Origin of the sequence: Ureibacillus sp. FSL E2-3493 (assembly GCF_038077515.1) — a bacterium.
Taxonomy (GTDB): domain Bacteria; phylum Bacillota; class Bacilli; order Bacillales_A; family Planococcaceae; genus Ureibacillus; species Ureibacillus halotolerans.
The window spans coordinates 2219559-2277229 of sequence record NZ_JBBOPK010000001.1 but is presented as its reverse complement, the minus strand read 5'-3'; the positions used below and the strand labels follow the sequence as shown (position 1 = coordinate 2277229).

Here is a 57671-nt window from a genome sequence, read left to right as displayed (position 1 = left end):
TAGGTACTCCTTATGAAATTGATACAAGGGGAAAACTTTTATTTTTAGAAGATATTGATGAGTACGAAAGAAGTATCGATCGAATGTTAACCCAGCTAAAGTTGGCAGGAAAATTAGATGACGCGGCAGGAATAATTTTAGGGGCATGGACAAATTGTGGGCCACAAAATCCGAATCATCCAGAACAAAGTCTTCGTTTACAAACGATTTTTGAAGAAATACTCGTACCTAGTAATAAACCAATTTTAATGGATGTCGCGTGTGGTCACTGTTTACCAACGATGTCTTTACCATTAGGTAGAACAGTTCGATTAATTAGCGAGAAAAAAGTAATGGAAGTCATTGGCTAATGGAATATTTACAAGATAGGATTTCCCGATTAATCGATGAAGAATCCTTCGATGTAAAAGTCGTTGTGAAAGATATGGATACGGATAACATTTTATTTGAAAAAGGAATTTATGATGTTTTTTCAAGTGCTAGTCTGATTAAAGTCCCTATTTTAATAGCTGTTCTTGATTACATTGAACAAAGGGATGGATTGTTATATCAAGAACTAACGATCACGAAGGGAAATTGTGTGGATTTTAGTGTGATTACAGAACAAGGTCAAACAAAAAGCACCTTATATGAACTACTCGTTTGGATGATTATAACGAGTGATAATACGGCAACAAACGTCCTCATCGATTTCGTTGGAATGGATAATTTGAATCGTTATTTTAAGAAAATCGGTTTAACAGAAACGTCGGTGAACCGAAAAATGATGGACTTTATCCGAATGGAAAAAGGAATTGATAATGTAACGACGGCAAAGGACATGGCAACCCTTTTTACTCATATTTATCGAAAAACACTTTTATCCGAAACTTATAGCGATTTGGCTATCAACATTTTAAGTCGACAACGAATTCAAGATTCTCTTAAACGATATTTCCTAAATGACGTGAAGATGGCCCATAAAACGGGTAGTTTGGATACAGTAGAACATGATGTTGGCATCGTCTTCCATCCATCAAAAAATTATCTAATCGGAGTGTTTGTGACCAATCATTCGAGTAATGAAAGGGCAAAGCAACTTATTGGTCGGATTTCCAAAACGGTTTATCAGCATTTAATTGGAAATAAGGAGGGGGTTTTATGAAAGGAATCGTAAAGAAAATGATTGCTAGTTTACACGCTGAACCAAATGAGTCCTCTGCGTTGATTGATGAAGTATTATACGGAATGACCGTAGCTATTCTTGAAGAAAAGGAACAAGGATGGGTATTTATACAGACAGAATATCGTTATGAAGGCTTTTGTAAAAAGGAAGATTTATTACTTGTAGATGAAACAAATGAATGGTTATTGGAAGCAAAGCATATCATTCGTCAAAATTTTGCTGACATTTTAAAGGAACCTCGAATTCAAAGTGGGAAATTGATAACTGTTGTTAGGGGTTCGGTTATACGAGTAGTAACAAGTGATGACGATACTGAGTGGGAAAAAGTAGAATTAGCGACCGGGGAAGTTGGTTACACGCGGAAACATTGGCTGCAACCGAAAGTAATACAAAATCTTCTATCAGAGCAACAGTTCCGAGATCAAGTTGTACAATCGGCTTTAAGCTATTTAACAACACCTTATCGATGGGGAGGGAAATCGCCACTAGGAATTGATTGTTCAGGCCTTTGTTCCATGGCATATATGTTAAATGGCGTTCAAATTTATCGAGATGCAAAAATAGTAGACGGTTTTCCAATTAAAGAAATCAACATGGAAAACATTCAAAAAGGGGATTTATTGTATTTCCCAGGGCATATTGGGATGTATATGGGCGATGATTTATATGTTCATTCTTCCCTTGGAGGAAATGAAGTTTCGATTAACAGTTTAAATGAAAATCACCCTCACTTTCGAAAAGATTTAGCAACAACGATTATAGCAGTAGGAAGTTTTTTTGCATGAAAACGAAATGGGAATTTTGGGAAGCATAATGGTCTTTAAAGAGACGGTTATGCTTTTTTATTTTAGAAAAATTTGATAAGACGAAAGATTAACAGATGGCTACATTGTATAAATAAACGGATATTTTATAATCCAGAATATTAATAATTGAATGACAAAATGAATTAGATCTTTTAATTTGAATGCTATTTCCATTCGAACCTACTCAATGCAATAGTTATGGTTATTATTAGATTTTTGGAATAATTTAACGCCTTTTAAAATATAATTTTCATAAAATTAGTTATTGCATATTTATACATATGGGTGTAAAGTATATAAATATTAAATATAGTAATCTCATTCAAAAAATGACTAGTTCAATAGCAAGGAAAGAGGAATACAACATGAGTAATTGGTTGAATTTATATGACTCAATGGGGGATTTTCTAGCTCCGAGTATGGCAAAAGACCATCCAAATATTCCAATAGTAAAAGAAGAAGGTTGTTATTACTACGGAGTGGATGGGAAGAAATATTTAGACTTTACATCAGGGATTGCTGTAACAAATACGGGACATCGCCATCCGAAAATTGTTCAGAGCATTAAAGATGCAGCGGATAATTTAGTACATGGACCATCGGGTGTCATCATGTATGAATCAATCTTAAGACTTTCAGAAGAACTTGGTAAAGTGTTGCCAGGGGATTTAGATTGCTTCTTCTTTGCTAATAGCGGAACGGAAGCGATAGAAGGAGCATTAAAGCTTGCGAAATTTGTAACGGAACGCCCTTATGTTGTATCCTTTACCGGTTGTTTCCATGGCCGATCGATGGGTGCATTAAGTGTAACAACATCGAAATCGAAATATCGTAAGTTTTTACAACCATCCCATCTTTCTTATCAAATCCCATATGCGGATGTGAAAGGTTGTCCGGAAGGGGAAGATCCTGAAACATATTGTGTGAATCAGCTGGAAAAAGACTTTAATCGACTATTTAAACATCAAGTTACGCCTGAAGAAGTAGCTTGTGTCATTATGGAGCCGATTCTAGGTGAAGGGGGATACATTATTCCTCCAAAAGCATGGGTGAAAAAGGTACGAGAAATTTGTGATGAATATGGGATATTACTTATTTTCGATGAAGTACAAACAGGCTTTGGACGGACAGGTGAATGGTTTGCAGCCCAATATTTTGACGTAACACCGGATATTATGGCTATTGCAAAAGGAATTGCATCAGGACTTCCTTTAAGTGCTACTGTCGCTTCGAAGGAATTGATGAAAAAGTGGCCTTTAGGAATGCATGGAACAACCTTTGGCGGAAACCCCATTGCTTGTTCGGTTGCACTGACTACGTTAGAAATTTTACATGACGAAAGATTAATAGAAAATTCGAAAGTAATTGGCGCTTATGCAAAAGAACAATTACTTCAGTTGAAAGAAAAATATTCCGTCATTAGTGATGTTCGTTCTGCTGGGTTGATGATTGGGATTGAAATTTCAAATCCTCAAACAGGAGAACTTGATGGACAAGCGGTCATGAAAATTCTTGATTATGCATTAGAAGAAGGAGTCCTGTTCTATCTTTGCGGAAATGTTGGGGAAGTGATTCGGATGATTCCACCCCTTACTGTCACAAAAGAACAAATTGATACGGGATTATCAATGTTAGAAAAAGCTATTCAACGATATATGGAAGAACAATAATTTAACCAACAAAGGAGAGAACAACAATGAAAAATAAAGTATTTTTATTCATGCTTGTATTAGTAATGGGTATTTTAGCAGCTTGTGGTACATCTGATGAAGGGGCGTCATCAAGTTCAACAACAGAAGAAAAAACAGAAGAAGCAAAAGTTTTACGAGTAGGTACATCAGCGGACTATGCGCCATTTGAATATGTTGATACAGCAAAAAGTGATGAAATTATCGGTTTTGATATTGATTTAGCAAACTTAATCGCAGAACGTTTAGGGTATACATTACAATTTACGAATACGGATTTTAATAGTTTAATCCCTGGACTTCAAGCGGATAAATTTGATTTTGTCATTGCTGGAATGACACCGACAGAAGATCGTGATGAAGTGGTAGACTTTTCTGTCCCTTACTATGAAACAGAACAATATTTAGTTACTCCGAAAGATAGTAACATTTCATCTTTAGAAGATTTAAAAGGAAAAGTAGTAGGTGCGCAAGTTTCTTCTATTCAAGAAGATTTGGCTAAAATTTTTGCCGAGGAAAATGGATTTACAGTTGAAAGTCGTAATTTAATTCCTGAAATTATTCAAGAGTTGAAAAATGGTCGTTTCCAAGGTGCGGTGATTGAAAATATCGTTGCTGAAAATTATTTAGCGCAAAACGATGATTTAACTTCATTTCCACTTGAAGTAGAAGATCCGGATTTTAAAGCCGTTGTTTTCCAAGAAGGTAGCGATTTAAAAGCTGAATTCGATGAAGTGATTCAAGTATTAATCGACGAAGGGAAAATTGATGAGCTGAAGAAAAAATGGTTCGTAGTTGAAGAATAATTAGCTTATCCACATCTTTAGTGAAATAAAAAGTCTGATATTACAATCTGCGAGTCTCCTAAGGGAATCGTGAGCCACCAAAAGTATTGCCTCTATATTGTGCCTTTTAAATAATCATTGAAGGTCATTTTAGTGGTAAGGTGGCAACGATTATTCCTTTGGAAAGCGAGCAGATTTTTCGCTTCTAACTATCATAACAATCTAACATGAAGAAAGGGGGACATACGATGTTTGATTTTTCGAAAGTCGTACCCTCTATTCCTTACATATTAGAAGGAATAGGTATTACTTTACAAATAGTTATTTTTGCAACGGTTATCGGTTTGATTCTTGGGATATTACTAGCTCTTTGTAAAATTGGCAGCATTAAGCCGTTAAAATGGTTCGCTGAATTTTATACATCGATCTTCCGTGGTACACCCCTTGTACTACAATTAATGCTCATTTATTATGCGATGCCACAAATTCTTGGGTTTAATATAGAACCAATGCCCGCAGCGATCATCGCCTTTGGATTAAACTCGGGTGCATATATTTCTGAAATTATACGTGCGGGAATAAATGCGGTTGATAAAGGTCAACAAGAGGCAGCAAAGGCACTTGGTGTTCCTTATAGTAAAATGATGAAGGATATTATTTTGCCACAAGCAATGAAAAATATTTTACCTTCATTGATGAATGAATTTATTACGTTAAATAAAGAGTCCGCCATCGTAACGGTTATTGGTGCTTTAGATATTATGCGTCGTGCTTACGTTGTTGGAGGAGACACATTCCGTTATTTAGAACCATTATTAATCGCTGGTATCATCTATTACATTATGACACTAGTATTAACATTCCTTGGAAAAATGATAGAAAAGAGGATGAGACGTAGTGATTAAAATCGAAAACTTAAAAAAGTCATTTGGTAAAAATGACGTATTAAAAGGAATTTCAACTGAAATTAAAGAAAAAGAAGTCATTGCGGTCATCGGTCCTTCTGGATCAGGAAAATCGACGTTTTTACGATGTATTAATCGTTTAGAAGAGCCGACAAGTGGGGAAATTACCGTTGGTGGTACATTAATTACGGAAAAAAATATATTGAAAGTCCGTGAAAATTTAGGGATGGTATTTCAAAATTTCAATTTATTCCCTCATAAAACGGTACTCGAAAACTTAATTTACGCACCGATGAACGTGAAGGGAATGTCAAAAAATAAAGCGGTTGAAACGGCAGAGGATCTTCTTCGTCAAGTAGGCTTGTTTGAAAAACGAAATGAATACCCAAATCGTCTTTCTGGCGGGCAAAAACAACGTGTTGCCATTGCCCGTGCCCTTGCTATGAATCCAACGGTTATGCTTTTTGATGAACCGACTTCTGCATTGGATCCTGAAATGGTAAAAGAAGTGTTAAACGTGATGAAATCACTAGCGGAATCAGGAATGACGATGATTATTGTAACCCACGAAATGGGATTCGCCCGTGAAGTGGCAGATCGTGTTCTATTCCTTGAGGGTGGTTATCTTGTTGAAGATGCCGCACCAGAAGTGTTTTTCAATTCTCCTAAGTCTAATCGAGCTAAAGCCTTTTTAGATAAAGTGCTTTAATAGAATGAGAGTTAAATGAACGAATCGTCAGTTCATCATGGATAACTGACGGTTTTTGATTGGGAAAATACTATAACAAAAAGTAGAGGAGCATATATCAGTTTTTTAAGATGAATTTTATAGCGTTTTTTGCACATCCTAACATTATTCGGTTATGTTTTGAACTAGTCTTTAATGAAGCTTTTTTAAGTATGGAGGACTTCGTATGAGTGGGCAATATCAAAAAATCGCAGTTGCAATAGACTTTTCTGAACTGTCGTTAAAAGCGTTTGAACGAGCAATTAATGTAGCGAATCATTATGGAGCAACATTATTATTAGTTCATGTCGTTGACACGAAATCCTTTGGTTCTATAACAGCATATGATTTAGACTTTGCTGGAAAATTGGTGAAGGAAAGTAATATGAAATTGGAAGAGCTCAAAAGTAAAGCGGAGCAAGCTGGTGTAAGTAAGGTAGACGTAGTGGTTAAAGAAGGCTCTTCAAAAGAAGTTTTAATTGAGCTACCTGATGTTGATTTAATTGTTTGCGGGGCGATGGGAACGAATCAAATTGAAAAAATGCTCATCGGATCTGTCGCAGAACGTATTGCTCGGTTTGCTCCGTGTGAAGTACTAATTGTTCGGTAATATTTACATGATTCCTCTTTTTAGGCAGAAGGAATTTCTGCTTAGAAGGAGGTTTTTCTGATTGAACGACAAAAATATTAATAAAAAAATATTCTCGCTAATTTTCATCCATCATTTATTTTTATGGGAATTCAATCGGAAAAATGTTATATAAATATAATAAAGTTAATTCGATAACCAGTGTTTTTATTTTGTTTTTTGTTATGTTGTAGGGAAAAAGGTTATCAAAATTATGTTGATTGATTGAAAACAATTTCTCTTATTTGATAGTTAATTTCTAATTTTTGAATATAAATTCTAAAAGGTGTAATATCTTTGTGAAGGGTAAGAGTGCTTGTGTTATAGGGTTTTGTGATGAGGAAACTTTATACATATCGATAGAAACATTATTATAGAAAAATGAAGGCGTGGATGGTTTTTATCATTTATTCTATGTGGATTTTGCGCTTATTTTATTATTTTCTACTTTTTGCAGAAAAAAACTGTTTTATTCAAATAATTTTTTTACAAAAACTATTGATTTTCATATTTTGTAAATGTTATCTTGATAAAGTAGTTGTCACAACTTGTTCAAAGTTAGAAAGAAAGGGGTTCAAAGAGAAATATGAAGAAAAATCGATGGTTAATTGCGCTTTCTGCGATTGCAATACATCTTTCGATAGGTGGCGCATACGCCTACAGCGTTTATAAAATTCCGATTACAACGGAAATGGGTTGGAGTGCAACAAATGTCACTGTTGCCTTTACAATTATGATGGGGTTAGCTGGATTTGCAGCTGCACTATTTGGTAAATTAGTAGAAAAAATGGGACCAAGAAAATCAGCTATGATTGCTGCGCTACTATTTGGTGCTGGACAAGCAGGTTCTGGTTTAGCAATCGTAATGGATTCAGTTGTTCTTTATTGGTTAACTTACGGATTGTTAAGTGGTTTAGGTATGGGGATTGGATATATTGCACCTGTATCAACATTAGTAAAATGGTTCCCTGATCGTCGTGGGTTAGCAACAGGGATGGCTGTATTAGGCTTTGGTTCTGGGGCATTAATTACTGCACCGGTTGCAGCAAACTTAATGGAAGGTGTAGGGATTTCTAATACATACTTCATCTTAGGGATTAGCTATTTTGTATTAATGATTTTAGGAGCTTTATATATTGCCCCTCCTGCACAAGGTTATATGCCAGAAGGAATGAAGAAAGCTACTGAAGAAGGAACAAAAGTAGTAAAACAAGATTTATCCCAAATGTCAGCAAAAGAAGCTGTAAAAACAAGACAGTTTTGGATGCTTTGGGCAATGCATTTAGTAAACGTTACTGCCGGAATTATGATGATTTCTGTTGCCTCTCCGATGGCGCAAGAAATTGTCGGACTATCGGTCGCAGGTGCTGCGGCAATGGTTGGTGTAATGGGATTATTTAACGGTGGTGGTCGATTAATTTGGGCAGCAATTTCCGATTATATTGGTCGTCCAAATATATTCGTTATCTTCTTCACAATTCAAGTCATTACATTCGCTGTATTACCATTTACAACAAATGTCTTTTTATTCCAAGCATTTATCTTCCTAGTAGTTAGTTGTTACGGTGGTGGATTCTCTAATTTACCGGCATATGCTAGTGATTTATTTGGAACAAAACAACTAGGTGTTATCCACGGGTACTTATTAACAACTTGGTCACTAGGTGGAATTTTTGGTCCGATTATCGTTAATTCTATAAAGAGTGCATCTGGAAGTTACATTACTGTGTTCTACCTCTTTACTGGATTAATTGCGATATCTTTATTAATTTCTTTATTGCTACGTGCAGACGTAAACAAAAAGAAAAAACTAATGGAACAAAAGAAAAAAGAAACAGTTGGAGATCTCTCAACTACAACATTATAAGAGTGAAAATAAACTACCGAATATTCGTCATATCGCCTTATGACGTTATTCGGTTTTTTTATCGAAAAGGTTGTTATATAACAATGATTCATTTCTTATTTACTGTAATACAGTTTCTCAAAATGTTCAACTTCATTGTCAAAAATGTTTAGAATTCCTGAATGAAAGAGAGATTTTACGTTTGAAATCTAACAAGTGTCATGAACATCTTTTATTAATAAGTTCATAGATTATGACAAATATCATGGAATGAATATTACATCTTATTCTATACAAACTATGTGTATATGGAATAATCAATATAAGAGGTGAAGAAAAGTGGCACAAGCGGTTGCTGTTCAAAGTAGTTATAGTAAGAAAGAAGAGTTGTGGAATGCGATAACCCACGGATTAGGTGCGATATTAGCTATCCCTGCCACGACTTTATTAGTGATGAAAGCACAAAATTCTAGCTCGACTATTGAGCTAATGAGTTACATTATTTTTGGTATTTCGATGTTTTGTTTATATGCAGCATCAACTTTGTATCATTCGTGGCCAACTCATAAAAGTTTGTTGAAAAAATTAGATCATAGTTCCATTTTTCTTTTAATAGCGGGTTCTTATACACCCTTTGCCCTCGTAGCGATTGGTGGTAAATTAGGATGGACGTTGTTTTTCCTTGAATGGATTTTAGCTATTTTAGGCATCATTTTTAAAATGTATTTCGTACATCGTTTCGAACGACTATCCCTTATCATTTATTTAGGGATGGGCTGGCTCGCCATTTTTGTATATGAACCATTATTAAATCATATAACAGGGAATGGTTTTTTAACGTTACTAGCAGGCGGTTTAAGTTATACAGTAGGTACGTATTTTTATAAAAACAAAAGAATTCCATATAATCATGCGATATGGCATGTTTTTGTAATAGGCGGAAGCTTATGTATGTTTTTAACGATTTATTTATTTGTTTAATTTAAAAAAGAGGAGAAGGCTTGCTGCCTAATCCTCTTTTTATTTTAGAAATTTTACTCCTCGTAAATCATTTTTTTCGTCATACCACCGTCTACAGTTAAATTGATTCCTGTTACAAAATCGTTTTGATCATCTGTTAAATAAAAACATGCTCGAGCAATATCTGAGGGTTTTCCTAACCTTCCTGAAAAATGTTGGCGATGATCAATCTCCCTCAACTGTGCATAATCACCGGTTTCAATCCAGCCTGGAGAAATACAATTTACCCGGATGTGATCTGGTGCAAAGGAGCTAGCTAATGCATGGGTTAATGCAACGATACCACCCTTTGTTGCAGCGTAGGATTCAGTATGTGGTTCAGACATAAACGCCCTTGTAGATGCCATCGAAACGATAGCACCGCCATTTTTATTTAAACGCATAAATTTCGCTGCTTCTCTTGAACAGATAAAGACGCTTCGTAAATTTGTGTTAATCACATCGTCCCAAACGTCCATCGAAATATCGTAGGGCGAAATAGGTCTAAAAATACCTGCATTATTAATTAAAATATCAATAGTTCCAAACCTTTCAACTGAAGTGGTCATTAACTGAATGACATCTTGTTCTTTCCGTACATCCGTTGGAATGAAATGGACGGAATAGCCTTTATTCTTTAGATTAGTACTAACTTCTACACCTAATTGTTCATTTATATCCGCTAAAATTACATGAGCGCCAGCTTCAGCGTATCGGGATGCTACTTCTCGTCCAATTCCTTGTGCAGCACCTGTTACGATAACTACCTTATTAAGAAACATATATATTCTCCTTTCTTTTTTACGGTTATTTATTCCATATTCATTGAAAAATGGCAAGTGTTATTACTTGAAAAAAACATACAAAAAAGGATAGAAGACTAGAGAGTAGTTTCTATCCTTACCGTTTTTTCGTTATTCCTATCTTTCATCTTGAGGAGCGATATGAAGGGGAGGAGGTACTAACCACCCTTTACTTTTGTTTAAACGTAATAATTTTGTGGCTAATTGTGCTTTAGCCATGTGAAATTGACCGTACATCGCTGCAATATCTTCCCTAGTGCTTTTTCCCATAGCTGTACTGCAAGCGACTAACCCCGCAGCGACGTTGCCAGATATAATCGCACTAATTTCCGGATCATTATATTTTGCTCCTACAGGGATGTCTTCAAGGCGAGCGTTAGGGCGTTCTGGGGGAACGGGTGGTAATCCAACACCGTTTACTTTTAAAATTTCTGTTAATTGCTTATTTTCTTCTTCCATACCAACAACCGCTTCTTCTACTAACTTCGCTAAATCGCGATCTCCAGTATGGTTATATAAGGTTTGATACATAGCAATCATTCCGTTATTTGTTAAAACATTCGACCAAATTGTAAAAACTTCTCCGTAATGTAGCGGCTCTTCTTTTGGATTTCGACTCATGATTCCCATGGATAACACTCCTTGTTAATACATATTATTTCCTAACTAAAACTAGAGTGGTCAAGAATGAAATTATTATTCATTTTCATAATATTTCCATGGACTATTTTCAGTATAATGAACGGGCTCTTTATATGATTTTCAAATTCGTAAAAAATAAAGGAACTTCTAGAAGAATAGGAGAAATGAATAGAGGGGAAATGAACAATATTAAAGGAGGATTGAGAATGACAGAAGAGGTTTTTTTAAAAAAATTGGAAGCTGAATTAGGTTTGTTAAAGGAGGAAGAACGGAAAAATATTATACGGGATTTTAAGGAATACTTTGCCAACGGAAAGGCAGAAGGGAAAAAAGAAGAAGATATTATTGAATCTTTAGGACCGATTCATGAGTTAGTTGATGAACTGTTATCGGCTTATTCGGAAGAGGAATTTGAAACAAATGTGGAATTTTCACCAACTGCTATTACGGAATATGAAAATGTTCATATTAAAGCAGATAGAGCCAATATTACAATTATTCCATCTAGTGATGATAAACCATCTATTCATGTAAAAGATCAAGATGGAAAAACAAAAGTAACGACGCATATTGTAAATAATACGTTGGAAATCCATGTAAACCGTGAGGATGGGTTTAGATTTTTCTTCATTTATATTAACTTCAACGTTCGCACTGTTGTTCATGTAACGATTCAGCTACCACAAAAATTGTATAATCAGCTCCTTGTCCAAAATGATATAGGAAAAATTGAAATGAACGTTCAACAAGCTAAATCGATAAAAGTTAAAACGGATGTTGGAACCATTCATTTGAAATCATTGTTAGCGAATTCATTAAATATAAAGTCGGACAATGGGCGAATTTTGATGGAACATTCTAATTGCACGGACGTTAGTGCTTCAACGAACAATGGTCGTATTGTTGTAAATCACTCGAGTGCGGAAAAAATTGATCTATCAACAGATAATGGTCGAATTGAATTACATAATGTAAAAGGAGAGATAAAGGCTTCAACGGATAATGGAAGGATAGATGGTTATATTCCAGCTGTTACTAAACCAATTCGTTGGAAAACAGATAATGGTAGCATTACCCTTAAAACAGATGAGCCATTAGATGATGCAACTTTAACGTTAAAATCGGGTTTTGGCCGTGTTGAAGTCTATGGAGAAAAGGGGGAAAAATTTCAATTTGGCGATGGTTCTGTACCAATTAAGTTGAAATCAGATACTGGACGTATTATGGTAACAACAGCAAGTTTACAAGAAACGTGAAAGTGGAAGAGGGATAAAGGAATGGGCAAAATATTAGTTTTAGGTGGAACCCGATTTTTTGGAAAAAAACTTGTGGAATTATTAGTAGAAGAGGGGCATGAAGTTTCGATTGCAACCCGCGGTAATTCTCCACATCCCTTCGGTAGCCGTGTAAAGCGAATTGTAGTCGATCGAACGGATAAAGAGGCTCTTCAAAAGGCGATGCAAAATACACAATGGGACATCGTGTATGATAATATTTGTTTTTCTCCAAATGAAGCGATGGCAGCATGCGACATTTTTGAAGGGAAAACAAAAAAATATATTTTTACTTCCACGATGTCAACTTATATAGACTTAGGTGCAGAGTTGAAGGAAGAGGAATTTGATCCATACCATTATTCAATTGTAGCTGGTGAAAGTAATGACTTTTCATATGGAGAAGGGAAGCGTCAAGCGGAAGCTGTGTTTTGCCAAAAGGCTCAATTTCCAGTAGTAGCTGTTCGTTTTCCGATAGTATTAGGGGAAGATGACTATACAAAACGCTTGCATTTTCATGTTGAACGGGTGGCGCAAGGGAAGGTAATTAGCTTTTTAAATATGGATGCTAAAATGTCTTATATTTTATCTGATGATGCGGCTACCTTTTTACGCTTTGCGGGTTTTTCAAACATTGATGGTCCATACAATGCTACTTCGCCTGGAACCTATTCAATGAAAGAACTAATCAACTTGATTGAACAATCGGTCGAAAAAGGTGCGAAAATTGCCCTTGTTGGCGATGAAAAAAGCCGATCCCCCTTTGCAGTTCCAAATGATTGGTATATGTCGTCTGAAAAAGCTGAAAAAGCGGGTTTCCAATGTCAACCTTTACAAGGGTGGTTGCCTATGTTAATTCAAAAACTAGCAAATAAGTTACAATAAAGTAATACAGCTACTTATGAATGGGATGTATTTCATATTCTTAAGTAGCTTTTTTATTCTCTATTGAACAATTAAGTCGTTATTCTCTTCGATTAAAATGATAAAAAGTCGGTTAATACTTGAATAACTTCGGAACATTTTTTGAAGGATATTGTTCCCTTGAAAAATAAAAGGTACAATAACTACAATTGTTTGGCAATATTTTCATAGCAGACATCAGGGAGTGAGACGTTTGAAGAAAAAGCAAAAAAAATATACAACATTTGATAATGTCGTTATATTTCCTGGTACAGTCGAAAAATTAATAGCACAAGCCCACGAATTTGTAGAAAACTATCAATATGATTTAGCAAATAAAAATTTTGAAGAAGCATTAAAATATACTGAAGGTGATGAATTAACCCTTAGTGTTTATGCCTATTCATTATATGAAACGAAATCATTTGAAAAAGCAAAAGATGTTTGTGAACGGTTATTAAGCATTGGTCCTACGATGTACCTGGAAGTAATGGAATTATACTTAACCATTTGTATGCAACTCAAACAATTTAAACAGGTTGAAAGAATAATTACTTCCTTATTAGAAGAAGGTGCGATTCCCGAGGAACAAATTGAAAAATTTGAACGGCTTAAGGATATAAACGCTAACATAGCGGGGAATGTCGTAAAACAAGAAGAACCTGTAAGAAATAACAATGATGTAGATCCTGAAATGTTTAATTTACAACAATTTATGTCTCTCCCACCTAGTAAGCAACTAAACACTGTTCATGAATTGACGATGTTAAATATACGACCGATTGTCCACCACCTTAAAGCAATTATTGAAAACGAAGAAACACATCCCTTTATTAAAAGTATTGTTTTAATATTACTTGTAGAGCAACAGGTGGATACAAATTTGACAATTAGAAAATTCGATAAAGTGATGAATGTTAATCCGGCTAAACTGGAATTACCTACGAAAATGCCACAATTTACACAAGTTTCTAAACTTGTTGTGGAGAAATTAGAAAAGGAACCTTCCACTTTAGAAATGGTCGAATACTTAATTGCTAAACATTCGATTGTCACATATCCTTTTGAATGGTTGTCTTATGATTCGGAAGATGTTGCGATTAGTTATATTGATTTTGTCAAAACGATGTTTGGTAGTGTTCATGAAATGGATTACGAACTAGTAGAATTTTTGCAAAATCTTGAAAAGCTAACAGAACTACAAGAAGTATGAAAAAAGTTGAAACTCCGTTTATCTATGTTATACTAAAATGGTTGTCAAAATCGTATAAACGAGTGGTTTGTCTAACAATTGTAAACTAATTTTGGAGGTATTATAAATGTCAGCAAAATGGGAAAAACAAGAAGGTAATATTGGTACATTAACAATCGAAGTACCAGCTGAAGAAGTTAATAAAGCTTTAGATAAAGCTTTCGCGAAAGTAGTGAAAGAAATTAACGTACCTGGTTTCCGTAAAGGAAAAATGCCACGTCCGATTTTCGAAAAACGCTTTGGTGTAGAAGCTCTTTATCAAGATGCTTTAGAAATTTTAGTTCCAGATGCATATTCAAATGCAATCGATGAAACAGGTATTGTTCCTGTAGATTATCCAGAAATCGATGGAACTGAAAACTTCGCTAAAGGACAAGATTTCACTTTTACAGCAAAAGTTACAGTTAAACCAGAACCAAAACTTGGTGAATACAAAGGTTTAGAAGTGAAAAAATTAGCAACAGAAGTAACGGATGAAGAAGTTGAAGCTCAAATCCAAGAACAATTAAACCGTAAAGCAGAATTAGAAATTAAAGAAGACGAAGCAATCGTAGAAGGTGATACTGCTGTTATCGATTTCGAAGGTTTCGTTGGTGAAGAAGCGTTCGAAGGTGGAAAAGGTGAAGACTATCCATTAGAAATCGGTTCTGGTTCATTCATTCCAGGATTCGAAGAACAATTAGTAGGTTTAAAAGCTGGAGAATCAAAAGATGTTGTTGTTACATTCCCAGAAGAATATCACGCTGAAGAATTAGCTGGTAAAGAAGCTACATTCAAAGTAACTGTGAAAGAAGTAAAAACAAAAGTTCTTCCAGAATTAAACGACGAATTCGCTAAAGAAATCGATCCTGAAGTTGAATCTTTAGAAGCATTACGTGCGAAATTAAAAGAACAAACTTTAGAGCAAAAGAAAGCTGAAGCAGAAAGTGCTTTACGTGATGAATTAGTAGAAAAAGCAGCTGAAAATGCTGAAATCGATATTCCAGAATCTATGACTCACAATGAAATTCACCGCATGATCGACGAATTCGGTCAACGTTTACAAATGCAAGGTATGACTCTAGACCTTTACTACCAATTCTCAGGTCAAGATGAGCATGCTTTACATGAACAAATGCGTCCAGAAGCTGAAAATCGCGTACGTGTTTCATTAACTTTAGAAGCAATTGCTAAAGCAGAAAACATCGAAGTAACAGAAGAAGATGTTAATGCTGAACTAGAAAAAATGGCAGCACAATTTGGTATGACAAATGACCAAATTATTTCAGCTTTAGGTGGAAATACTGAAATTCTAGAAAACGATATTCGTACACAAAAAACAGTTGAGTTCTTAGTTGAGAACGCAAAAATTACTGAATAATTTCTGGTTTTCTAGTACAATGTAGTTGAATGAATATTGTGACAAGGTACGGCAACTCACCGTACCTTGTTTTAAAACTAGAAATATTCTGAATTGTCGGTAAAATTAGGGAATTTTCTCAATGTTTAACAACTTTCATTGGATTTAGTCAAATTTTGTTTGACATATTGAATCAATACATAGACAAAATAAGCTTATAATAAATGCTATTATGGGTGAATCGAAACAACTTATTTGATAAACATAACAGAATCTTGTAAGATTGTTGCTTGAATAGGGGTGAAGCAAATTGTTCAAATTTAATGATGAAAAAGGCAATTTAAAGTGTTCATTCTGTGGAAAACCACAGGAACAAGTACGTAAATTAGTAGCTGGACCTGGCGTTTACATTTGTGATGAATGTATCGAGCTTTGTTCTGAAATCGTTGTAGAAGAGTTAGGGGTAGAAGAGGAAATTGAATTTCAAGAGATCCCTAAACCAAAAGAGATATTATCGATTTTAGACGAATATGTAATTGGACAAGAGCGCGCCAAGAAAGCATTATCAGTTGCTGTGTACAATCATTACAAACGAATTAATTCGAACAGCAAAATTGATGATGTCGAATTGTCAAAATCGAATATCGTTTTAATTGGACCTACTGGTAGTGGGAAAACACTCCTTGCTCAAACATTAGCACGTATTTTAAACGTACCATTTGCAATCGCAGATGCGACTTCTCTTACTGAAGCGGGGTATGTTGGTGAGGATGTTGAAAATATCCTTTTAAAATTAATACAAGCTGCTGATTATGATATCGAACGTGCAGAAAAAGGGATTATTTATATAGATGAAATCGATAAAGTAGCTCGTAAATCTGAAAACCCTTCAATTACACGTGATGTATCAGGCGAAGGTGTTCAACAAGCATTACTTAAAATTCTTGAAGGTACGGTTGCAAGTGTTCCTCCACAAGGTGGAAGAAAACATCCGCATCAAGAGTTTTTACAAATAGATACAACGAACATTCTATTTATTGTTGGTGGAGCGTTCGACGGTATTGAACAAATTATTAAACGTCGTCAAGGACGTAAAGTAATTGGTTTTGGTGCTGATCCGAAGAAAGTGGAAGAGGATAGTGCGTCATTACTTTCTCAATTAATTCCTGAAGATTTATTAAAATTTGGTTTAATTCCTGAATTCATTGGACGTTTACCAGTTTTAGCATCTTTAGAACAGTTAGACGAGAGCGCATTAGTGCGTATTTTAACTGAACCGAAAAATGCTTTGGTGAAACAGTACCAAAAAATGTTTGAACTAGATAAAGTGGAATTAGATTTCGAAGAAGAAGCATTGTTAGCGATTGCAAAAGAAGCCATTGAACGAAAAACTGGGGCTCGCGGATTGCGTTCGATTATTGAATCAACAATGTTAGATATGATGTTTGAACTTCCTTCCCGTGAAGATATTGTGAAATGTATTATTACGAAGGAAACAATAACGGAAAAAGCTACACCGAAATTGATTCTTGCTGATGGAACAGAACTAAATATTTCAGACAAAAAAACTTCAGCTTAATTTAGCTAAAGTTCAGCAATTAGTTTTGAGAGCTGACTTCGAACTTGCGTTTAATTAGCGCTATTTCGTAAGTCAGCTCTTTGTTCCAAAAATAAACTACATATAAGTGTCTAATTTAAGTTTTTATTTACATAATAAGTAGTAGGTATAAGACTAACATTTTCGCTCAATACAGAATTTACTATGAATATGTAAGTGAAATGTCGTTTTTTTATCACATACTAAACAAGCGGGTTGTAACGGAAAATGTGGATGGAGGTGAATACCCGCATGACTAAAACAAAAGAAAATATTCCACTATTACCATTACGTGGCTTATTAGTTTACCCTTCAATGGTTTTACATATTGATGTAGGGAGAGCTCGATCGGTAGCGGCTTTAGAACACGCAATGTTAAACGAAAATCAAATCTTTTTAGCAACACAAAAGGATTTACGTGTGGAACAGCCGACAAAAGATGAGCTTTATTCCATTGGTACACTAGTAAATGTAAAACAAATGCTAAAACTTCCAAATGGAACTTTGCGCATATTAGTTGAAGGCATAAGCCGTGCGAAAATGACTCATTATGAAGAACAAAAGAATTTCACGATAGTGAATCTTGAAATTCATGAAGATGATACGGAAAAGGACGCAGAAATCGAGGCGTTAATGCGTACTTTAATTTCTTATTTTGAAAAATACGCCAAATCATCAAACAAAATAACTTCAGAGACGATTGATTCCGTTATAGACATTGAAGAACCTGGTCGACTTTGTGACATCGTAGCATCCCATTTGCCTTTTAAAGTGTTGGAAAAGCAAGAAGTCTTAAGCCTTTTCGATGTAAAGAAACGGTTAAATCACTTAATCGTTCGTCTTCATGATGAACAGGAAGTATTAAACCTTGAAAAGAAAATCAATTCTAAAGTAAAACAAGCGATGGAACGGACGCAAAAGGAATATTATTTGCGCGAACAGATGAAGGCGATACAAGCCGAACTTGGCGACCGTGAAGGAAAAACGGGAGAAGTAGCCGATTTGCGGAAACGGGTAGAAGAAGCTGGTATGCCTGAATCCACTAAAAGGGTAGCAATTAAAGAATTAGATCGATATGAAAAGCTTCCAGCTGCAAGTGCTGAGAGTGGGGTTATTCGAAATTATATAGAATGGCTTATTACCGTTCCTTGGAAGGAAAGCACGGAAGATCGTTTAGATATAAAACATGCAGAAGAAATTTTAAATCGTGATCATGATGGATTAGAAAAAGTAAAAGAACGTATTTTAGAATATTTATCTGTCCGTCAATTGAAAAATTCTGTCCGTGGTCCAATACTCTGTTTAGCAGGGCCTCCGGGGGTTGGTAAAACTTCATTGGCAAAATCTGTTGCTGAAAGTTTAAATCGTCATTTTGTCCGCGTATCCTTAGGTGGAGTAAGGGATGAATCGGAAATTCGTGGTCACCGACGTACGTACGTTGGGGCAATGCCTGGCCGTATTATTCAAGGGATGAAAAAAGCTGGTACAGTAAATCCGGTATTTCTACTAGATGAAATCGATAAAATGTCCAACGATTTCCGTGGCGATCCATCTGCTGCTATGTTGGAAGTATTAGATCCAGAGCAAAATAATTCCTTTAGTGACCATTACTTGGAAGAACCTTATGATCTTTCACAAGTGTTATTTATTGCTACGGCTAATGATTTAAGCACAATCCCAGGACCTTTACTAGATCGTATGGAAATCATTTCGATTGCTGGTTATACAGAAATTGAAAAAACGCTCATTACAAAAAATCATTTAATACCAAAACAAATTAGTGAAAACGGTTTGAAAAAATCTCAGCTTATTATTAAAGACGAAGCAATCATTGATTTAATTCGTTATTACACTAGAGAAGCCGGTGTTCGTAATTTGCAAAGACAAATTGCTTCCCTTTGTCGTAAGGCTGCTAAAATAATTGTCTCCGGTGAGAAAAAACGGGTGACGGTGAACTCAAAAGTATTAGAGGATATGCTTGGTAAACACCGATTCCACTATGGTCAAGCAGAAACAGAAAACCAAGTAGGGGTTGCTACTGGTTTAGCTTATACGACTGTTGGTGGCGATACACTCCAAATCGAAGTATCATTAACACCTGGGAAGGGTAAATTAATCTTAACAGGTAAGCTTGGAGATGTAATGAAGGAATCTGCCCAAACGGCGTTATCCTATGTTCGTTCTTTAACGGATAAATTAGCAATTGATGAAGATTACTTCGATCAACATGATATTCATATTCACGTTCCAGAAGGGGCAGTACCAAAGGATGGTCCATCAGCAGGGATTACGATGGCGACAGCCCTTGTTTCAGCCATTTCCAATAAACCGATTAATCGTGAAGTAGGGATGACTGGAGAAATTACATTGCGCGGACGTGTATTACCGATTGGTGGTTTAAAAGAGAAATCATTAGGAGCCCATCGTGCAGGTTTAACTACAATTATTATTCCAAAGGATAATGAAAAAGATATAGATGATATTCCAGACACAATTCGTGAACAATTGACGTTTAAGCCGGTATCATCTGCAGAAGAAGTGCTTAATATTGCACTTGTTGGAGGTTTTAAATGAAATGAAAGTCCATAACGTAGAAATGGTTATAAGTGCCGTTAAACCAGAGCAATATCCAGAAGATGGACTTCCTGAATTTGCTTTAGCGGGCCGTTCGAATGTAGGGAAATCTTCCTTCATCAATAAGATGATTGGCAGAAAAGCATTAGCTCGTATTTCATCTAAGCCAGGGAAAACGCAAACGTTAAACTTTTATAAAATCGAGGAACAATTATTTTTCGTTGACGTACCTGGTTATGGCTATGCCAAAGTTTCCAAAAAGGAACGGGAAGCGTGGGGGAAAATGATTGAACGATATATAACAGCGCGTAGAGTATTACGTGCTGTTGTATTAATCGTTGATTTAAGACATGCCCCTACACAAGATGATGTCATGATGTACGATTTTTTAAAGTATTACAACATTCCTGCCATCGTTATTGCAACAAAAGCCGATAAGATAAAAAAAGGTAATTGGGAAAAGCATAAAAAAGTAGTAAGAGAAACGTTAGAGATGGATAAAAATGATCCACTAATCGTTTTTTCATCAGAAACAGGTTTAGGCTTCGAACAAGCTTGGACTGAAATTGAAAAACGAATGTAATCCTACATAAATCTACATGCGCTAGTAAAATTTTTGCTAGCGTATTTTTCTTAAACGATATTTCGACATTACATAACGAAATAATAGAATTATTCTAACTATTTCTTTTTAAGCATTCTAATTTGAAACATCACGTAATATTTGTTACACTTACTTTAGAATAATTCTAATTTAAAAATACTTTCATAGCATGTTCACATTTTATCGTGTGGATAACGCTTTCTTTATGTTAAAATAAAATTTATGAAATAGATCGTGTGAGGTGTAAAGTTCATGCATACACTAGTCGTAGGCTTGAATTATAGAACTGCGCCAGTCGAAATTCGTGAAAAATTGTCGTTTATTGAGAGTGAATTACCGAAGGCGATGGCAGCATTAAAAAAAGAAAAAAGCATATTAGAAGACGTAATTGTTTCAACATGTAACCGAACTGAAATATATGCGGTAGTTGATCAATTGCATACAGGCCGATATTATATTAAACAATTTTTAGCGAAATGGTTCGACATTCCTGTTGAACAATTTGAAACTCATTTATATATTCGAGAAGATGACGATTCGTTACATCATTTATTCCGAGTTACATCAGGAATTGACTCAATGGTGTTAGGTGAAACTCAAATTCTTGGACAAGTGAAGAAAAGCTTTTTAGAAGCCCAAGAAATTGGTTCTACTGGTACGATTTACAACCAATTGTTCAAACAAGCTGTCACTTTCGCTAAGCGTGCTCATAATGAAACGACAATTAATGAAAATGCAGTATCTGTTTCATATGCAGCAGTAGAACTTGCTAAAAAGATTTTCGGTTCATTAAAAAATAAACACGTTGCAATATTAGGTGCTGGTAAAATGGGTGAATTGGCGATTCAAAACTTATACGGTAACGGTGTAGGGAAAGTAACTGTTGTTAACCGTACTTTTGAAAAGGCCGAAAAACTAGCATCGAAATTTAACGGTGATGCGAAATCAATGCAAGAACTACAATGTATTTTATTAGAAGCAGATATATTAATTAGTTCTACAGGTTCGACAGATTATGTGATTGACTTGGAACTAATGGAGTACGTAGAACGTTTACGTAAAGGGAAACCTTTATTTATGGTCGATATAGCAGTACCCCGTGACTTAGATCCACGTATTGGCGATTTATCAAATGTTTTCTTATATGATATAGATGATTTGCAAGGTATTGTGGAAGCAAATTTAGCGGAACGTGAACAAGCGGCTCAAGAAATTACAGAAATGATTGGACAAGAAGTCGTTCAATTTAAAGATTGGTTTGCAACTTTAGGCGTTGTTCCTGTTATTTCTGCCCTTCGCAAAAAGGCGGATCGCATTCAAAAAGAAACGATGTCTAGTATTGAAAATAAAATGCCTAACTTAACGGAACGTGAACGCAAAATATTAAATAAACATACAAAATCCATCATTAATCAATTATTGAAGGATCCTATTTTACAAGCGAAGGAATTGGCGAATTCACCTAAGGCAAATCAACAATTGATGCTTTTCCAACAAATATTTGGTATTGAAGAAGCAGTCAATGAAGAAGTGAATACTCAACAGCGAAGTGAACAAGCTTTTATGGAAAGTTCACAAAATAAGGCAGTTTTAGATGGGAAATTGTCATATTAATTTTATTTAGTTAGAAGGATATTGGCTAAATAAAGCCTCTTAATATGGAAGCAACTATTTGATTTTCGTTATATATTGTATTTGTTGCCTTGTATTAAAAGTAGGCATTTTTATTTGTAATTGAGGCGTTTTCGTATCTGTATGGTAAACTGAGATACGAGAACGCTTATTTTTTGAAGTTTTACATATTTTTACTGAAAACCTTGAATAAGGTATTAGATTGATAAAAGTTGTAAAAGATGAAGAAGGGTAGCGAAATGACACAATTAGCAATGGCTAGGCTTTATGAGATCATGGTTGTTCTTTATGCCGTCGGAATCGTATTTTATTTCATCGATTTTTTCTACAAACGTGTTAAAATTCGACGAATTGGCTTTTGGCTCATTTCCGTCGTATGGGTCTTACAAACTGCATTCTTTTTACTTTATATAATCGAAATTAGGCGTTTCCCTATTCTCTCATTGACAGAGGGGATTTACTTTTACGCATGGTTACTTGTGACGATTTCGATTATTTTACATTGTATTGCACGAGTTGATTTACCTGTATTTTTTATTAATGTTTTAGGATTTATCTTTGTGACGATTCATTTATTTGCACCAAATCAGGTCGAACATCCACTAGTTGAATCGCTAGAATCTGAGATGGTATTTATCCATATATCCTTTGCTATTATTTCCTATGCTGCTTTTTCCCTTTCTTTTGTTTTTTCTGTTTTATATTTAATTTTATACAGATTGCTAAAGGAGAAAAAGTATACGAAATTATGGTCCCGCTTACCTAGTTTGCATCAAATGAGTAGGTGGATGTTTTATTCCGTTTTAATTGGTGTTCCGATTATTTTTATTAGTTTATTATTAGGCTTGGAATGGGCGTTTTTAAAATTGGAGGTCCTCTCCATTTTCGATATAAAAATTGTCGGTTCCTTTGTCATTACGGTTATTTATTTAACGGTTTTAGTATTACATCATAGTGGGAAACTTACAGGTTTAAATTTTGCTTGGGCACAAATTTACACTTTCTTACTTGTTGTAATTAATTTCTTCTTAGGTAGTAAATTATCCAATTTTCATTTTTGGTATTAGTAGAAAGGTAGGCTTATCATGAGAAAAATCATCGTAGGTTCACGGAAAAGTAAATTAGCACTAACTCAAACGAACTGGTTTATAAATGAATTAAAAAACGCGGGAGTTCCTTTTGAGTTTGAAGTAAAGGAAATTGTAACAAAGGGAGACCGTATTTTAGATGTTCAATTGTCTAAAGTTGGAGGGAAAGGGTTATTTGTAAAAGAAATCGAACAAGCCTTGTATGATAAAGAAATCGATTTTGCTGTTCATTCCATGAAAGACATGCCAGCAGTATTACCAGAAGGGTTAGTTATTGGATGTATTCCTCCCCGTGAAGATGCAAGAGATGCCTTTATCTCAAAAGGTCATGTGAAATTTGCGGACTTACCTAAAGGAGCAGTTGTTGGGACAAGCTCTTTACGTCGTAGTGCTCAACTTTTACAGGCAAGACCTGATCTTGAAATTAAATGGATTCGAGGAAATGTAGATACTCGTTTAGCAAAACTTGAAAATGAAGATTACGATGCAATCATTTTAGCTGCAGCTGGTCTGAAACGTCTTGGTTGGAATGATGACGTCGTTACAGAATATTTAGATATCGATTTATGTTTACCTGCAGTAGCCCAAGGAACATTAGGAATTGAATGTCGCGGAGATGACAAAGAGCTATTAGATGCATTAGCAAAATTAACAGATCAAACTACTTGGAACGAAGCCCATGCTGAGCGTGCCTTTTTAGCTGCTATGGATGGTGGCTGCCAAGTGCCAATCGCAGGCTATGCAAAAACTGAAGGGGATACATTAACTTTAACTGGACTAGTTGCAGCCCCAGATTCATCTGTTATTTATAAAGAAACTTTAACTGGAACTAACCCTGAGCAATTAGGGAAAGAAGTAGCGAACATTTTAACAGAGCAAGGAGCCTTTGATTTAATTCAGAAAGTAAAGGCTGAACAAAATGCTTAAACCTTTAGAAGGAAATACGGTCGTTTTAACGGGTACGACAAAATCGACTACAATCCTTACTAAAATTCAGTCATTAGGTGGAGAAGCTATTTCCTGTCCTCTTATTGAAACGAAAGAAACGATTCATCGAAATGATGATGAGCTACTTCAAAAAGCTCGAATAGTTGACTGGCTTATTTTCACAAGTCAAAATGGAGTCAGAGCCTTTTGTGATAAGATGAAACGCCATCATTTAACCCCTGCCCACTTTAATGGGCGGGTGGCGGCGGTTGGTACAAAAACAGCGAAATCTTTGGAACAAAATGGCTTCCAAGTAAGCTTCATGCCGACGGTTTTTAGTGCCGATGTATTTGTGAAGGAGTTCCCAGCGATAACGGGGGACGAACTAAACTGTTTGTTTATTAAAGGAAATAAAGCGAAAGATACGCTGAAAAGGGGATTACCTTTTGACGTGAAAGAATGGACTGTGTATGATACACATGAAAATCTGACCAATATTCAGTCTTTAATAGAACTTGTACAAACAAAGGCAAAACCAATCCTTATTTTCGCAAGCCCTTCAGCTGTAGATGTTTTTGCAAATCATGTTGCCCCTATTACCGGGTGGGATAAAGCTAAATTAGCTGCCATTGGCCATATAACAGCAGCAAGAATAGCGTTTTATGGTGCTGAAGTTACATACAAACCGAAAGTTTATACAATGGAAGCAGTTATTGAAGAAATTCAAAGAAAGAAGGAAATCAATCATGAAAGATCTTAATTTCAAAAGACATCGTCGTCTTCGTTCATCCGCAACAATGCGTTCAATGGTGAAAGAAACTTATTTGCATAAAGAGGATTTTATTTATCCGATTTTTGTCATTGAAGGGGAAAATATAAAAAATGAAGTAAGCTCCATGCCTGGTGTTTTCCAATATTCTTTGGACAGATTAGCTGAAGAAGTAGATGAAGTTGTCGCTTTAGGAATTCCATCGGTTATTTTATTCGGTATACCAGCAGAAAAGGATGCTGTAGGTACTGGTGCATTCCATGACCATGGTATTGTTCAAGAAGCAACTCGTTTAATTAAAGAACGTCATCCGGAATTAATCGTTATTGCGGATACATGTTTATGTGAATTTACTGATCATGGTCATTGTGGAGTAGTAGAAGGAGAAAAAATCTTAAATGACCCTTCACTAGATGTTTTAGCCCGTACAGCTGTATCTCAAGCAAAAGCAGGAGCGGACATTATTGCCCCATCCAATATGATGGATGGTTTCGTAGCGGCTATTCGTGTTGCCTTAGATGAAGCTGGTTTCGAAGATGTACCGATTATGTCTTACGCTGTAAAATATGCATCTGCTTACTATGGTCCATTCCGTGAAGCAGCAGATGGGGCTCCCCAATTTGGAGACCGTAAAACGTATCAAATGGATCCAGCGAATCGTTTAGAAGCATTCCGGGAAGCAGAATCCGATATCGAAGAAGGAGCAGATTTCTTAATCGTAAAACCTGCACTATCTTATTTAGATATTATTCGTGATGTTCGTAACAATTACAATTTACCAATCGTGGCTTATAACGTATCTGGTGAATATGCGATGGTAAAAGCAGCAGCATTAAACGGCTGGATTGATGAAAAAGCGGTAGTGCTAGAAACTTTACTTGGTATGAAACGTGCTGGTGCTGATATGATTCTTACTTATCATGCAAAAGATGCTGTCCGTTGGTTGGAGGGGAAATAATCATGACATATGAAAAATCGATTCAAGCATTTTCTGAAAGTGTTCATTTAATGCCTGGTGGGGTAAATAGCCCTGTACGTGCATTTAAATCAGTTAACACAGATCCAATTTTTATGGAATCTGGAAAAGGTGCCATTATTAAAGATATCGATGGCAATGAATACATTGACTATGTATTAAGTTGGGGCCCCCTTATTTTAGGTCATTCCCATCCAGAAGTTGTGAAAGCTATTCAAGAGCAAGCTGCAAAAGGCTCTTCTTTTGGTGCTCCAACTTTATTGGAAAATGAATTAGCTCAAATTGTTATTGATCGAGTTCCATCTGTTGAAATGGTACGTTTTGTTTCATCTGGTACGGAAGCGACAATGGCAGCATTACGTTTAGCCCGTGGATATACGGGTAGAGATATTATTTTAAAATTCGAAGGATCTTACCACGGTCACGGTGATTCTTTATTAATTAAAGCTGGATCAGGCGTCGCTACTCTAGGTTTACCTGATAGCCCTGGTGTTCCTGCGGATATCGCTAAAAATACATTAACAGTTGCTTATAATGATTTAGAAGCAGTACAAGCAGTATTTGAAAAATTTGGTGAACAAATTGCGGCTGTAATTGTGGAGCCAGTTGCAGGAAATATGGGAGTTGTTCCTCCGAAACCAGGTTTCTTAGAAGGGTTACGAAAAGTAACAGAAGAAAATGGATCCCTTCTTATTTTTGATGAAGTAATGACTGGTTTCCGTGTCGATTATCATTGTGCTCAAGGTTATTTTGGTGTGAACCCGGATTTAACATGCCTTGGTAAAGTTGTTGGCGGTGGTCTTCCAGTTGGTGCCTTTGCAGGGAAACGGGAAATTATGGAGCAAATTGCACCAGCAGGTCCAGTTTATCAAGCCGGAACATTATCCGGTAACCCATTAGCTATGACAGCTGGTATTGAGACGTTATCTCGTTTAACACCAGAATCCTATGAATATTTCAAAAAATTAGGTGACCAATTAGAGGCGGGTATTCGTGAAGCAGCAACGAAATACAATATTCCACATACTGTTAATCGCGCTGGTTCAATGATTGGTTTATTCTTAACAAATGAAGAGGTAGTGGACTTTGCTTCAGCTAAAACTTCAGACTTAAAATTATTTGCTGAGTATTATAAATTAATGGCGGAGGAAGGGATTTATTTACCACCTTCCCAATTTGAAGGATTGTTTATTTCAACTGCTCATACAGAAGAGCATATTGAAAAAACCGTAGAAGCATTCCATAAAGTGTTTGCCAAATTAGCCCGATAATGGAAAAGAGTGTCTATCTCAAAGGAGATAGGCACTCTTTTTTTATTAAAATAAAAAATAAGAATAAGTATGAAATGCCTTTTACTTACGGAAGTTTTATAGACATTTCTTAGCATACTTATTTTCTTGAAGCATATGGTAGATACGGGAGGGATACCATATGCAAAATATTAATTGGGATATGATGACGCAATTTGTATTTCCAGAACAGTTAGGTGTTGTGGAAGAAGTACTATCTGTTGATATAAAACCAATTTGGCAACAAATTGAGACGGATGACTCCATTCGTTTAGTCGGTATTTATCATATAGCAGCTACGGCACGTTTTAATCCAAATGAATTGCCGGAGTATAGCGATGGTACTTATATCGAAGAATTGGAATTTGAAGGGAATAACGGTTATTTTGAATATGCACTACCTTTAGAAATTGATTTGCCTCGTGATAAAGTTGCGAGTGAAAGTCAGCCTCAAATTTGTATAAATGATGTATCGTACTTTGTATATAATGGTTCAAATTGTACATTTAAATGGGATGTTGATTGTCAATTTGAAGAATCTGTCGAAGGTGCTTTATTCCATTACGAAGTGGAAAATTCGTCATCGGAACAACCTCCAGTAACTGAAGAAATTCAATTTAATTATGAAGCCGTTTTCCCTGAACAACCTACGATACCAGAAAAAACAGCGAATCTTGAACCATTGAACGAAGCAATCACATTTACTGAACAGTTAAACGAAGATGAAACACAACAAGAAGAATCACAGGTGACAGAAGAAATTCGTTTTGGACATGATGCTATTTTTCCAGAGGAGCCAACTGTTCAAGAACCATCAACTGCTCAAATGCAACCAGAGGTGGAGAATACAACTAATACCTCTGGACAAACTCCGACTGAAGAGCTGGAACTAGTTGTAGAAAATGAGAACGTATTATTCGATTCTTATGAAAGTAGTAGAAAATCATTGGATCATATTACGTTTTCTAGTGGTAACCTTGTAGATAATAGTGAAGAAACATCTGAGTCTGTAAATAAAGATAAAGTAGTGGAATCGACTCAATATTTCCCTACGGATACGGATGATTTTTATCAAGAATTAACGGAGTCGTATACGATTCTAAATTTCTCAAATAAAATCATTCGCAAATAACCAACATAATAAAACTAATATGAGTAATAAAATAAAATCGCCAGTTGTTGGTACTATTAATGTTCGGATAGCTTGGAAAACCGCAATGGGAATGGCAATTTGTTTACAAAAAAATCGAGTTTTCCTAAGCCATGGTGGCAACAAATAGGGATTGTAGTTACTTCGTTTTTTCATATTTTCACTTCCTTTCATCAAATTTATTGTCACTTGAAAACTGTTAATGGTATATTATACAATAAGAACAGTTATACTTTGTTTAACCGTTGTCTTATACTATATAGTTATGATGAATTGTTAAATTGGTTTCATCAAATTGCATCGGTTGACAAAAGTGAAGTGAATAATGATGGATGCGATGAACAGGAAGAGTAAAATGTGCTTGCTTGCTTAAGAGAGGAAACGGTAGCTGAAAAGTTTCTGCTTGCAACCATTTGAACGTAGCCTTGGAGCAGCTTTTGTGAAATGATAGTAGCAAAATGCCGGGTAAACCCCGTTACCACAATGAGTGTCGAGATATTAGTGTTATTTCGTTTGAATTGATAACCTTATCTCGGAATTAAAGGTGGTACCGCGAAAAATAGAATCAAAACTCCTTCGTCCTTTTGATAGGGCGATAGGAGTTTTTTTATTTTATTCGCTTTTAAAAAATATCATAAGGAGGAGTCAATATGACAGAACAACCAAACTTAACAATGCCAACGAAGTATGATCCCCAAAGTATAGAAGCGGGTCGTTATGAGTGGTGGTTAAAAGGGAAATTTTTTGAAGCACAGCCTGAAAGCGGAAAGCAGCCCTATTCCATTGTAATTCCACCTCCGAATGTAACAGGTAAATTACATTTAGGGCATGCATGGGATACGACATTACAAGATATTTTAATCCGTATGAAACGTATGCAAGGATACGACGCATTATGGTTACCTGGTATGGACCATGCTGGTATTGCAACACAAGCAAAAGTTGAAGAGAAACTTCGCGAACAAGGGATTTCCCGTTACGATTTAGGCCGTCAAAAGTTCCTTGAGAAAACGTGGGAATGGAAAGAAGAATATGCTGGCCATATTCGTGAGCAATGGGCAAAAATCGGCCTTGCTCTTGACTATACAAAAGAACGTTTTACATTGGATGAAGGTTTATCGGATGCCGTTAAAGAAGTATTCGTTTCATTGTATGAAAAAGGCTTAATTTATCGTGGTGAACGGATTATTAACTGGGATCCAGCAGCAAAAACAGCTTTATCTGACATTGAAGTAATTTATAAAGATGTTGAAGGTGCGTTTTACCATATGAATTATCCATTGGCAGATGGTTCAGGTGTGTTGGAAGTAGCAACAACTCGTCCGGAAACGATGCTTGGTGATTCTGGGGTAGCCGTTCATCCAAATGACGAACGCTATAAACATTTAGTTGGTAAAACCGTTATCCTGCCAATCGTTGGTCGTGAGATTCCAATCGTAGCAGATGATTACGTAGATATGGAATTCGGTACAGGGGTTGTAAAAATGACACCTGCCCATGATCCAAATGACTTTGAAGTTGGTAACCGCCATAACTTAGAACGTATTCTCGTGATGAACGAAGATGGTACGATGAATGAAAATGCTGGAAAGTATCAAGGGATGGATCGTTTCGAATGCCGTAAACAAATTGTAGAAGATTTAAAGGCAGCAGGAGTACTTATTAAAGTCGAGCCTCATACCCACTCTGTAGGTCACTCAGAACGTTCAGGTGCTGTTGTGGAACCATATTTATCAAAACAATGGTTTGTAAAAATGCAACCGTTAGCAGAGGCTGCTCTTAACTTACAAGGGAATGAAGAAAGTAAAGTAAACTTTGTTCCTTCCCGATTTGAAAATACGTATTCCCGTTGGATGGAAAATATCCGTGACTGGTGTATTTCACGTCAACTGTGGTGGGGTCACCAAATCCCAGCTTGGTATCATAACGAAACAGGAGAAGTTTATGTAGGGAAAGAGGCTCCGAAAGATGCAGAAAATTGGACGCAAGATGAAGACGTATTAGATACTTGGTTCTCTTCTGCTCTATGGCCATTCTCTACTATGGGCTGGCCTGATGAAAATAATGAACTTTATAAACGTTACTACCCAACAAGTACATTAGTAACGGGATATGATATTATTTTCTTCTGGGTTTCTCGAATGATTTTCCAAGGGAAAGAATTTACAGGGGAACGTCCATTTAAAGATGTATTAATTCATGGGTTAGTTCGTGATGGTGAAGGACGTAAAATGAGTAAATCCCTCGGCAATGGTGTAGATCCAATGGAAGTAATCGACCAATATGGTGCCGACTCCTTACGTTATTTCTTAGCAACTGGATCATCTCCAGGTCAAGATTTACGTTATACAACAGAAAAAGTAGAATCGATTTGGAACTTTGCCAATAAAATTTGGAACGCTTCCCGTTTCGCTTTAATGAACATGGATGGGATGAAATATGAGGAAATCGATTTAACAGGTCATTTAAATGTTGCGGATAAATGGATTTTAACTCGTTTAAATGAAACGATTGAGCGGGTAACAAATTTAGCAGATCGTTATGAATTCGGTGAAGTAGGCCGTGAATTGTATAACTTCATTTGGGACGATTTCTGTTCATGGTATATTGAAATGGCGAAACTACCTCTTTATGGAGAAGATGAAGCAGCGAAGAAAACAACACGTTCTGTTCTTGCTTACGTACTTGATCAAACAATGCGATTATTACATCCGTTTATGCCTTTCATTACAGAAGAAATTTGGCAACACCTTCCACATGAAGGCGAGTCAATTACAGTTGCTGCATGGCCAACAGTTAAAGAACAGTTTAACTTTACTCAAGATGCGGAAAGTATGAAGCTATTAACAGATATTATTCGCTCTGTTCGTAACATTCGAGCTGAAGTAAATACGCCAATGAGTAAAAAAGTTCCATTATTTATTTCTGCTAAGGATGGGGAAACAGCGAAAGTGTTAGAAGACAATACTGCTTATATCGAAAAGTTCTGTAATCCAGAAACTTTATCTATTGGAGTAGCATTAGAAGCACCTGCCCAATCCATGACGGCAGTAGTATCAGGCGCTGAAATTTATTTACCACTTGCAGGATTAATTAACTTAGATGAAGAAATTGCTCGTTTAGAAAAAGAATTAGAAAAATGGGCGAAAGAAGTGAAATTAGTTTCTGGTAAACTTTCAAACGAGAAATTTGTTTCAAAAGCTCCAGAAGCTTTAGTTGCAAAAGAACGAGAAAAACTGGCTGATTATCAAGAAAAATATGAAGCGGTTGAAAAACGTTTAGCAGAATTAAAAAATATGTAATATGATAAAAGATGTCCTAGTTTAACTAGGGCATTTTTTCTTTTACAATAACCTTAAGTTGGAGAATTGTTGTTTTTTTAATGAATGAATCGAGGAGAAGAAAATATGTTTCACTCTATAGAAGAATGTACGAATTTCATCTTTACATTAAAGGCAAGTACATATAAAGGACAACCGCTAGAAGCTGTTCGGAAAATTTTACAGCTGTTAGGAAATCCCGAGGAAAAGGTAAAGTTTATTCATTTTGCTGGATCGAACGGGAAAGGGTCCACTTTAAATGCAACCCGAGCTATTTTAACGGAACATGGATTGCGAGTTGGCGCTTTTATTTCACCCCATTTAGAAAGGGTGAATGAACGGATTACGATTAATCATACTCAAATTTCGGATGAAGCATTTTTACAATATGCCAATAAAGTCGCAAAAATTATCGAAACAAATTTGGATGGACAGTTTCCAAGTTTTTTTGAAATTATGACAGTCATTGCTTTAATGCATTTTGCGAATGAAAAGGTCGATGTCGCCTTAATGGAAACAGGAATTGGCGGACGAATCGATTCTACGAATGTCATCACACCAGAAGTTTCGGTCATTACAACGATTTCTTTAGAGCATACCGACATATTAGGGGATACGATTGAAAAAATCGCCTTTGAAAAGGCTGGAATTATTAAATTTGAAAAGCCTGTCGTTGTTGGTGTGAAACAAATGAACGCGCAAAAAGTGATTAGACAGCGGGGCGCGGAATGCAATGCACCAATGTATTTTTTAAATGAGTCAATTGTTACATCAAATGAAAAAATAGGGCTACTACAACAATTCGACTATCATTTTCAACAACACGTTTTTCCTTCCATTCCTTTAGCGATGCAAGGAAATCATCAAATTGATAATGCAGCATTAGCGATTACAGCTTCTTTACTCTTTGATCGTAATATTAAAGAATCTACTATTCGGCAAGCATTGCAAAATGCACGCTGGGAAGGAAGATTCGAACAGATAGGTGAGGGTGTCATTATTGACGGAGCCCACAATTCCGAAGGTACTACAGCTTTAATTGAAACATTAAAAAAAGTGTATCCAAACAAACAATACAAATTCATCTATGCCGCATTACAAGATAAAGATCATGAGATGAGTATTCAAATGATGGATCAAGTGGCATCAGCGATGAATTTTACTGAAATTGATTTACCCCGTGCAGCGAAAGCTCGGGTCTTAGCAAGCAAGTCAAGCCATTCGAAGGTGAATGTCAATGAAAATTGGATGCAGTTAATCGAAGTTGAATTGGCTAATAGAAAAGAAAATGAACTTTTAATTATTACAGGATCATTATACTTCATAGCAGAAGTTCGAAAATTTTTAGTAGAGAAGGAAGAGAACTGTCATGATTCCAAAGTTAGATGACTATAAACGGAAATGGAACGTAGAAAGTGACCTATCCATAAAACCGGGATTAGAAGCAATCAAAGCCGCTTTAACAGCACTTCATCATCCACAAGATCAGTTGCAAGTCGTTCATATAGCTGGGACTAATGGAAAAGGTTCCACTTTGACTTTTATTGAGCAAATTGCAAAAAATCATGGACTAACCGTCGGAAAGTTTATGTCCCCTTGTATTGTTGATGTTCATGATCAAATACAAATCAATGGGGAACCAATCACCAATAAGGAAATGGATAAAATTTTTCAACAGTTGAGTCTATCGGGTTTAAGTGGTAAGTTAACTGATTTTGAACTGTTAACTTGCATCGCCTTTCTTTATTTTGCGAAGAAAAAGGTAGATCTTGTTTTGCTTGAAGCTGGAATGGGGGGAAGAGAGGATAGTACAAATGTGGTAACGCCACTACTTTCCATCATACCAAGTATTGCATTAGACCATACGAAGTTTCTTGGACCAACCATTCAAAGCATTGCAAAGCATAAAGCGGGCATTATTAAACAAAGTAGACCAGTGGTTATAGGGCGATTATCGGAAGAAGCATTAATTGTTGTGAAAAATGAAGCCGAAAATAAATCAGCACCCGTTTTAGCTTTAGGGGAACATTTTGATGTGGCAACGGTTGGTGAAGAAGATGTTTATCGCAATAAGGAACAAGGATTGGAAATACCTCACCTTACACGTTTATTACCAGGAAAACATCAAGCAGATAATATGGCTTTAGCCATTACCGCTTTCATCAAAATTGCACAACATTTTCGAATCCCGTTGGAAATCGGAAAAATTCAACAAGGTGTAAAAAGTGCCCAATTGCCTGGAAGGTTTGAGGAAGTAATGCCGAATGTGTATTTTGATGGAGCCCATAATCCTGCCAGCGCAAATGCTTTAGTTCAAACGATTAGATCCCAATTTCCGAATGACCCTGTCCGTTTTGTGATTGGGATGCTAGCAGATAAAGATGTTGATTCTGTCCTTCAATTGTTAGAACAAGTAAGTGATGAATTTTATTTTGTTGACTTTCCAAATGAGCGGGCGATGAAAGCAGAAGATATATGTAAATTAAGTAATGCTTCTAAAAAAGTTATTTTAACGGATCCGGTTTCCTTCATACAAAATGCGACAAATGAGCCGATTAAAACCTTTGTGACGGGATCTCTATATTTATTAGGTATCATCAGAGAACTGTTAACCAGATGAAAGTGATAGGTATGAAACAGGCAAAAAATGAGAATGTTGGTTGTAAGTAATGTTGAATTATATCGAATTTCATTAGTTTTTGCGAAATATTTTTTAAGTGAGGCGTCAAAAGTCTCGCTTTTTTTCATTGTTGATTTGTTACGGTTACAATGAGGTGATGCGAATGAAATTTCCGAAGGTTATAGGAAAAAGAGAACTTATGCATGCAGCAATTATAGGATCAGTCGCTGGGCTAGCGGGAGTGATATTTTTTATCATCTTACTCAATTCGATGAATTCTTCGACTGACCAAGCCAATGGGGGAGATGGGGAAACCGTTCCAGTACAAGCTACGGAAGAATCGAAGGAAGAAACAGCAACAAAAGATGATAAATTATCTGTGGAATTCTTCGCAAACCAATACGGGGTGTTTAAGAGTAATGAGGCGGCTACGGAATTTATATCTCAACATGCCTCTTTAAATACAAGTGCTATTGTAGAAGTGGATGGTAATTATTATGTATGGTCTTCGATTACGCCTGTAAAAGAAGAACTGATTTTGTCAGAAAATCCAACCTCTTTTGCAAAGACATTTCGATTTTCAGGTGCTGCATGTAGTGAACCAACTTTGCAAAATTTACCAACATATTTAAAAAGTAACGACCCTTCAAAATTTTATTTTGAAGAGGGGAATGTTCCTGATAATGTTCCGCAGGATTGGCAATCAATCACTTCAGCGTTATCAAGCTTTTCGCAAGATTTAGGCAATGCTCGCCTGCATTTAATTGCCCATTATTTTAGTCAAAATGACTGTATGAAAATCGAATTTTAATGAATTTTTTTAGGGGAAAAATATGATTGATAAATGAAAGTTATTTTTCAAATTTCCAATCCTCAGCTATCATAAAGGTAGGAGGAATGGACATGAATTATAAAACAGATCACCAAATCGTTTTAGCATCAGCATCACCAAGGAGAAAAGAACTTTTTTCAACGTTAGGTATTCCCTTTGATGTTGTGACAAGCAATGTAGAAGAAACAACTGTGCAAGCTGATAATTTAAAAGATTACGTACGAGAAGTAGCATTATTAAAAGCGAGAGACGTGGCAAAAAGAGAAGTAGGGAAAACAATCATTGGTGCAGATACAATCGTTGTATTCGAAGATACATTGTTGCATAAACCAAAAACAGAGGAAGAAGCCATCTCCCACTTAACGAAATTATCAAATAATCATCACCAGGTAATGACAGCTGTAGTCATTATTTGTCCGGATGGTAACGAAGAGACACTTGTAGAAGTGACGAACGTGCACTTTAAAAATGTCCCTCTAGAATTAATAAAAGCTTACGTTCAAACGGGAGATCCTTTTGACAAAGCAGGGGGGTACGGTATTCAAACCGATGGTGTTTTATTTGTTGATCGTATTGAAGGAGATTATAACACCGTTGTAGGACTACCATTAGCAAGCCTATTTGAAAAATTAGTTGCTTTAAATATTATAAAGTTTTAAGGGAAGTGATAATTGAATGACGGTTGCCGTATTTCCAGAGCTAAAAATACGTGATGTGCATGTTGAGGATCGGCCGAGGGAAAGGTTAATTCGACAAGGAGCCCAAAGTTTATCTAACCAAGAATTAATCGCCATTCTTTTACGGACTGGTACGAAACAAGAATCGGTTTTAACGTTAGCTAATCGAGTATTAACTTATTTTGAAAAGCTTCATGAACTGAAGTACGCTACATTAGAGGAAATTGTAGCGATTAAAGGAATAGGTGAAGCTAAGGCTGTTCAACTGTTAGCAGCTATTGAACTTGGTAGAAGACTAGCCCAAAAACAAGTTGATTCTCGTTTTACGATTCGTTCCCCACAAGATGTAGCCACCTATTTAATGCCTGAAATGTCATCCCTTCAACAAGAACATTTCGTTACCTTATTTTTAAATGTAAAAAATCAAGTTTTGCATAAGCAAACGATTTTTATTGGTAGTTTAAATTCAAGCATCGTTCACCCTCGAGAAATTTTTCGAGAGGCAGTAAAACGGTCTGCTGCTTCTATTATTTGTGCCCATAATCACCCATCAGGCAATGCAACGCCGAGCCCAGAGGATATTGAAGTAACAAAACGGCTTCAAGAAGCGGGATATATTATTGGCATCGAATTAATAGACCATGTTATTATTGGAGACCATCAATTTATTAGTTTAAAGGAAAAAGGATATATGTAATCTTCCTATAATTTGAATTATAAGGGTCGAATGTCCGTTTGAACGGATTTCGACTTTTATTTTGGGCAAAATAAGTTGAAATGAAATGATGTAACATTTCATTTACAATAAGTTAACAAAAGCATGTTAAAAAGAATGGTTTATATTAAAAATAATTCTTTCATATTTCATTTTTAAATTAACGAACCTATTTTGATTTTTTTCGTCATTTGTATGGAGCGCTTGTTACAAGAATGTAAAAACTTACATAATTATTTTATTTGTTTCATTGAGAGAATCGAAATAAAATGAAAAATGTCGATAATAATTGAATGAAGTTTGACAAATATGATAGAACAGTACAAGTAGCACTATAATTTTTCGAGCTTTTCCGCTATAATAATTCTTAGTTTATAAGCAACGATTATAGAATTGCTTACAGAGAAAGGGAGTACAAAATTGTTTGGATTAGGAAATAAAGATGTCGGGATCGATCTTGGCACAGCGAATACATTAGTTTTTATTAAAGGAAAAGGAATCGTTTTACGCGAACCTTCAGTAGTAGCAAAAAATACAAAAACAGGTGACATTGTAGCAGTAGGTAATGATGCGAAAAATATGATTGGTCGTACACCTGGTTCAATAGTAGCAATTCGCCCTATGAAAGACGGTGTTATTGCAGATTTTGATATTACAACAGCAATGATTGAATATTATTTAAAACAGGCATTGAAAAATTCTGGTTCAAACTGGAAAAAACCAAATGTCATGATCTGTGTTCCTTATGGAATTACATCTGTTGAACAACGTGCGGTCATTGATGCATCTAGACAAGCTGGTGCTAAAGAAGCCTTTACAATTGAAGAACCATTTGCAGCTGCTATCGGTGCAGATTTACCAGTTTGGGATCCTACAGGTTCGATGGTTGTTGATATTGGTGGAGGTACTACAGAAGTAGCGGTTATTTCTTTAGGTGGTATCGTAACTAGTGAATCTGTTCGTATCGGTGGCGATGCAATGGATCAATCAATCATTAGTTACATTCGTAAAACATATAACTTAACGATCGGTGAACGCACTGCGGAAAAAATTAAAATTGAAATTGGCACAGCTCGTGTCGATGATAGTAATGAAAAAATGGAAATCCGTGGACGTGATTTATTAACAGGATTACCGAAAACAATCGAGATTACATCTGAAGAAATTTCAGATTCATTAAAAGAAGCTATCTCTACTATTATTGATGGCGTCAAAAAAACTTTAGAACAAACACCTCCTGAGCTTTCTGCAGACGTAATGGAAAGAGGAATTGTGTTAACTGGTGGTGGAGCACTTCTTCGTAATTTAGATAAAGTGATTAGTGATGAAACGAATATGCCTGTATTCATTGCAGAAAACCCGTTGGATTGTGTAGCGATTGGAACAGGAAAAGCTTTAGAACATATCGATTTAGTTCGTTCTCAACAGATGAAAGGGTAAGGAGGAATACCAATGCCACATTTTTTTTCAAACAAGAAATTAATATTGCTACTAGTTGGCATGATATTCCTTGTGGCATTGATTAGCTTCTCATTACGGGATCGACAAAACGCAAGCGTACCCGAACAATTTATTAAAGACACTGTTGGCTTTGCGCAATCTCTTGTTGCAAAGCCAACAAATTACATAACAGGGATTTTTAATGATATTAATTCTTTATTAAATACGTACGAAGAAAATAAGCGCTTAAAAATGCGTTTGGAAGATTTTGCTGTACTTCAGGCGGAAGTTAATACATTGCAATCTGAAAATGAATCGTTAAAAGAACTAGTAGGCAAAGAAGAGAGTTTAGCAGATTTTAATCCGCTAAATGCAACGGTTATTGCTCGAAATCCGGATCAATGGGAAGAGAAAATTATACTCAACAAAGGGTCGTCCCATGGTGTAGAATTAAATATGGCTGTAATGACAGCAAACGGATTGATTGGTAAAATTAGTTTAGTTACGCCGTTTACTTCAGAGGTAGAGTTACTTCATACGAATAATCCTAATTATCGTGTTTCTGCTATTGTTCAAGGAGAAAAATCAGATATTTTTGGTTTGATTGAAGGATATGACGTAGAGCGTAATGAATTAATATTAAAAAGAATTGATTCTAGCTTCAAAGTAAATGTTGGAGAACAAGTTGTCACTTCTGGATTAGGAGGAGTCTTCCCGAAAGGTATTCCAATTGGGGAAATTACGGAAGTAACAACGGATGATTATGGACTAACAAAACTTGCATATGTAAAACCGGCTGCAGACTTTTCTTTATTAGAGGATGTTGTCATTGCCCAAAGAACAGTTATTTCAGTAGACGGTTCTGATGGAGGAAATACAAATGCAGATTTAACGAACGGCACGACAAATGAAACTACTGACGAAGGTGAAGAGTAATGGTAAGATTTTTAATTCCCTTCGTTGCAGTCGTTTTATTTTTGCTTGAACCAGAATTTGCGTTATTCTCTCCTATTGATTGGGGAGGCGAAACAGTTTACTTTGTACCACGTTTTGTCATCCTTTACTTAATTTTCATTTCTATTTACTACAGTCGTAAAAGAGCTTGTATATATGGTTTAATTTTTGGGCTCTTGTATGATGTGTTTTACATTGATATTATTGGATTATATTCCTTTTTATACCCTGCAGTTTGCTTTATAGCTGGATCATCCGTGAAATTCATTCATCAACATTTAAGCGTTACGACGATTTTATCGTTAATTTTAGTTGCTCTTATGGAAGTTGTTTTATATTATTTCTTTTACTTCATTCAATTTACTACGATTCCAGTAGGTGAATTTTTAAGTAACCGCCTACTACCAACAATGATAGCTAATTTATTATTTTTAATAATGCTTGGTTGGGCATTTAAATATTTAATCAACGCGCGTGTGTTGCAGCGTGCCCAAGATAATTCTTAAATTGATTTGGCGTGAGGTGTCGCTTAATTATGAAAAAACAGCTTGTCCATATTAAAGGGACAAAAGAAGGGTTAGTACTTCGGCTAGACGATCAGTGCGCCTACGCAGAACTAGTAGAGGAACTGAAACGCAAAGTTTCAGAAGGCGGAATTGATGGAAAGGTAGATGTTCAACTTCATTTAGGAAAACGTTATCTTTCGACTGAACAACAAGAGGAACTTATTGCAATTGTACAAAGCCCTGGGAAAATGCACGTGTCGAAAGTGCATAGTGATGTCATAACTATCCAAGAAAAAATGGAGATAGAGCAAGCTAGTCAATGTGAAACATATATAGGAATCGTCCGTTCGGGACAAATCTTAAATGCGATTGGAGATATCGTTGTTATTGGTGATGTCAATCCAAACGGGAAAATAGAAGCTGGTGGCAGTATATATGTGTTGGGTAATTTAAGAGGAATTGCCCACGCTGGATTAAAGGGAAATAAAGAAGCGATTATCGTTGCTTCACATTTTGAACCTACGCACGTATTAATTGACGATCAAATTGAAATTATGTCAAATGAAAAGCCATTTGTTAAAGAAAATGCGGAACAAATTTTTGCATATATTAATCAAGAAGGCCACATTTCTTATGAACGAGTACAAGAAGTGAGAAATATACGACCATTATTAAGTACGGTTAAAGGAGGAAGCTAATGTGGGGGAAGCAATCGTTATAACTTCAGGTAAAGGCGGGGTAGGTAAAACAACAACAACTGCCAATCTGGGAACTGCATTGGCTCTTCAAGGGAAAAAAGTATGTTTAATTGATACAGATATCGGTTTACGTAACTTAGACTTAGTATTAGGTTTAGACAATCGAATTATTTATGACTTAGTCGATGTCGTAGAAGGTCGCTGTAAAATTCATCAAGCGTTAGTAAAGGACAAGCGTGTTGATGAAAAACTATTTTTATTACCTGCTGCTCAAACGACGGATAAAAATGCCGTTACACCGGAGCAAATGAAGAGTTTAGTCGATGAACTAAAACGTGAATATGATTATGTTTTAATTGATTGTCCTGCAGGTATTGAACAAGGTTACAAAAACGCTGTAGCAGGTGCTGATCGAGCGATTGTCGTAACAACACCAGAAATTTCGGCTGTTCGCGATGCGGATCGAATTATCGGTTTATTGGAACAGGAAAATATTGAACCACCTAAATTAATCATTAATCGTATTCGAAAAGATTTAATGAAAAATGGGGATACCCTTGATATTAATGAAATTACAACCCACCTATCTATTGATTTATTAGGTATTGTCATTGATAGTGAGGATGTTATTAGTTCTTCGAATCGTGGGGAACCAATTGTTATGGATCCAAACAATAAAGCTTCTCTAGGATATCGTAATATTGCGAGAAGAATATTAGGTGAATCGGTTCCATTAATGGCGCTGGAAGATCATTCAAAAGGCATGTTTAAAAAGTTGATTTCTATTTTTTCAAAATAGTCTAATAGAGAAAAAGGTTATTGATGTCCGAATCAATAACCTTTTATTAATTCTTTTAAAACCACGTGCTCTGCACGTGTGAAAATATACTTTTAGAGTGGTAATGGAGATGGAATTAAAAACTCCTCTCGATATAATGAAAATGGCCGTCAAACCAAATTCAAATCGAGAGGAGTTTTGCTCAATGTCGAGCGACAATAGTTTATCACACACAAGATGGAATTGTAAGTATCACATAGTTTTTATACCAAAATACAGAAGGAAAGTAATCTACGGTGAATTAAGAAAAGACATCGGAGCGATTTTAAGACGTCTATGTGAAATGAAAGACGTAGAACTCATAGAAGGACATGCAATGCCAGATCATATACATATGCTGGTTAAAATTCCTCCAAAATTATCCGTATCACAATTCGTAGGCTATTTAAAAGGAAAGAGTTCTTTAATGATTCACGATAGACATGCAAATTTAAAATATAAACACGGAAATCGAACGTTTTGGGCAAAAGGATATTATGTCACTACAGTAGGTCTTAACGAAAAAGCGGTAGCAAAATACATTAGGGAACAAGAAGCTGAAGATCGATTACGTGATCAAATGACGAGTAGAGAATATATAGACCCATTTAAACGAGATTAAAGAACAAATACGGTTGACGGTCAATTAAAAAAGCCCCTTTAGGGGCAGTTAGTAAGGAGCCCTTATAGGGCGTTACTAAAACCGCCTGTTTTACAGGCGGATATTTATTTTTTATAAATAGACGTTTTTTAGAAGAGACGGTTCATTTCATTTCCTTTGTTAAATTATAGGTAATTCGTATCCTTTTGTGTACGTAAATTTTCTTTTTTGTTTGTTGACCTTTTTTTAGGTCTCTATTTTTTATAATTCGACTAAATTGGACAGTTTCTTTTTTCGTTCAAATTGAATCCTATTTTCATATTTTTCATATACTATGAAAAATGAGAATGGATGAGGTAGTGAACAAATTATGGAAATGGATTGCTGCTGTTCTTCTCTGCGTAGTTGTATTAGTTGGAAGTCAATTACATGAAAGAGGGCAAATTGCAGTAGACGTAAATAAAATTGTATATAGTTCCGAAGATTTAACCATTATGAGAAATTTTTTAAGAGAAGTATTTGGAAAAGAACCGGATACGACGATTACTGTTTCCTCGGATAAAGTAAATCAAGAATTATTATCCTTTGTTGCTGTCAAACCTTATGATAGCGGATACTTGTTAACCTTCGAGCAGCCTATTCCGATTCTCGCGATTGAAAATGGATTGGTCGTTTATACAGGGCATTCAAAAAATACAGGCAAAACAATCTCAATTTATTACGAAGACGATACAACGGTCACATATGGCAATGTGGATTCCTTTTCTTTACTGCCTTATACTTCTATTGAGAGAGGAAGTACGATTGCGAATAAAGAACCGGGAGATCTTTATATTAAAATTGAGGAGAATGGGAAAGTTTTAAATCTTGAGGAAACGTTAGAATGGATGAAAGAGCATACGCAATCATGATGCGTATGACAATTCATCCATTATTTTTACCGGTTCTTTTTAGTATGGTGTTATATGGTAACGTTTCGTATTATGCACTTATTTTATCTTCTTTAATAATTCATGAAATTGGCCATATAATTGCTGCTTATCTTTGTAAAGTAAAAGTGGAACGCTGTGTTATTATGCCCTATGGCGGTGAAATAGTATTGAGAGGTGGTATGTCTATTTCGCCACGAAAACAATTCATCATCGCCATAGGTGGACCGCTTGCTACAATCGGATGTATCGCTGTGACACCATTGTTGGATCCTTTAGTAGCGGATCCATTTTTAAAAATTCAACTTATTTTACTAGCGATTAATATCATTCCAATTTGGCCATTAGATGGTGGTCGAATGATGTTATCATTAATTTTAATTTTTCATCCGCGTATTCGAATGATTGAACTTTATTTAACATTATCATTACTACTCATTACGATTTCGGTATTTATCACCTTTATTTTATTGCCAAAAACTTTATTTTTATTAGGATTGAGTTTATTTCTACTCCTTCAAATCGTCAATGAATGGAGATATCGAAAATATCGGTTTGCCTTTGAGAAACATGTTATGAAAAGATTGACGTGAGAGTATTGTTGTGGTAGTATTTTTAATGTTATTGTTTGTAGCACCCGTGCTACAACCGCTCTGGAAAGGTTTTTTAAGAATCGAAAGATCACCTTTCGTTACAGGCGAGTCTGAGTCTAAGAGGAGGTGCATTTTAATGTACGCAATTATCGAAACTGGTGGAAAACAAATCAAAGTAGAAGCTGGACAAGAAATCTATGTTGAAAAACTAGGTGTTCAAGCTGATGAAGTAGTAACATTTGATAAAGTTTTATTCGTAGGTGGAGAAACAGTGAAAGTTGGAGCTCCAACTGTTGCAGGTGCTACTGTTACAGCGAAAGTTGTAAAAGAAGGACGCGCTAAAAAAATTACTGTATTCAAATACAAAGCGAAGAAAAACTACCGTCGTAAACAAGGTCATCGTCAACCTTACACAAAATTAGTTGTTGAATCAATCAACGCTTAATAAATCGAGGTGAATAAAATGATTACTGTTACGATTCATCACGATGAAAATAGACATGTTTCTGCATATGAATTCTCAGGTCATGCTGAGTACGATCAAACGGGGAAAGATTTAGTATGTGCAGCTGCATCTACAATTGCCATTGGTACTGTAAATGCAATTTATGCTCTACTTCAAATTGAACCGAAAATTGATCAAGCAACAGAAGGCGGTGGCTACCTTCGTGTAGATCTTCCTACTGATATAGACGGAGAAGTCGATGCAAAATTACAACTTATTGTCCAAGTAATGACTGCTCAAGTTTACTCGATGGTTCAAAACTATGGACAATATATTCAAATTAACTACAACCAAGTAGCCTAGTAGGAGGTGGAACGAAATGAAATTGTTACTATCTTTAGACCTTCAATTTTTCGCTTCGAAAAAAGGGGTAGGTTCTACAAAGAACGGACGTGACTCTGAAGCAAAACGCCTTGGTGCGAAACGTGCTGATGGTCAATTCGTAACTGGTGGTTCAATTCTTTACCGTCAACGCGGTACAAAAATTTACCCAGGTACAAACGTAGGCCGTGGTGGAGATGACACACTTTTCGCTAAAGTTGACGGCGTTGTTAAATTCGAACGTTTAGGCCGCGACAAGAAAAAAGTAAGTGTTTACCCTGTAGCTCAAGAAGCTTAATTCCATATTTAAATGAAAGGACTGCTAGACAGCAGTCCTTTTTCATGTGTTAAGGGTATATTTTTAATTTGATAAAAATGACGAATGATACTATATCTCTAATGGATAACTGAAATTTTCTTATAGTATTCTTACAGAATTAGGGGAAAAAAGGGAAAAGTATAGAAAAACTTGTTATACTAAAAAAGAATTTAGTAGCATTTTTCTATCATGTGGAGGTTCAAAATGAAAACTCTATCCCTATCAGTAAATGAAGTATTAAGATTTGCAAATCATGATTATATGAATCAACTACAGCTGATCAAAATGAACTTGGATTTGGGCAGAGTAGAAGAATCAAAAAAAATTATTGAGCAAATTTCTGAACAATGTAAAACCCTTTCAAATATCAATAAACTAAAATTACCAAATACAGTAGAATGGTTACAAACGCTTCAATGGCGCTACCCAGCTTTCCAAGTGACATTAAAAAGTAATGTAACAAGTCCGGTTGATATGAAAAAAGATGAACAAATTGTAGAATACTTAGAAAAGACAGTTATTCATGTTTATGATAGCTTAGATCCATTTACTGAACATGAGCTAACGATTCAAATTGAATCAAATGAATTAGCATTCCATTTAACTTTTGAATTAATCGGAAAATGGGATTGCCATTTATTTGAACATGAAGTAACAAATTTAACCGTTCAAACATATGAACAAACTACGAATCAGTGGAAATATGCTTTGAGTATAGAACAGGAGTGAAAGTAATGTTTGTCGATCACGTAAAGATTTATGTGAAAGGTGGAGACGGCGGAGATGGTATGGTCGCCTTTCGCCGTGAAAAATTTGTCCCAAATGGTGGACCTGCAGGAGGAGATGGCGGCAATGGCGGAAATGTTGTCTTTGAAGTAGAAGAAGGATTGCGTACTTTAATGGATTTCCGATATAAACGTCATTTCAAAGCAAATCGTGGTGAACACGGGATGAGTAAGGGGATGCACGGGAAAAACTCCGAAGATCTAGTAATTAAAGTTCCCCCAGGTACAGTGGTGATGAATGAAGAAACGGGCGCTGTTATTGCAGATTTAGTTGAGCATGGTCAAAGGGCTGTCATTGCTCGTGGTGGCCGTGGTGGCCGTGGCAATAGTCGCTTTGCTACACCAGCTAACCCTGCGCCAGAACTTGCAGAAAAAGGGGAGCCAGGGCAAGAATTAAATGTTATATTAGAGTTAAAAGTATTAGCCGATGTAGGATTAGTTGGATTTCCAAGTGTAGGGAAATCGACGTTACTATCTGTCGTTTCAGCTGCAAAGCCTAAAATTGGTGCTTACCATTTTACGACGATCGTACCAAATTTAGGTATGGTTGAAACAGAAGATGGTAGAAGTTTTGCCATGGCTGATTTACCTGGGTTAATTGAAGGTGCACACCAAGGTGTAGGATTAGGTATGCAATTCCTACGTCATATTGAAAGAACTCGAGTAATTGTCCATGTTATTGATATGTCAGGTATGGAGGGTCGTGACCCATATGAAGATTATTTGACAATCAATGAAGAATTAAAACAATACAATTTACGTCTTACTGAAAGACCTCAAATTGTTGTCGCTAACAAAATGGATATGCCAGATGCAGAAGAGAATTTAAAAGAATTTAAAGAAAAAGTGGGAGATTCCGTTAAAGTCTTCCCTGTATCGGCCATTTCTCGCCAAGGTTTAAAACCGGTATTGTTTGAAATCGCTGACCTTCTTGAAGTAACACCTCATTTCGAATTGCACGATGTGGTGGAAGAAGACAGTGATGCATCCGTTCTTTATAAACACGAGAAAAAAGGTGAAGACTTCGATATTACTCGTGATGATGACGGTGCATATGTATTATCTGGCTACTCCATTGAACGTTTATTTAAAATGACTGATTTCAGTAGAGAAGACGGTGTACGTCGCTTTGCACGACAATTACGTGGAATGGGCGTAGATGACGCTTTACGTGAACGTGGAGCAAAAGACGGGGATATCGTTCGATTATTAGAATTTGAATTTGAGTTTGTAGAGTAAAGTTTGCTTAATGTATATTGGGAAGATGTTGGAGGGAAAGTATGAAAAACGTTGCGAATCAACGGTATTATTTAGTACGTGAAGACGTATTGACGGATGCGATGCAAAAAACATTGGAAGCAAAGCATCTTCTACAAAGTGGTGCAGTTTCTTCAATCTGGGATGCAGTAAAAGAAGTGGATATATCTCGGAGCGCATTTTATAAATATCGAGATGCCGTTTTTCCTTTTCACTCCATTGTTCGAGAACGTATTTTAACAATTTTTATTCAATTGCAAGACGAGAAGGGAACACTTGCCAAACTATTAGAAATTATATCGATCGCCCATTGTAATATTTTAACAATTCACCAAACAATTCCTATTCAAGGGCGTGCTAATGTGACATTATCTTTGGATGTAACAAGCATGGAAATTGAACTGGATGATTTATTACAACAATTGAAAAAGTTAGAGTTTGTTGAATCTGCAGAAGTCATTAGTTCTGGAGCGCTTTAACAACGATTGACAAGAGAGTAAGAGAGTCTTCAATTGCTCTCTCTTTTTTACATAAAATTGAAAGAAAAATCGCGCTAGTTAGAAAATGGTGGAGGGATCAAAGTGAAAGAGAAAGAGTTAAACAAAATAGCATATTTAGGACCAGAGGCATCCTTTACATATTTAGCTACAAAAAGTTTATTCCCCAATGAAACGTTAATCCCTTATACAACGATTCCTGAATGTATTGAGGCGGTATCAAGTGAAAAAGTCGATTTGGCAGTCGTGCCTTTGGAAAATGCTATAGAAGGGACAGTACCGCTGACGATTGACTATTTATATCATGAGGCAGAATTATTTATTGTGGCAGAAGTTTTGTCAAAAATACAACAACATTTAATGGTTCATAAAGCGCAAAAAGATAATTGGCACAACATAGAAGAAATTTATTCCCATCCCCATGCTTTAGCCCAATGTCATAAATATTTGTTTTATCGATTTAGTAAAGTACCTTTACATCAGTTTTCATCTACATCATCAGCAGCAAAGCTAGTTTCTGAAAATCCGGATCGTTGCATCGCAGCAGTCGGAAATACATCCTCTGCTGAAAAATATAATTTAGAGATTGTAGAGAAAAATATACATGATTTTCATTTTAACCATACCCGATTTGTCGTATTATCAAAAAAAAATATACGGCTACAGGGAAAAGAATCGGAAGGGAAAACGAAAACAACGGTGATGCTCACTTTACCGGAAAATGTATCGGGTGCGCTCCACCAAGTTCTTTCCGTTTATGCTTGGCGCAAACTGGACCTAAGTAAAATCGAGTCGAGGCCATTAAAAACGGGTTTAGGGGACTATTTCTTCATCATGGATATATTGGCCGATGAAAATGAGCCAATGATGAAGGGAGCTTTTGAAGAATTAAAGGCACTTGGCTGTACAGTGAAATCCCTCGGTACATATGATACTTATTTAACACCAGAGTGAAGTAGGTGAGGATATGAACATTATTTTATTTGATGGGGAATGTCATTTTTGCGATGCAACAGTCCAATTTATTATGAAAAGGGATCATAAAAAGCATTTTAAATTTGCATCAATTCAAAGTGATATAGGGCAAACTTTAATGGAAAAGTTTCACGTTCCAAAATCAATAGATAGTGTCATTTACATTGAAGGCGACAACTGTTATTTTAAGTCAACAGCAGTATTGCGAATTAGTCGTAAATTAGATAGAGGATGGAAAGGGTTTTATTTATTCACCATCATTCCGACACCTATTCGAGATCTGATTTATGACAAAATTGCAAAAAATCGTCATAAATTAATTAAAAACAATCAATGTAGCATTCCGAAGAAGGATGATTTAGATCGATTTTTACAGTGAAATTTGAAATAAAAAATGGGCTACTCTTTTCGAGTGCCCATTTTTATTATCCTTCTATTAAATATCCTTTTTCCCTTAACTTCTGTTCTGCAAGATTTAATTGTTCTTCAGATGAGGCAGAAAGGACATGTAAATGGGTACCGTTCGTCAGTACAGATAAATAATTTGCTTTCGTTTCATTGACTCGCTTAATGAAGCTATCCACATCATGACGATTGGACAACATCATGGAAGCGGTAATTTCACCGTAAAGAGGATGTTCAACGATCACGCTTTTTAATGTTACACCACAATCGACTATCGTTAACATTTCGTCTTCCGCCTGTTCTGCAGTATGTAAACAAACAATTTTTCTTTCATATATTTCATTATGATCGTCCCGCAGCATATAAAGGTAACCTTGACTTGTCGCAATAATCGGTTCATTTCGTGCCTTTAATAAATTCATATCATTGACGATTACTTGTCTTGATACATTCGCATGTTTAGCCAAATCTGATCCTGTTATTGGGGATTTTGAACTCTTTAATAAACGGAGCAATGTATTGCGCCGTTCTTCTCCTAATATTTTTTTCATCTTGGCACCTCTTTCATTGGAAATTTCATGTATATACATTACTCCTTCATTCATAGTTTATCACGAGGAACAACACAAATCGTTTAATTTTTTTGTGTCCTTTTCGTTTGAGTAACATATTATAAAACGAGAAAAGGAGGATGTTTGTGCGAATTCATATTGTTCAAAAAGGTGAGACATTATGGCGAATTGCCAAACAGTATGGGATTGGACTTGATGAGTTAAAACGTTTAAATGCGCATTTGGCTAACCCAGATTATATTGTTCCAGGAATGGAAATTATTTTACCGGATAATGGTTCAAATGCCAATACAAATGCAAACCCAAATAGTAATGAATCGTCAAGAATGACGAAAGAACAGCTAACTGCACCAATGACAAGAGAACAGCAAACGGCACCGATGACAAAGGAACAACAGACAGCGCCGATGCCGAAGCAACAACAAACAGCACCAATTACAAAGGAACAACAAACAGCACCAATCACAAAGCCAAAACAAACTGCACCGAAGGAAAAATTAACACAAGAAAAACCGGTGGAAAAGGCGCCTATACCAGCACCTGTTCCAATTCCGATGCCGATGCCACAGTTCGATTTAACACCACAATTCCATTTCGATTTTGCACCACAATTACAATTCCAACAACAACACCCACAAGCACAACCAATGCCGCAAGCACAACCGATTTTTATTGAAGTACCACAACAGCCAATGATGCAAGTACAGCCAATTTTTGTTGAAGTACCACAACAACCAATGCCGCAGCCAAAAGTAGAAACAAAAGTAGAAAAAGAAGTGGAATATGTACCTGTTCCGCAACCTCAAATTATTTATGTACCATGTATGCCGCAATACTATCACCATCCGTGTGAATGTTTCGAGCAACCACATTATTTTGATTTGTGTGGATGTCAGGAACAACCATATTATCATCATCAACCATACCCATGTGGATGTCAGGAGCAACCTGTACAACATCATGACTGCGGATGCGGTGGCGGCTATCGGAATGAAGTAATGCCTTATGGACTTCCGCATTTTGAACCGAATTATGATGTTTCCCCTTCAATGGATGTGGCACCAGCAATGGATAATTCGTTCGATGATGAAGACGGTTTACCTGATTGGTTAAAGGATTCTTCTGAATTAAAAACAAAAGGTATTGAAAAAGTAGAAGATAATCATCAGGTGCTAGGTGAATTCGAAGAGAATGTTGAAAATTATCACGATGTAGATGATTTTGATGATGTCTATGATCCTGAATCTATGGGGACTTCCCATTATCCACAAAATAATTATTATGGACATCATATGTCCCAAGTGATGCCTGAACATATGCATCAAATGATGCCTTATATGATGCAGCAACCGATGATGTCACATCCGATGCACCCTAATTGCCAAAGTAATCCTTATATGAACCCTTATTCATCCCATTACACACCTTGGAAATATTAATATGCAAATTAAGAACAATATATGGAAGCAAGAGACATCAAACGGAACATTATTTATAAAAAAATATGAAAACGTTTCGGTTGCTGAAAAAGTAAAATCGATTCATAAACAATTGGATTCGATTAAGTTTCCATATGTTATTCCGTTAGTGAAAAGTAAGGAAAAGGATTTAGTTATTCAACTTTGGCAAAATAATAGTTATAGTGCCGATTTTTCCAATACCGATCAAAGAAAGCAAAGTTATAAAATATTAAAAGCATTACATGATACGGGAAATGTCATTGATTGGAAAAGTCAAGTCATTTTCCCAAGACAGCATCTTTATCAAAAATGGAATGCACGATATGAACGATTTCTTATTAATGAAAAAGAATTAATTCCCTATTTACAACACACTTATTATGATATTACTCTTTTTGCAAGCAGAGTTTTGAAACAAATGCGAAGAAAAAGGCATAAAGTGAATGGGAAACTCACTTTGTTACATGGGGATGTCGTTCATCATAATTTTTTAATCTGTGAAGATAAGAAAATGAAATTAATCGATTTTGATCTAGCCGTAGTAGGTGATTCAGCGGAAGAAATGATATTATGGATGCACCGTGTTTTACCTACTATGGATTACGATTTGAAAAAGTTGTTTAAGGAAATTCCGTATCTTCATCAATTGTGTTTACCAAAAATAAATTATTTACAGTATCCGAATGAGCTGTTACGAGAATGGCTCTATGTACTGCAATTAGGTAAGTATGAGCGAGATGCTTTCTTAGACTATTTAATGCCATTTACAGAAAAAGCGTTAAGGCATTGGCCTGATTTAATTATAGAAACAGAAAAATTACATTCAAACTATCAATAATTGGGGAAAGTTTGATAAAATAATAGAAAGCAAAAGAAAAACAATTGGCCGTCTATAAAGACGGTCTTTCTTTGTTCATTTACGCAATGGTGGAAAAGGATTCTCTAACCTTCCATTCAGAATTTAGGTTTCCTACTTTCAAACGAGCACTATACAATGAGCAAAAAGATATCGTAGTATTTGTTCGGGTGAATACCGAACAGTATGCTATAATTTAAAGCAGTGAATGTGGGGGAATGACAATGTATGACTATATAATTGGCCAAATTAAACGGATAACGCCAGAATATGTTGTGGTAGAGCAACAAGGAATTGGTTGGCAAATCTTTACACCTAATCCCTTTGCCTTTCGCATAAAAGAAGATATGCAACAAATCTTTTTACATATGCATGTTAGAGAAGATGCCCATATGCTATTCGGATTTCGCTCGCTGGATGAACGGGAGTTATTTAGAAAACTTATTCAAGTATCAGGAATAGGACCAAAAGGGGCATTAGCTATTTTAGCAAGTGGTAACCCGTCTCAGGTCATATCTGCCATTGAAATGGAAGATGAAGCATTTCTAGTTAAGTTCCCTGGAGTTGGCAAAAAGACGGCTCGTCAAATGATCTTAGATTTAAAAGGAAAATTAGGATCATTACTTGAACAAGTAGAATTACCAAGTGCAGAAGATGAATTGCCACTATTTGGTGTTAATCCAAATAAACAAGAATTAGAAGAAGCGATGTTAGCGTTAATAGCCCTTGGGTATTCGGATAAAGAGTTGACAAAGATTAAGCCGAAGTTAGAAGAAAATGACCAGTTAACGACAACAGAAGCTTATATGAAACAAGCTTTACAACTATTGCTAAAAGTGAAGTAAGGAGGGAGTGATTTATGTCCGATCGAATCATTTCAAGTGAGGCAAATCAATATGATGAACAATTTGAGATGTCTCTACGACCTCAAAAGCTTTCTCAATATATTGGTCAACATAAGGTAAAGGAAAATTTGAATATTTTCATCGAAGCAGCAAAGCTCCGACAAGAAAGTTTAGACCATGTATTATTATATGGGCCACCGGGATTAGGGAAAACAACATTAGCTTCCATCATTTCCAATGAAATGGATGTCAATATTCGTTTAACGAGTGGTCCTGCTATTGAACGTCCTGGCGATTTGGCAGCTATTGTCAGCTCCCTCCAACCAGGGGATGTCTTATTTATCGATGAAATTCATCGTCTTCCTCGTTCTATAGAAGAAGTTTTATACCCGGCTATGGAAGACTTTTGTTTAGATATTGTTGTCGGAAAAGGACCAGAAGCGCGCTCCATTCGTTTAGATTTACCACCTTTTACGTTGGTCGGTGCGACGACAAGAGCGGGAGCATTGTCAGCGCCGTTACGAGATCGCTTTGGTGTATTATTAAGACTGGAATATTATGATGAGGAAGCGTTAGAAGAAATCGTATTACGTAGCAGCGAGCTGTTCAATGTGGAAATTGAACGACTTGCTGCAAGAGAAATTGCTCGTCGTTCAAGGGGAACACCGAGAATCGCCAATCGTTTATTAAAAAGGGTACGGGATTATGCCCAAGTGATTGGAGACGGGAAAATTTCCCTTGCTATTGCAAATCAAGCCCTTGAATTATTACAAGTCGATTCCAGAGGACTTGACTATATTGACCATAAACTAATCATTAGTATGATTGAACGATTTAAAGGTGGACCTGTTGGGCTAGATACGTTGGCTGCTTCCATTGGGGAAGAACGTTTAACCATTGAAGATGTTTATGAACCTTTTTTAATGCAAATTGGGTTTATTCAACGTACACCACGGGGACGGGTTGCAAGCCAACTAGCCTATGAACATTTTGGTTATACTTATCCAGAACAAATATAATGAAAGAAGATGTAAAAATGAAAGTTGAAGATTTTGATTTCTATTTACCTGAAGAACTTATTGCTCAAACACCGTTAGAGGATCGTACAGCTAGTCGATTAATGATAGTAGATCGGAAAACTGGTGAAGTGGAGCATAGTCAATTTAAACATATAGTTGATGAACTACAAAAAGGGGACTGTCTTGTACTAAATAATACGCGTGTCATGCCTGCAAGACTTTTGGGAGTAAAGGAAGAAACAGGTGCCCATATTGAAGTATTATTGCTTAAACAAGGTAATAACGATGAATGGGAAACCCTTGTTAAACCAGCAAAACGTGTGAAAGTCGGTACTGAAATTTCCTTTGGAGATGGCTTACTAAAAGCGACTTGTATCGGTGAATTAGATCATGGCGGTAGATTATTTAAATTTAACTATGAAGGCATTTTCTACGAAATATTAGATCAGTTAGGAGAAATGCCACTCCCACCATATATTCACGAAAAATTAGATGATCGGGAACGTTACCAAACGGTTTATTCTAAAGAAATTGGTTCTGCTGCCGCTCCAACAGCAGGATTACATTTCACAAATGAAATTTTAGACCAAATTAAAGAAAAAGGTGTAGAAGTTGTTTTCATTACATTACATGTTGGACTTGGAACATTCCGTCCAGTCAGTGTAGATTCCATTGAAAACCATGATATGCACTCGGAATTTTATAGTGTATCGGAAGAAGCAGCAGAAGTTATTAATCGAACAAAGGCGAATGGTGGGAAAGTTATTGCTGTTGGTACGACATCAACACGTACGTTAGAAACGGTTGCCCATAAATATAACGGTGAAATTCGCGCGGAGCAAGGGTGGACAAATATTTTCATCTATCCTGGCTTTGAATATAAAGCGATTGATGGATTAATTACAAACTTCCATTTACCAAAATCTACTTTAGTAATGTTAGTAAGTGCCCTTACAACTAGAGAAATTATATTAAATGCGTATAATAAAGCTGTAGAAGAAAAGTATCGATTCTTCAGTTTCGGAGACGCAATGTTTATTCGACCAAATCGATCTTAATTTTTATTAATGATATATAACGGATTTTTACTTTAAAAGAAGAGAGGATTTTTTTCACCTATGACAAAACCAGCCGTAACATATGAATTAATTAAAACATGTAAGCAAACTGGTGCCAGACTGGGGATTGTTCATACACCCCATGGTTCTTTTGAAACACCTGCTTTCATGCCAGTTGGAACACAAGCTACTGTTAAAACAATGTCTCCAGAAGAATTAAAGGAAATGGATGCAGGCATTATTTTATCGAACACATATCATCTATGGCTTCGACCAGGGAATGATATTATAAAAGAAGCGGGCGGACTACATAAATTTATGAACTGGGATCGTCCCATTTTAACGGATTCTGGTGGTTTCCAAGTATTTTCACTAAGTGAATTTCGTAAAATTGAAGAAGAAGGCGTACATTTCCGTAATCATTTAAATGGAGACAAGCTTTTCTTAAGTCCAGAAAAGGCAATGGAAATTCAAAATGATTTAGGGTCTGATATTATGATGGCCTTTGATGAATGTCCTCCATATCCAGCATCATACGAATATATGCTAAATTCTGTGGATCGTACGACTCGTTGGGCTAAACGTTGTAAAGAGGCCCATGCCCGTCCAGAAGATCAAGCATTATTTGGAATTGTACAAGGTGGGGAATACGAAGATTTACGTAAACGGTCTGCAGAAGCCCTTGTGGAATTGGATTTACCGGGTTATGCCATCGGTGGATTGTCAGTTGGTGAACCAAAAGAAATTATGAACCGCATGTTGGAATATACAACACCATTACTACCTGATAATAAACCTCGTTATTTAATGGGGGTAGGTTCTCCAGATTCTTTAATTGATGGAGCGATTCGCGGTGTTGATATGTTTGACTGTGTATTACCGACTCGTATTGCCCGCAATGGTACATTAATGACTTCAGAAGGTCGTTTAGTGGTGAAAAATGCGAAATATGCCCGAGATTTCAGCCCGATTGATCCAAATTGTGATTGCTATACTTGTAAAAACTATACACGGGCTTACGTTCGTCATTTAATTCGTACAGAAGAAACATTTGGTATTCGTTTAACAACATATCATAACTTACATTTCTTATTAAAATTAATGGAACAAGTAAGACAAGCGATTCGTGAAGATCGTCTAGGCGATTTCCGTGAAGAATTTTTTGAGAAGTATGGTTTTAATAAACCGGATGCGAAAAACTTCTAAAAATTGTAAGAGTATCGTCAATAATATGGCGATTTGAGAAAAATATGATTATTTGTAGAAAAATAATCGTTTCAAATCGCTTTTTATAACCATTTTATAATATACTTAAAAATGAGGTTTGAAAGGAGTGTATATATGGAACAACTATTAGGTTTATTACCAATTCTTATTATGTTCGTTGCGATGTGGTTTATTTTAATCCGTCCAGCACAAAAAAGACAAAAAGCAACGGCACAAATGCAAAGTAATTTAAAACGTGGAGATCAAGTTGTAACAATCGGGGGACTTCATGGTGAAGTTGACGCGATAGAAGATACAGCGGTTTATATCATCGTTGATGGAAAAACACGTTTAAAATTTGAGCGTCAAGCAATTGGTCGCGTCATTACACAATAATTCATTGAAAGCTTACTAATTTGGACATGCTCCAAATTAGTAAGCTTTTTTCATTTCTCTAATATACAAATTCATGAATAGTAACCCTCCTTTGTGCTCACAATGGGGAAAGGAGGGTGTGTGAAAAATGGAAATGTATGGGGAAATCATTTTAAGAACCGTGTTTTTATATATTTTCATATTAATTGTTTTCCGTATGATGGGCAAAAGGGAAGTAGGCGAACTAAGTATAATGGACTTAGTCGTCTTTATATTAATTGCTGAATGTGTCGCCTTTGCATTAGAAGATGTTGACAAACCTATTTTTCAAAACATACTTCCCATTATCATTTTATTTGTCATTCAATATATCAATTCACTCATGACATTAAAAAATAAAAATGTCCGTGATTTAATAGATGGAGATCCTTCCCTTATTGTTGAAAAAGGGGTTATTAATCAAGAAGAGATGAAAAAACAACGGTATAATTTAGATGACCTGTTTCAACAAATGCGTGAAGAAGGAGTCCCATCCATTCAAAGTATTGATTATGCATTTTTAGAACCATCGGGTAAATTATCGATATTTCTAAAAAATGAAGATCCACTTATTTTACCCCTTGTTGTTGATGGTTATATTGTGGAAAAACATTTGAAATTAATGAAAAAAGAACGTTCATGGCTTCTGGAAAAGTTAAAGGAAGCCGGTTATGAAAAAATTGATAATGTTTTTTACTGTTGTTATGAAAATGACAAAATTCACGTTCAATTAAAGACGACGGGAAATGATCGAAGTTAAATATTTAAAATCACTTATTTTAATTTGATTCGTTAAAATTAATAACAACGTAAGGATGATTAAAGTTAGCGCACTATTTGTCCAAAAATCGAAGGAAGAATTAGAAATTAAATACGTTTGAATAAAACTTGTTAAAATAAAGATTCCATAAGGGACAGCGAAGAATCTAAAACCTGCACTAATCATTTTATGTCCACGTAGTGTTGCCATATGTAGGAAGGAAGTAATTAATACACCAAACCCTATGGCGATAATAGCTCCAAACTCTCGAATAAATGGTTGAGAGGCTAGTACAAACATAACAAACAATTTAGCGAGTCCGCCGTAAATGGAGTTCATCATAGCCGGTCGTGCTTCATCCACGGCTTGTAAAATGGATTGCAATGGACTTTGAATGTAGTAAAAATAAAAAATTGGAGCTAATATTCTCATAAATCCACGATTTTCTTCAAGATGGAATAGTTTCATCGCTAGTTCATCCCCATGTATAAAGAAATAAGTAGCTGCATAACAGCCAATAAGGGATGATAAACGTAATGAAATACCAATCCGTTCATTTAACAAATTATAATTACTTCTTGCAACAGCGTCGCTAACAGCTGGGATTAATACAATCGCAAGGGCATTCGGGATAAATGACGGAAATAGTAGTAAAGGAACATGGACCCCTGAAATAACACCGTACAATGTTGTAGCGCCAGCAGCCGTTAATCCTGAAACGGTTAACGCTTTTAAAAATACAATTGGTTCTAAAAACCATGTAAAAGTGCCAAATAATCGACTACCTGCCGAAGGAACAGCTATCCGTAATAATGGTAATGCAGGATACGCTTTTGTTGAATCGGTTTTCTTCGGCTTTTTTTTCTTTAATCTGTAATGAATGTACAAATAAACTAAAGAAAATACTTCTCCAACCGCTGTAATACCCATCGCATAAGTAGCAGTTAACGCTGGATTTTCTGGAGTAACGAAAAATGGTAACAAAAAAGTAATGAGTGAAATTCGAATAATTTGTTCAAGCATTTGTGACCAAGCCGTTGCCGAAATAACGGCGATCCCTTGAAGATATCCCCTAAACAACCCAGAGAAAACAACAATTGGCACAGCACCAAGGGCAACATATAATGTCAATTTCGTCCCATCATTATGTAAAAGTGTCCCAGCTAAATATGGTATAAATAAATAAAGTAATGGGGTGAAGATAATAATGGAAAGAATTGACCATCTTGTGGCAGTTGTCATAACCGATTTAAGTTGTCCATCTTTTCGTTTTGCATGAAGTTCGGCTACGACTTTAGCAACCGCTAAAGGAATTCCTAACTGTAAGATGGAAATAAAGAATATAAA

General features: G+C 35.9%; 59 protein-coding genes and 2 other annotated features (2 of these 61 cut by a window edge). Of the genes, 54 read left to right on the top strand and 5 right to left on the bottom strand.

Translation table 11 applies throughout. The features are described 5' to 3' along the window. From MHH69_RS11755 to trhA, 10 genes are all read left to right on the top strand, one after another. On the top strand, nucleotides 1-350 hold the 3' end of the coding sequence (locus MHH69_RS11755) for a S66 peptidase family protein (RefSeq protein WP_341362392.1). 583 nt of this gene lie to the left of the window's left edge; the window shows 350 of its 933 coding nt (coding positions 584-933); its start codon lies beyond the left edge, outside the window; the stop codon is at nucleotides 348-350. Further along, nucleotides 350-1144: a serine hydrolase gene (locus MHH69_RS11750; RefSeq protein ID WP_341362391.1), complete on the top strand. Its 795-nt coding sequence runs from the start codon at nucleotides 350-352 to the stop codon at nucleotides 1142-1144. The genes MHH69_RS11755 and MHH69_RS11750 overlap by 1 nt, the downstream gene beginning before the upstream one ends. Continuing rightward, nucleotides 1141-1950: a C40 family peptidase gene (locus tag MHH69_RS11745; RefSeq protein WP_341362390.1), complete on the top strand. Its 810-nt coding sequence runs from the start codon at nucleotides 1141-1143 to the stop codon at nucleotides 1948-1950. The genes MHH69_RS11750 and MHH69_RS11745 overlap by 4 nt, the downstream gene beginning before the upstream one ends. A gap of 386 nt (nucleotides 1951-2336) precedes the next feature. Then, a complete protein-coding gene (locus MHH69_RS11740; RefSeq protein ID WP_122971585.1) occupies nucleotides 2337-3641 on the top strand; it encodes an aspartate aminotransferase family protein in 1305 nt (434 codons plus the stop codon). A 26-nt stretch (nucleotides 3642-3667) separates the two neighbouring features. Further along, a complete protein-coding gene (locus MHH69_RS11735; protein WP_122971586.1) occupies nucleotides 3668-4465 on the top strand; it encodes a transporter substrate-binding domain-containing protein in 798 nt (265 codons plus the stop codon). 227 nt (nucleotides 4466-4692) lie between these two features. Further along, complete coding sequence (locus MHH69_RS11730; protein ID WP_241559292.1) at nucleotides 4693-5349, top strand: amino acid ABC transporter permease; 657 nt, start codon at nucleotides 4693-4695, stop codon at nucleotides 5347-5349. Beyond that, the gene (locus MHH69_RS11725) at nucleotides 5342-6058 is read left to right on the top strand and encodes an amino acid ABC transporter ATP-binding protein (RefSeq protein ID WP_122971588.1); all 717 of its coding nucleotides are present in this window, start codon (nucleotides 5342-5344) and stop codon (nucleotides 6056-6058) included. Before MHH69_RS11730 ends, MHH69_RS11725 begins: the two co-directional genes overlap by 8 nt. A 205-nt stretch (nucleotides 6059-6263) precedes the next feature. Beyond that, entirely contained in the window at nucleotides 6264-6686 is a 423-nt protein-coding gene (locus MHH69_RS11720; RefSeq protein WP_341362389.1) for a universal stress protein, read from the top strand. A gap of 604 nt (nucleotides 6687-7290) precedes the next feature. Continuing rightward, nucleotides 7291-8571, top strand: coding sequence for an L-lactate MFS transporter (locus tag MHH69_RS11715; RefSeq protein ID WP_122971590.1), 1281 nt, complete (start codon nucleotides 7291-7293; stop codon nucleotides 8569-8571). Between the two features lie 318 nt (nucleotides 8572-8889). Continuing rightward, nucleotides 8890-9531, top strand: a complete 642-nt coding sequence (gene trhA, locus MHH69_RS11710; RefSeq protein ID WP_122971591.1) for a PAQR family membrane homeostasis protein TrhA — start codon at nucleotides 8890-8892, stop codon at nucleotides 9529-9531. A gap of 53 nt (nucleotides 9532-9584) precedes the next feature. Here the strand turns inward: trhA and MHH69_RS11705 are convergent, their stop codons facing one another. Both MHH69_RS11705 and MHH69_RS11700 read right to left on the bottom strand, forming a co-directional pair. Then, nucleotides 9585-10331: a glucose 1-dehydrogenase gene (locus MHH69_RS11705; RefSeq protein WP_341362388.1), complete on the bottom strand. Its 747-nt coding sequence runs from the start codon at nucleotides 10329-10331 to the stop codon at nucleotides 9585-9587. A 138-nt stretch (nucleotides 10332-10469) separates the two neighbouring features. Next, on the bottom strand, nucleotides 10470-10982 hold the full coding sequence (locus MHH69_RS11700; protein WP_122971593.1) for a DUF3231 family protein: 513 nt from the start codon (nucleotides 10980-10982) through the stop codon (nucleotides 10470-10472). Between the two features lie 218 nt (nucleotides 10983-11200). Between MHH69_RS11700 and MHH69_RS11695 the strand changes: the two genes are divergently transcribed. From MHH69_RS11695 to MHH69_RS11630, 14 genes are all read left to right on the top strand, one after another. Beyond that, complete coding sequence (locus MHH69_RS11695) at nucleotides 11201-12250, top strand: DUF4097 family beta strand repeat-containing protein (protein WP_341362387.1); 1050 nt, start codon at nucleotides 11201-11203, stop codon at nucleotides 12248-12250. Nucleotides 12251-12271: 21 nt separating this feature from the next. After that, nucleotides 12272-13153, top strand: a complete 882-nt coding sequence (locus MHH69_RS11690; RefSeq protein ID WP_341362386.1) for an NAD-dependent epimerase/dehydratase family protein — start codon at nucleotides 12272-12274, stop codon at nucleotides 13151-13153. Nucleotides 13154-13376: 223 nt separating this feature from the next. Continuing rightward, nucleotides 13377-14384: a hypothetical protein gene (locus MHH69_RS11685; RefSeq protein ID WP_241559293.1), complete on the top strand. Its 1008-nt coding sequence runs from the start codon at nucleotides 13377-13379 to the stop codon at nucleotides 14382-14384. A 106-nt stretch (nucleotides 14385-14490) separates the two neighbouring features. Continuing rightward, the gene (gene tig / locus MHH69_RS11680; protein ID WP_122971597.1) at nucleotides 14491-15783 is read left to right on the top strand and encodes a trigger factor; all 1293 of its coding nucleotides are present in this window, start codon (nucleotides 14491-14493) and stop codon (nucleotides 15781-15783) included. Between the two features lie 289 nt (nucleotides 15784-16072). Next, nucleotides 16073-17341, top strand: coding sequence for an ATP-dependent protease ATP-binding subunit ClpX (clpX, locus tag MHH69_RS11675; RefSeq protein ID WP_122971598.1), 1269 nt, complete (start codon nucleotides 16073-16075; stop codon nucleotides 17339-17341). Nucleotides 17342-17611: 270 nt separating this feature from the next. Further along, nucleotides 17612-19933, top strand: coding sequence for an endopeptidase La (lon, locus tag MHH69_RS11670; RefSeq protein ID WP_341362385.1), 2322 nt, complete (start codon nucleotides 17612-17614; stop codon nucleotides 19931-19933). A gap of 1 nt (nucleotide 19934) precedes the next feature. After that, complete coding sequence (gene yihA / locus MHH69_RS11665; protein WP_122971600.1) at nucleotides 19935-20516, top strand: ribosome biogenesis GTP-binding protein YihA/YsxC; 582 nt, start codon at nucleotides 19935-19937, stop codon at nucleotides 20514-20516. A 273-nt stretch (nucleotides 20517-20789) separates the two neighbouring features. Then, entirely contained in the window at nucleotides 20790-22151 is a 1362-nt protein-coding gene (gene hemA, locus MHH69_RS11660) for a glutamyl-tRNA reductase (RefSeq protein WP_122971601.1), read from the top strand. Nucleotides 22152-22408: 257 nt separating this feature from the next. Further along, nucleotides 22409-23236 (top strand): cytochrome c biogenesis protein, encoded by an 828-nt coding sequence (locus MHH69_RS11655; RefSeq protein WP_341362384.1) that lies wholly within the window; start codon nucleotides 22409-22411, stop codon nucleotides 23234-23236. 18 nt (nucleotides 23237-23254) lie between these two features. Next, nucleotides 23255-24184, top strand: a complete 930-nt coding sequence (gene hemC / locus MHH69_RS11650) for a hydroxymethylbilane synthase (RefSeq protein ID WP_341362383.1) — start codon at nucleotides 23255-23257, stop codon at nucleotides 24182-24184. Next, nucleotides 24177-24944: a uroporphyrinogen-III synthase gene (locus MHH69_RS11645; RefSeq protein WP_122971604.1), complete on the top strand. Its 768-nt coding sequence runs from the start codon at nucleotides 24177-24179 to the stop codon at nucleotides 24942-24944. The genes hemC and MHH69_RS11645 overlap by 8 nt, the downstream gene beginning before the upstream one ends. Next, nucleotides 24931-25911 carry a porphobilinogen synthase gene (hemB, locus tag MHH69_RS11640; protein ID WP_122971605.1) on the top strand — a complete coding sequence of 327 codons (981 nt, stop codon included), beginning with the start codon at nucleotides 24931-24933 and terminating at the stop codon, nucleotides 25909-25911. The genes MHH69_RS11645 and hemB overlap by 14 nt, the downstream gene beginning before the upstream one ends. Nucleotides 25912-25913: 2 nt before the next feature. Next, a complete protein-coding gene (gene hemL / locus MHH69_RS11635; RefSeq protein ID WP_122971606.1) occupies nucleotides 25914-27200 on the top strand; it encodes a glutamate-1-semialdehyde 2,1-aminomutase in 1287 nt (428 codons plus the stop codon). 160 nt (nucleotides 27201-27360) lie between these two features. Continuing rightward, the gene (locus tag MHH69_RS11630) at nucleotides 27361-28350 is read left to right on the top strand and encodes a hypothetical protein (RefSeq protein WP_122971607.1); all 990 of its coding nucleotides are present in this window, start codon (nucleotides 27361-27363) and stop codon (nucleotides 28348-28350) included. On the opposite strand, the gene MHH69_RS11625 is transcribed toward MHH69_RS11630, so the two are convergent. Continuing rightward, nucleotides 28327-28524: a hypothetical protein gene (locus MHH69_RS11625; RefSeq protein ID WP_122971608.1), complete on the bottom strand. Its 198-nt coding sequence runs from the start codon at nucleotides 28522-28524 to the stop codon at nucleotides 28327-28329. The genes MHH69_RS11630 and MHH69_RS11625 overlap by 24 nt on opposite strands. A 172-nt stretch (nucleotides 28525-28696) precedes the next feature. After that, nucleotides 28697-28955, top strand: a binding site (T-box leader). 63 nt (nucleotides 28956-29018) lie between these two features. On the opposite strand from MHH69_RS11625, the gene MHH69_RS11620 reads away from it, so the two are divergent. The 22 genes from MHH69_RS11620 (at nucleotide 29019) to MHH69_RS11515 (ending at nucleotide 48108) form a co-directional block, all read left to right on the top strand. Continuing rightward, complete coding sequence (locus tag MHH69_RS11620; protein ID WP_122971609.1) at nucleotides 29019-31670, top strand: valine--tRNA ligase; 2652 nt, start codon at nucleotides 29019-29021, stop codon at nucleotides 31668-31670. Nucleotides 31671-31775: 105 nt separating this feature from the next. Next, nucleotides 31776-33077 carry a bifunctional folylpolyglutamate synthase/dihydrofolate synthase gene (locus MHH69_RS11615; RefSeq protein WP_122971610.1) on the top strand — a complete coding sequence of 434 codons (1302 nt, stop codon included), beginning with the start codon at nucleotides 31776-31778 and terminating at the stop codon, nucleotides 33075-33077. Beyond that, the gene (locus tag MHH69_RS11610) at nucleotides 33058-34308 is read left to right on the top strand and encodes a bifunctional folylpolyglutamate synthase/dihydrofolate synthase (RefSeq protein ID WP_122971611.1); all 1251 of its coding nucleotides are present in this window, start codon (nucleotides 33058-33060) and stop codon (nucleotides 34306-34308) included. Before MHH69_RS11615 ends, MHH69_RS11610 begins: the two co-directional genes overlap by 20 nt. A 163-nt stretch (nucleotides 34309-34471) precedes the next feature. Continuing rightward, a complete protein-coding gene (locus MHH69_RS11605) occupies nucleotides 34472-35119 on the top strand; it encodes a hypothetical protein (protein ID WP_122971612.1) in 648 nt (215 codons plus the stop codon). 92 nt (nucleotides 35120-35211) lie between these two features. Beyond that, nucleotides 35212-35799 carry a Maf family protein gene (locus tag MHH69_RS11600; protein ID WP_122971613.1) on the top strand — a complete coding sequence of 196 codons (588 nt, stop codon included), beginning with the start codon at nucleotides 35212-35214 and terminating at the stop codon, nucleotides 35797-35799. 16 nt (nucleotides 35800-35815) lie between these two features. Further along, entirely contained in the window at nucleotides 35816-36514 is a 699-nt protein-coding gene (gene radC, locus MHH69_RS11595) for a RadC family protein (RefSeq protein WP_122971614.1), read from the top strand. Between the two features lie 438 nt (nucleotides 36515-36952). Then, nucleotides 36953-37972 carry a rod shape-determining protein gene (locus MHH69_RS11590; RefSeq protein ID WP_122971615.1) on the top strand — a complete coding sequence of 340 codons (1020 nt, stop codon included), beginning with the start codon at nucleotides 36953-36955 and terminating at the stop codon, nucleotides 37970-37972. 12 nt (nucleotides 37973-37984) lie between these two features. Beyond that, nucleotides 37985-38908 carry a rod shape-determining protein MreC gene (gene mreC / locus MHH69_RS11585; RefSeq protein ID WP_122971616.1) on the top strand — a complete coding sequence of 308 codons (924 nt, stop codon included), beginning with the start codon at nucleotides 37985-37987 and terminating at the stop codon, nucleotides 38906-38908. Then, complete coding sequence (gene mreD / locus MHH69_RS11580) at nucleotides 38908-39432, top strand: rod shape-determining protein MreD (RefSeq protein ID WP_122971617.1); 525 nt, start codon at nucleotides 38908-38910, stop codon at nucleotides 39430-39432. The genes mreC and mreD overlap by 1 nt, the downstream gene beginning before the upstream one ends. A gap of 29 nt (nucleotides 39433-39461) precedes the next feature. Next, complete coding sequence (locus MHH69_RS11575) at nucleotides 39462-40130, top strand: septum site-determining protein MinC (protein ID WP_122971618.1); 669 nt, start codon at nucleotides 39462-39464, stop codon at nucleotides 40128-40130. Nucleotide 40131: 1 nt separating this feature from the next. Continuing rightward, the gene (gene minD, locus MHH69_RS11570) at nucleotides 40132-40929 is read left to right on the top strand and encodes a septum site-determining protein MinD (protein ID WP_341362382.1); all 798 of its coding nucleotides are present in this window, start codon (nucleotides 40132-40134) and stop codon (nucleotides 40927-40929) included. A gap of 184 nt (nucleotides 40930-41113) precedes the next feature. Next, on the top strand, nucleotides 41114-41569 hold the full coding sequence (tnpA, locus tag MHH69_RS11565) for an IS200/IS605 family transposase (protein ID WP_341362949.1): 456 nt from the start codon (nucleotides 41114-41116) through the stop codon (nucleotides 41567-41569). A 338-nt stretch (nucleotides 41570-41907) separates the two neighbouring features. Continuing rightward, the gene (locus MHH69_RS11560) at nucleotides 41908-42459 is read left to right on the top strand and encodes a M23 family metallopeptidase (RefSeq protein ID WP_341362381.1); all 552 of its coding nucleotides are present in this window, start codon (nucleotides 41908-41910) and stop codon (nucleotides 42457-42459) included. After that, the gene (locus tag MHH69_RS11555; RefSeq protein WP_241559370.1) at nucleotides 42432-43070 is read left to right on the top strand and encodes a site-2 protease family protein; all 639 of its coding nucleotides are present in this window, start codon (nucleotides 42432-42434) and stop codon (nucleotides 43068-43070) included. Before MHH69_RS11560 ends, MHH69_RS11555 begins: the two co-directional genes overlap by 28 nt. 43 nt (nucleotides 43071-43113) lie before the next feature. Then, nucleotides 43114-43192: a sequence feature (ribosomal protein L21 leader region), on the top strand. 14 nt (nucleotides 43193-43206) lie between these two features. Then, nucleotides 43207-43515, top strand: coding sequence for a 50S ribosomal protein L21 (rplU, locus tag MHH69_RS11550; RefSeq protein ID WP_122973208.1), 309 nt, complete (start codon nucleotides 43207-43209; stop codon nucleotides 43513-43515). 18 nt (nucleotides 43516-43533) lie between these two features. Then, entirely contained in the window at nucleotides 43534-43878 is a 345-nt protein-coding gene (locus tag MHH69_RS11545; protein WP_122973209.1) for a ribosomal-processing cysteine protease Prp, read from the top strand. Between the two features lie 16 nt (nucleotides 43879-43894). Further along, complete coding sequence (gene rpmA, locus MHH69_RS11540; protein ID WP_121212831.1) at nucleotides 43895-44194, top strand: 50S ribosomal protein L27; 300 nt, start codon at nucleotides 43895-43897, stop codon at nucleotides 44192-44194. A 225-nt stretch (nucleotides 44195-44419) separates the two neighbouring features. After that, a complete protein-coding gene (locus MHH69_RS11535) occupies nucleotides 44420-44944 on the top strand; it encodes a Spo0B domain-containing protein (protein ID WP_122973210.1) in 525 nt (174 codons plus the stop codon). 5 nt (nucleotides 44945-44949) lie between these two features. Then, nucleotides 44950-46239 carry a GTPase ObgE gene (gene obgE, locus MHH69_RS11530; protein ID WP_122973211.1) on the top strand — a complete coding sequence of 430 codons (1290 nt, stop codon included), beginning with the start codon at nucleotides 44950-44952 and terminating at the stop codon, nucleotides 46237-46239. Between the two features lie 41 nt (nucleotides 46240-46280). Further along, nucleotides 46281-46736, top strand: coding sequence for an ACT domain-containing protein (locus MHH69_RS11525; RefSeq protein ID WP_122973212.1), 456 nt, complete (start codon nucleotides 46281-46283; stop codon nucleotides 46734-46736). A gap of 102 nt (nucleotides 46737-46838) precedes the next feature. Continuing rightward, nucleotides 46839-47708 (top strand): prephenate dehydratase, encoded by an 870-nt coding sequence (gene pheA / locus MHH69_RS11520; protein WP_341362380.1) that lies wholly within the window; start codon nucleotides 46839-46841, stop codon nucleotides 47706-47708. Nucleotides 47709-47721: 13 nt separating this feature from the next. Beyond that, a complete protein-coding gene (locus MHH69_RS11515) occupies nucleotides 47722-48108 on the top strand; it encodes a thiol-disulfide oxidoreductase DCC family protein (protein WP_122973214.1) in 387 nt (128 codons plus the stop codon). Nucleotides 48109-48154: 46 nt separating this feature from the next. On the opposite strand, the gene MHH69_RS11510 is transcribed toward MHH69_RS11515, so the two are convergent. Continuing rightward, a complete protein-coding gene (locus MHH69_RS11510) occupies nucleotides 48155-48685 on the bottom strand; it encodes a transcription repressor NadR (RefSeq protein ID WP_122973215.1) in 531 nt (176 codons plus the stop codon). A gap of 146 nt (nucleotides 48686-48831) precedes the next feature. On the opposite strand from MHH69_RS11510, the gene MHH69_RS11505 reads away from it, so the two are divergent. The 8 genes from MHH69_RS11505 to MHH69_RS11470 all read left to right on the top strand — a co-directional run bounded on the left by MHH69_RS11505 (nucleotide 48832) and on the right by MHH69_RS11470 (nucleotide 56324). Further along, nucleotides 48832-50145 (top strand): LysM peptidoglycan-binding domain-containing protein, encoded by a 1314-nt coding sequence (locus MHH69_RS11505; RefSeq protein WP_158599728.1) that lies wholly within the window; start codon nucleotides 48832-48834, stop codon nucleotides 50143-50145. A 1-nt stretch (nucleotide 50146) separates the two neighbouring features. Continuing rightward, nucleotides 50147-51004 (top strand): phosphotransferase, encoded by an 858-nt coding sequence (locus MHH69_RS11500; protein WP_341362379.1) that lies wholly within the window; start codon nucleotides 50147-50149, stop codon nucleotides 51002-51004. 242 nt (nucleotides 51005-51246) lie between these two features. After that, nucleotides 51247-51867, top strand: coding sequence for a Holliday junction branch migration protein RuvA (gene ruvA, locus MHH69_RS11495; protein ID WP_122973218.1), 621 nt, complete (start codon nucleotides 51247-51249; stop codon nucleotides 51865-51867). 14 nt (nucleotides 51868-51881) lie between these two features. Further along, nucleotides 51882-52886, top strand: coding sequence for a Holliday junction branch migration DNA helicase RuvB (gene ruvB, locus MHH69_RS11490; protein ID WP_122973219.1), 1005 nt, complete (start codon nucleotides 51882-51884; stop codon nucleotides 52884-52886). A gap of 17 nt (nucleotides 52887-52903) precedes the next feature. After that, complete coding sequence (gene queA / locus MHH69_RS11485) at nucleotides 52904-53944, top strand: tRNA preQ1(34) S-adenosylmethionine ribosyltransferase-isomerase QueA (RefSeq protein WP_122973231.1); 1041 nt, start codon at nucleotides 52904-52906, stop codon at nucleotides 53942-53944. Between the two features lie 60 nt (nucleotides 53945-54004). After that, the gene (gene tgt / locus MHH69_RS11480) at nucleotides 54005-55150 is read left to right on the top strand and encodes a tRNA guanosine(34) transglycosylase Tgt (protein WP_122973220.1); all 1146 of its coding nucleotides are present in this window, start codon (nucleotides 54005-54007) and stop codon (nucleotides 55148-55150) included. A gap of 135 nt (nucleotides 55151-55285) precedes the next feature. Beyond that, complete coding sequence (yajC, locus tag MHH69_RS11475; protein WP_122973221.1) at nucleotides 55286-55546, top strand: preprotein translocase subunit YajC; 261 nt, start codon at nucleotides 55286-55288, stop codon at nucleotides 55544-55546. 127 nt (nucleotides 55547-55673) lie between these two features. Then, complete coding sequence (locus MHH69_RS11470) at nucleotides 55674-56324, top strand: DUF421 domain-containing protein (protein WP_341362378.1); 651 nt, start codon at nucleotides 55674-55676, stop codon at nucleotides 56322-56324. On the opposite strand, the gene MHH69_RS11465 is transcribed toward MHH69_RS11470, so the two are convergent. After that, a protein-coding gene (locus MHH69_RS11465; RefSeq protein WP_122973223.1) for a putative polysaccharide biosynthesis protein crosses the window boundary here: on the bottom strand, nucleotides 56295-57671 show its 3' portion. Its footprint extends 141 nt past the window's final position; 1377 of the gene's 1518 nt are visible here — the last part of the coding sequence; the start codon falls outside the window, past its right edge — the gene reads right to left on this strand; the stop codon is at nucleotides 56295-56297. The genes MHH69_RS11470 and MHH69_RS11465 overlap by 30 nt on opposite strands.

Excerpts from the sequence above, each read along its gene's own strand:
- MHH69_RS11750 (WP_341362391.1), top strand. The coding sequence starts at position 350 with ATGGAATATTTACAAGATAGGATTTCCCGATTAATCGATGAAGAATCC.
- MHH69_RS11745 (WP_341362390.1), top strand. The coding sequence starts at position 1,141 with ATGAAAGGAATCGTAAAGAAAATGATTGCTAGTTTACACGCTGAACCA.
- MHH69_RS11740 (WP_122971585.1), top strand. The coding sequence starts at position 2,337 with ATGAGTAATTGGTTGAATTTATATGACTCAATGGGGGATTTTCTAGCT.
- MHH69_RS11735 (WP_122971586.1), top strand. The coding sequence starts at position 3,668 with ATGAAAAATAAAGTATTTTTATTCATGCTTGTATTAGTAATGGGTATT.
- MHH69_RS11730 (WP_241559292.1), top strand. The coding sequence starts at position 4,693 with ATGTTTGATTTTTCGAAAGTCGTACCCTCTATTCCTTACATATTAGAA.
- MHH69_RS11720 (WP_341362389.1), top strand. The coding sequence starts at position 6,264 with ATGAGTGGGCAATATCAAAAAATCGCAGTTGCAATAGACTTTTCTGAA.
- MHH69_RS11715 (WP_122971590.1), top strand. The coding sequence starts at position 7,291 with ATGAAGAAAAATCGATGGTTAATTGCGCTTTCTGCGATTGCAATACAT.
- MHH69_RS11705 (WP_341362388.1), bottom strand. The coding sequence starts at position 10,331 with ATGTTTCTTAATAAGGTAGTTATCGTAACAGGTGCTGCACAAGGAATT.
- MHH69_RS11700 (WP_122971593.1), bottom strand. The coding sequence starts at position 10,982 with ATGGGAATCATGAGTCGAAATCCAAAAGAAGAGCCGCTACATTACGGA.
- MHH69_RS11695 (WP_341362387.1), top strand. The coding sequence starts at position 11,201 with ATGACAGAAGAGGTTTTTTTAAAAAAATTGGAAGCTGAATTAGGTTTG.
- MHH69_RS11690 (WP_341362386.1), top strand. The coding sequence starts at position 12,272 with ATGGGCAAAATATTAGTTTTAGGTGGAACCCGATTTTTTGGAAAAAAA.
- tig (WP_122971597.1), top strand. The coding sequence starts at position 14,491 with ATGTCAGCAAAATGGGAAAAACAAGAAGGTAATATTGGTACATTAACA.
- lon (WP_341362385.1), top strand. The coding sequence starts at position 17,612 with ATGACTAAAACAAAAGAAAATATTCCACTATTACCATTACGTGGCTTA.
- yihA (WP_122971600.1), top strand. The coding sequence starts at position 19,935 with ATGAAAGTCCATAACGTAGAAATGGTTATAAGTGCCGTTAAACCAGAG.
- hemA (WP_122971601.1), top strand. The coding sequence starts at position 20,790 with ATGCATACACTAGTCGTAGGCTTGAATTATAGAACTGCGCCAGTCGAA.
- MHH69_RS11655 (WP_341362384.1), top strand. The coding sequence starts at position 22,409 with ATGACACAATTAGCAATGGCTAGGCTTTATGAGATCATGGTTGTTCTT.
- hemC (WP_341362383.1), top strand. The coding sequence starts at position 23,255 with ATGAGAAAAATCATCGTAGGTTCACGGAAAAGTAAATTAGCACTAACT.
- MHH69_RS11645 (WP_122971604.1), top strand. The coding sequence starts at position 24,177 with ATGCTTAAACCTTTAGAAGGAAATACGGTCGTTTTAACGGGTACGACA.
- hemB (WP_122971605.1), top strand. The coding sequence starts at position 24,931 with ATGAAAGATCTTAATTTCAAAAGACATCGTCGTCTTCGTTCATCCGCA.
- hemL (WP_122971606.1), top strand. The coding sequence starts at position 25,914 with ATGACATATGAAAAATCGATTCAAGCATTTTCTGAAAGTGTTCATTTA.
- MHH69_RS11630 (WP_122971607.1), top strand. The coding sequence starts at position 27,361 with ATGCAAAATATTAATTGGGATATGATGACGCAATTTGTATTTCCAGAA.
- MHH69_RS11625 (WP_122971608.1), bottom strand. The coding sequence starts at position 28,524 with ATGAAAAAACGAAGTAACTACAATCCCTATTTGTTGCCACCATGGCTT.
- MHH69_RS11620 (WP_122971609.1), top strand. The coding sequence starts at position 29,019 with ATGACAGAACAACCAAACTTAACAATGCCAACGAAGTATGATCCCCAA.
- MHH69_RS11615 (WP_122971610.1), top strand. The coding sequence starts at position 31,776 with ATGTTTCACTCTATAGAAGAATGTACGAATTTCATCTTTACATTAAAG.
- MHH69_RS11610 (WP_122971611.1), top strand. The coding sequence starts at position 33,058 with ATGATTCCAAAGTTAGATGACTATAAACGGAAATGGAACGTAGAAAGT.
- MHH69_RS11605 (WP_122971612.1), top strand. The coding sequence starts at position 34,472 with ATGAAATTTCCGAAGGTTATAGGAAAAAGAGAACTTATGCATGCAGCA.
- MHH69_RS11600 (WP_122971613.1), top strand. The coding sequence starts at position 35,212 with ATGAATTATAAAACAGATCACCAAATCGTTTTAGCATCAGCATCACCA.
- radC (WP_122971614.1), top strand. The coding sequence starts at position 35,816 with ATGACGGTTGCCGTATTTCCAGAGCTAAAAATACGTGATGTGCATGTT.
- mreC (WP_122971616.1), top strand. The coding sequence starts at position 37,985 with ATGCCACATTTTTTTTCAAACAAGAAATTAATATTGCTACTAGTTGGC.
- mreD (WP_122971617.1), top strand. The coding sequence starts at position 38,908 with ATGGTAAGATTTTTAATTCCCTTCGTTGCAGTCGTTTTATTTTTGCTT.
- MHH69_RS11575 (WP_122971618.1), top strand. The coding sequence starts at position 39,462 with ATGAAAAAACAGCTTGTCCATATTAAAGGGACAAAAGAAGGGTTAGTA.
- tnpA (WP_341362949.1), top strand. The coding sequence starts at position 41,114 with ATGTCGAGCGACAATAGTTTATCACACACAAGATGGAATTGTAAGTAT.
- MHH69_RS11555 (WP_241559370.1), top strand. The coding sequence starts at position 42,432 with ATGGATGAAAGAGCATACGCAATCATGATGCGTATGACAATTCATCCA.
- rplU (WP_122973208.1), top strand. The coding sequence starts at position 43,207 with ATGTACGCAATTATCGAAACTGGTGGAAAACAAATCAAAGTAGAAGCT.
- MHH69_RS11545 (WP_122973209.1), top strand. The coding sequence starts at position 43,534 with ATGATTACTGTTACGATTCATCACGATGAAAATAGACATGTTTCTGCA.
- rpmA (WP_121212831.1), top strand. The coding sequence starts at position 43,895 with ATGAAATTGTTACTATCTTTAGACCTTCAATTTTTCGCTTCGAAAAAA.
- MHH69_RS11535 (WP_122973210.1), top strand. The coding sequence starts at position 44,420 with ATGAAAACTCTATCCCTATCAGTAAATGAAGTATTAAGATTTGCAAAT.
- obgE (WP_122973211.1), top strand. The coding sequence starts at position 44,950 with ATGTTTGTCGATCACGTAAAGATTTATGTGAAAGGTGGAGACGGCGGA.
- MHH69_RS11525 (WP_122973212.1), top strand. The coding sequence starts at position 46,281 with ATGAAAAACGTTGCGAATCAACGGTATTATTTAGTACGTGAAGACGTA.
- MHH69_RS11515 (WP_122973214.1), top strand. The coding sequence starts at position 47,722 with ATGAACATTATTTTATTTGATGGGGAATGTCATTTTTGCGATGCAACA.
- MHH69_RS11510 (WP_122973215.1), bottom strand. The coding sequence starts at position 48,685 with ATGAAAAAAATATTAGGAGAAGAACGGCGCAATACATTGCTCCGTTTA.
- MHH69_RS11500 (WP_341362379.1), top strand. The coding sequence starts at position 50,147 with ATGCAAATTAAGAACAATATATGGAAGCAAGAGACATCAAACGGAACA.
- ruvA (WP_122973218.1), top strand. The coding sequence starts at position 51,247 with ATGTATGACTATATAATTGGCCAAATTAAACGGATAACGCCAGAATAT.
- ruvB (WP_122973219.1), top strand. The coding sequence starts at position 51,882 with ATGTCCGATCGAATCATTTCAAGTGAGGCAAATCAATATGATGAACAA.
- queA (WP_122973231.1), top strand. The coding sequence starts at position 52,904 with ATGAAAGTTGAAGATTTTGATTTCTATTTACCTGAAGAACTTATTGCT.
- tgt (WP_122973220.1), top strand. The coding sequence starts at position 54,005 with ATGACAAAACCAGCCGTAACATATGAATTAATTAAAACATGTAAGCAA.
- yajC (WP_122973221.1), top strand. The coding sequence starts at position 55,286 with ATGGAACAACTATTAGGTTTATTACCAATTCTTATTATGTTCGTTGCG.
- MHH69_RS11470 (WP_341362378.1), top strand. The coding sequence starts at position 55,674 with ATGGAAATGTATGGGGAAATCATTTTAAGAACCGTGTTTTTATATATT.